A 57671-nucleotide genomic window follows, 5' to 3' on the forward strand; every position below is an offset into this window, starting at 1 on the left:
GGAACAACAGTTGGACGTGGGAATGTTCCCAATTCCGCTGGACGATAAAGGAGACACGCAGCTTGTCACAGGTGTACCGAGCTACTGGGTAGTGAACAAACAATCCAAAGCTACCCAGAAACGGGAAGCAAAGCGTTTTCTGAGCTGGTTGGCGGAATCGGCAGAAGCGCAAAAGTTCCAAACCGAGCAGTTGCACTTCATCCCCGCATTCCGTTCCATCCAACCGCCAGCTGCTGGAATCAGCGGGGATGCTTGGAGACAATATGAACAACAAGATCGCCGGAACTTCAATTGGTCCTCTTATTCACCACCGATGAAAGAAGCATTTGGCCGAATCCTAAAGCAATACGTCAACGAGGAAATGTCCAAGCGGGATACGTTGCAGGACTTGGATCATGCTTGGAAGCAGTTTGCATCATCTCCCTAGTGTTGAAGTCCCTCTTGTACGAGGGACTTTTTGTGTGGATATCAATATTAGACAAAAAGGAGATCAAGATAAGCCATCCCCGATTTAGCTTCACTGTCCTATACTGTGCTCGTAAGGCGGGTTTGCCAAGGTCTGTCTTACAGGAATAGCAATCATACATAGGAGGAATGCGGGATGAAATTTCGGAAACGGGTATTGAAAACAAGTGTCGTTTCATTGAGTGCAGCATTGATACTTGGAAGCAGCCTGACGGTGGCTTCGGCTAAAACAGGAGCAGATGGAAATGTGAAGCCATATAAAGAAACGTATGGTACATCACAAATCACGCGTCACGACATGAAGGAAATGATCGGGCAGCACGGTAACGAACGGTTTACCGTTCCTGAGTTTGATGCTTCTTCTATCAAGAATATCGAGTCGGCTACGAAGATCGATGAAAATGGTAATGAGATTAAAATGGACGTCTGGGACACATGGCCACTGCAAAATGCAGATGGTACAGTAGCAGAGTATAATGGATACCATCTTGTATTCGGTTTGGCGGGTGATCCGAAAGACGCTAGTGATACCTTCATCTACCTTTTCTATAAAAAGGCTGATGACAACTCTGTCGGTGCATGGAAAAATGCTGGACGAGTTTTCGATGACGAAGATAAATTCAAAGGGGACAAGACATTAGCAGGTCAGGAAGAAGAATGGTCTGGTTCTGCTACTTTCACAGAAGATGGCAAAGTGCGTCTATTCTATACGAATCGCGGAGGCTGGAATGACGCGGAAGGCATCTTCGGAAAGCAATCCCTCACTACAGCCCAAGTGAATGTGTCCGAGAAGGGTGAAGGCACATTGCAGGTAGACGGAGTGGAAGATCATAAAACAATTTATGACGGTGGCGACAGCAAGACATACGAAAACATGGATAAGGCTTTCGAAGATCGCAACTTCGCCAATAACCACACACTCCGGGATCCGCACTATATTGAAGATAAAGGCAAGAAGTACTTAGTATTCGAAGCGAATACAGGTACGGAATATGGTTACTCTGGAGAAGAATCTTTGTATAACCGTGCGTACTATGGCAAAGGTGGCATGAAATTCTTCCGTGAGGAATTCAAACAGCTGCAAAACGGCGGCAAAAAAGAGACAGCCGAGCTTGCTAACGGTGCCATCGGCATTGTGGAAATCAATGACGATTACACACTGAAAAAAGAGATGAAGCCGCTAATCGTTTCCAATACGGTAACAGATGAGATCGAACGCCCGAACATCTTTAAGAAAGACGGCAAATTCTACTTGTTCACAAGCACACGCGGATCCAAAATGACAATCGATGGTATCGATGATGAAGACATTTATATGCTTGGGTACGTATCGAACAGCTTGACTGGTCCATACAAACCAATGAACAAAACAGGTATCGTCCTGCATCAGGACTTGGATCCGAATGATTTGACTTGGACATATGCCCATTATGTGATTCCGCAAAAAGAAACAGATGATTTCGTTGTAACAAGCTATATGACGAATCGCGGTTTCTTCCAGGATCATAAGGCCACATTCGCTCCTTCATTCCTGCTTGATATCAAAGGCAAAAAATCTTCTGTTGTAGAAGATGGCATCTTGGAACAAGGGCAAATAACGTACGAAGAAGAATAAAGCATTTGCAAAAAAGGAAATGTCATCATATGGCATTTCCTTTTCATTCATTTTAAGTAAAAGCGTGGTGGACAGTATGACAAGAAAGAGGTGGACGGTGTTTGGATTGCTCGTGTTGCTTGTTGTGTTGGTGGTTGCGGCTTTGGTGTTTTTGAACCAGGGTAAGGTGGAAAATAAGAATTCGGGGAAAGCGCAGACTAACTCGTACCGTCCGGTCTTTCACTTCGGTTCGCCAGAGAAGTGGAAGAATGATCCGCAGCAGCCGATTTATTACCAAGGGAAATACCACTATTATTATCTCTACAACAAAGACTACCCCGATGGCAATGGCACCGAATGGCGGCATGCGACCTCAGAGGATTTGATTCATTGGCAGGATCACGGAGTTGCTATACCGAAGTACACAACGGAAAATGGCGATCCATGGACTGGATCTGTTATCCATGATAAGCACAATACAGCTGGTTTTGGTGAGGATGCACTTATTGCAATTGTTACCCAGCCGACAGGAGAGACAGGAGAGCAGGAACAGTATCTCTGGTACAGTACAGATGGCGGGGATACCTTCAAGCAGGAAAGTGAGGAGCCGGTGCTTGCAAACCCGGACGCAGAGGATTTCCGGGATCCAAAAGTGATATGGAATGAACAAAAACATAATTGGATCATGCTGCTGGCAGAAGGGGGAAAGATCGGATTTTATGAATCAGCTGACTTGAAAACCTGGACATTCACTGGAGATTTTCAAACGGATGGAATCGGTGTACTCGAATGTCCGGATCTATTCCAACTGCGTGCACCAGACGGTACGCTCAAATATGTACTTGGTATGAGTGCGAACGGAGAAGGTAAAGGAGATCCGAAAACATACGCATACTGGATCGGGGATTTTGATGGCACGAACTTTAAGCCGGATCATGAAGACCCTAATTGGCTTGATCATGGATTTGACTGGTACGGTGGAGTCACCTTTGAGGACGGGTCAGCAGAGGATAAACAAACGAAGCGGTATGCACTGGCTTGGATGAATAACTGGTCGTATGCCGAACACACACCTACGATGGAATCGGATGGGTTCAATGGGGTGGATTCTGTTGTCAGGGAAATCACTTTGAAGCAGGATCAAGATGGCTATTATCTGGCTTCCCAGCCGGCTGCAGTGCTGGATGAGCTCGTACAATCCACGGATACAGTCGAGGATATCACCCTTCATAATGAAAATCGAAGCCTGGATATATCGGCCGAGACATATCGATTGGATGCTGATATTTCATGGACCGAAAGTCCGAATGTTGGGTTGCGTCTGCGGGAGTCCGATGATCGAACGCGTCATTTGGACGTTGGGATCGCTGTTTCTGGCGGATATTCCTATGTGAATAGAAGTAATACTTCCAATCCCGATCAGGAAGGCGCTTACCTGGAAAGCAAAGCGCCGTTCGATGCGGGGAAGAAGCAAGCGCATGTGACTGTTCTAGTGGACAAAACAAGCATGGAAGTGTTTATAGACGACGGGAAAGTTGTGCATAGTAATTTGGTATTTCCCCAATCGCAGGACCAAGGAATCAGCCTGTATGCAGAAGGAGGCAGTGCGGAATTTAATAACATCTTTATAAAGAAATTTGGGAATAAACAATAGATTTTTTGAAGAGGCCTTTTGTAAGGCCTTTTTTTAATCGTTTAGAATGCTATTATCAATCGATTGCCTGTGTTAGGTTATTTTACATCTTGTGTAAGTAATAATTTTCGAGTTATAATGATTCTTGTTTATTAAATATTTGTGATAATGTAAGAAAAGCAGTACATAATACAGATGATTTGTAAAAATCGTTACATAAGGGGGATTTACATGGCATCAAAAGAGAAAAATCTGCAACAGAAGCAGTCTTCTCCCAAAGGGAAGTGGGGAGTCCTGTTAGGAGCAGCCTTCTTGATGGGTTCATCAGCCATCGGTCCAGGGTTCCTGACACAGACAGCTGTCTTCACAGATCAATTATTAGCTAGCTTCGGCTTTGTTATTCTCATGTCCATCATCTTGGATGTTGGTGTGCAGATGAATATATGGCGTATCATTGCTGTTTCCAGAATGCGCGGGCAGGATATTGCCAATAAAGTATTGCCTGGTCTGGGCTATTTCCTTGCTTTTGCCGTTGCGTTGGGCGGACTAGCCTTCAATATCGGAAACGTCGGCGGTGCTGGTCTTGGTTTGAATGTTATCTTTGGTGTTGACGCACGGATCGGTACTATTATTACAGGTATTATAGCGGTTGGTATTTTTCTTTCCAAGGAAGCCGGCGCAGCGATGGATCAGATTGCCCGTATACTCGGTGTAGTCATGATTGTTTTGACATTGTATGTAGCGTTTCAGAGTGATCCGCCTGTCGGAGAAGCAATAACACGCACATTTGCACCGACAGATATTGATGTATTTGCCATCATCACACTTGTCGGTGGTACAGTCGGCGGTTATATCACGTTTGCTGGGGGTCACCGCTTATTGGATGCGGGTATTGCCGGGCAGGAGAACCTGCCGTATGTAACGAGGAGCTCTGTTACTGGTGTCTTGATTGCTTCCATCATGCGGATATTCCTATTCCTTGCTGTGTTGGGCGTGGTTGTCACTGGTGTTTCACTGGATGCAACTAACCCTGCTGCGACAGTCTTCTTGGAAGCAGCTGGTACTATCGGATATAAGATGTTCGGTCTTATCCTATGGGCTGCAGGTATTACGTCAGTGATTGGTGCTGCTTATACGTCTGTTTCTTTCTTGAAAACACTTTCCAAGGGCGTCGAACGTCATCAGAAACTGGTAACCATCGGTTTTATCGTCGTTTCGACAATAATCATGGTCTTGGTAGGCCAGCCTGCTACACTGCTCGTGATTGCGGGGGCGGTGAATGGTTTGATTCTGCCGATCGGTTTGGGCGTGCTGCTGATCGCTGCTTATAAAAAGTCGATTGTCGGTGATTATAAACATCCGTTATGGCTGACGATCTTTGGTGTAATTGTATTTATCGCAACTGCATACTTGGCAATTGTTACACTGATTGATAAAGTGCCGCAGTTGTTCTAATTCGAGAAGGAGGTCCTAAAAATGAAGCTTTCCTATCATCCGTTAGGGGATACGGGCATCCAGCTCGTTTTCGGACAGACGATCTCAGAGGAAACAAATCAGGAAATCCGGGTGTTTGCGGAGCTGCTTAAGCAAGAGAGGATCGAGGGGATCATTGAATGGGTGCCGGCTTATACAACATTATCCATCTATTATCGTCCTGATAAGATTCGTTATCATGCGCTGCTGGAACAACTGGAGCGTCTATATGAAGATATGCAAGGAGGAGTGGCCGAAGCCGCTTCTCTTGTTTATGAGATTCCGACCTATTATGGCGGGGAGACAGGCCCTGATTTGGATTTCGTTGCGGATCATAACGGTCTGTCAGTAGATGAGGTCATCCGCATTCATTCGAGTCAGGATTATTTGATTTATATGATGGGATTTGTCCCTGGGTTTCCGTATCTAGGCGGCATGTCAGAAGAAATTGCGACACCACGCCGTTCGGATCCTCGTCCAAAAATCGCTGCAGGTTCTGTCGGAATTGCAGGATCACAAACAGGTGTGTATCCGCTGGAAACACCGGGAGGCTGGCAGCTCATCGGTCAGACACCGGTAAAATTATATGATCCAGAAAGTGAGCAGCCGATTTTATTGACTTCCGGGTCTTATCTGCGGTTTGTTCCAATTTCGAAAAATGAGTACGACTCGATTGCAGAAGCAGTGCGTCTTGGAGAATATAAGATTGTCAGTAAGGAAAAGTAAGGAGGTATTGGTATGAAGATGATAGATTTGAACAGCGATCTGGGCGAGAGCTTTGGCGCCTATACAATCGGTAATGATGAGGAAGTATTAAAGTACATATCATCTGCCAATATTGCGTGTGGGTTCCATGCAGGTGACCATAATGTCATGATGGAAACGGTTAAAACAGCAGCAGAACTTGGCGTAGGAATCGGTGCTCATCCAGGCTTCCCTGACTTAGCAGGATTCGGCCGCCGGGAAATGAAGTTGGATCCGAAAGAAATTTATAACCTGGTGGTTTATCAGGTAGGAGCAATCCAAGGAGCAGCCAAAGCTTGTGGTACATATGTTCAACATGTGAAGCCGCACGGAGCGCTATATAATATGGCATCAAAAGATTCTGCTATTGCAAAAGCCATTGCGGCGGCGGTTTATGCCGTTGATCCGAAACTGGTACTGTTTGGACTGGCAGGCAGTGAGCTTGTGCGTGCAGGAGAGAAAGCGGGTCTGAGTGTTGCACAAGAGGTCTTTGCTGACAGGACATATCAAGCAGATGGCACGCTGACACCTCGTTCTCAAACGAATGCGATGATTCACGATGTGACAGTAGCAGTTGATCGTGTTATTCGCATGATACAAGAAGGTAAAGTGACGGCTGTTGATGGGAAGGATATCAGCATTCAAGCGGATACGATTTGTGTACATGGAGATGAGCCAGAAGCGCTACGATTCGTTCGACAGCTTCGTGAAAGACTTCAAGCAGAGCAAATCACGATTCGGAATTTCGGAGTTGAGTATCATGAGTGAAAAGCTATTTCAAGTGATCAAGCCCGGCCTGCTGACAACTTTTCAGGATCTCGGCCGTACCGGTTACCAGGAATATGGTGTTGTCGTAGCGGGAGCCATGGATGACTTTTCCCTGCAAATCGCGAATTTGCTCGTCGGAAACAGCCGGGACGAGGCTGGGCTGGAAGTCACAATGATGGGACCGGCACTCAAGGTGCTGAAGGATGCTGTTATTGCGATAACCGGCGGAAATCTGTCGCCGAGAGTGAATGGTCAGCCGGCTCCGATGTGGAAGAGTTTCGCTGTGAAAGAAGGTCAGCTGATTGAATTCGGGCAGCCGCTGGAAGGAATTCGTTCTTATATTAGTGTGGCTGGCGGTTTCGATTTGCCAAAGGTCATGGGCAGCAAATCGACATTTCTGAAGGCGAAGATCGGCGGATTGAACGGACGTGCACTGGAGAAGGAAGACATTCTGTATGCTGCGGGGGATACACACGCGGTTACTGGACGCTCCCTTCATTACGATGAGGTCCCGAAATATCAGAAGGAAATCAATGTACGCGTCATCCTTGGACCGCATCAGGATGCCTTTACAGACGAGGCGATTCAGACTTTCCTGAATTCGGCATATGAAGTCACACCGCAATCAGATCGAATGGGCTACCGTTTGAATGGGCCGGAACTGACACATGAAACCACTGCCGATATCATTTCCGAAGCCATCCCGCTTGGCGGGATTCAAGTGCCTGCCAATGGCCAGCCGATTATTCTGATGGCGGACAGGCAGACGACTGGGGGATATACACGTATTGCAACGGTAATTGCAGCAGACATAGCGTTGCTGGCGCAAGCTGCTCCGGGAGCTGTCATCAAGTTTGAAGAGATTTCGGTGGAGGAAGCACAGGATCTCTACTTCAGAAAAGAAAGACTTGTGAGGATGTTGGAGAAGATAGTTAATTGAGCGAGGTTAATCTTAACTTAATTAAATTAGCAGCTCATATGTTATAAGAGCTGCTAATTTAAAGTCTACCTTCCTTTGATTTTCTATCTGAGTAAAACTAATAAATTATCAAAAAAGTAAGCAAATTATTTTAGAACTTTAATCCTGATTTTGTGACTATTACTATTTAATAAGTTAACTATCATATTTAACAAGGCTCTATCAGAAATTGAAAGATGTATATCCTTAATTGCTAAGTTATTAATAAAGTCTTTAATATTCTTTGATTGGTTTGATTTTAGGTCGTTTGTTAGATCATCTAAATTTTTTTTATAAGAAAGCGCACTATGGATAGTTTTTAACGCTAGATGATTTGCTTCACTATTATTGTAATTTTGAACAGTGGCCATTTTTGTATGAATGGAGGCAAGTGTATACCAAACATGCATATACGAATACTTTGTTTCAAAATTTGAACGATGAATAACTTCTATATTTCTAAGTGCCACTTGAGCATAATCAGCAGCTTTCTTTAACTGGTCTAAATCATTTAGCCATAGCAGGCTTTTTGCTCGTTGATGTGGGAAGTGATAATTATCAGTTAAAACATCCTCTAGGTTGTTATATATCTTCTGAATTAATTTTAATGAACCTTGGTCATATTTTCTAGCGAAAATATCATTAATATCATCAAACTTAATAAATTTACCTACTTCCTCTCGAGCCTTCTGAGGAAACTGTTGGTAATGATGAAGAATTAATTCTACAATAGTCTTATATGCTCCAGCTATTGTGTCAAGATTTATTCTATGCATAGAAAAATCTTTTAAATTTTGTAGTACCCATGCTCTCGAATTACATATAAGTTTTATTCCAGAATTGTCAATGGTGTTCTTTTCAATATCTAAGGTGCGATAGAAATGAGCGATAGGCGAGATGTCCTTGATAAATTCATTTATCATGTTATCAAGTCTATATTTTTGGATCTCGGACGAGCCTAATCTAAATTTAGTTGCTAATAGAATAAGTACTATTAAACGCTGTTCCGTAACATCTATTTCCTCGAGTTTTTTAAAATTGTTTCTACTTTTATGCTCGAGTTGTAGGATTTCATATACATTATCTAATATAGTTTTTTTATAATTTTTTTTAGTTGAATGTGTTTTGAATTCTGGTATAACACACTCTTTAAGCTTTTTATTAATTCTTAGAGCTTCTCTCTTAGTGAAAGTGTTTTTTAAGAATTTAGAATGTATTTTATTTGAAAATCTTTCGTCGTTTAGTAATAATTCCAACTGATATATATAATCATCAGATGAATCTAGTGCAACAATTATCTTCAAATTTTGTTTCTCTAATAAAGCAATATTGTCTCTTATTAGGTTCCAACAGGTTCCATCTATAACTCCTGTATCAAAAAGTAAGGTGAAGTTTTCGCGAGTTAATAATTCGGCCATGAATTTATTGTTAATTTTGTTACCGGAAGGCATAAATAAGAAATTCTCATTTTTAATCAATTGTGCAATACCTAATAGAGTACTAGTCTTACCTGAAAACCTATGCCCCTGAATAATAATTAGATTGTTTTGTTTTAATAAGAAAGAGTCGGTATTTTTATAGGAAAATGAATCTCTATCTATGAGATAGTAAGGTACATGGATTATTCCTTTATCTTCGAAGTCTCTATAGTAAAAATTAGAGTCGAATAAGTACTCCAAATTAATCTCTCTGTGGTTATGTCCTTTCCCTTCTTGTACTATATGAGGATTTTCAAAAATTGTAGTATCCTCATCAGTTAATTTTGAAGATTCTTCGCCTAGTTGGTAGAAAATATTGTAGAATTCATCATAATCCTCAACTTTTATAACAGTATCCACGCCGAATTTTGCGAGGGTTTGTTGCTTCAGTTTCGAATCTTCAATATTTTCACTAGTAACGTAATATGTATTTTTTAAATTAGAGCCATAATTGCTTTCGGAAACATTTAAATGATACAAGATATCCAGTTCATCATCCAAGCTACAGCCCACATAAATTACACAATTTGAATTTATATCATTAACTAAACGACTTAATAGCTCCCGGTTCTCTTGAAAGCTTTGGAGGTATGAAGTGGTTGATAATACGCATTTATGCTTATGTTTAATATACTCAGTAGCATCACCATGTAATTTAAAAAGGTGTGTTTTATTATGTAGTAATTTGTCGTAGAACTTAGTAATTTCTTTGAAAGGGTGAATAACTTCAATATCCTTGTGGTTATTTTCTATAGCATCATCAATATTTAATGTATAGATGTGAGGCCAATTTATATTGATAAACTTTTTCTGGCCATTTGGAAGTTTAACATTAGTGAAGTTATTGTTTAAGTACTTATTAATTGAATTATCATTACAGTTTTCAAAAAAAGTTTCAGATAGGTTGCTGAAGGAATAGTGTTTAATGAGTTCATAATCATCAGCATTTAGATTATCTTTAAGCTCGTCCTTCATATGCTGTATCATTTCCTTCCCATTTGGTACAATTCCTCTTTGAGAACGGGATCCTCTAGAAAAACCGGCTCCTATAATGGGTATTAATGATTTCTTCTTAAGATATGTAATTATTTCATCTTGTAAATCCTTATCCTCTATATTCTTAAATCTAATCTTTGATTGCACTACCACTATTCCTCCTCATAACTTACTTACAATTATTACTATATTTAAATTAAAGCAAAAAGCGTGCAACTACACAAGTAGAGGCACGCTTTCTTCTTAATTACGAATCAAATAATCAAAAGCACCAAGTGATGCAGTCGCTCCAGACCCCATAGAAACAATGATTTGTTTATACGCAGTATCTGCGCAATCTCCCGCAGCAAACAGGCCGGGGACATTCGTTTGACCGTGCTTGTCGACGATGATTTCACCCATTGGGGTGCGCTCAACGACATCAGCTAGGAATTCAGTATTCGGTACAAGACCGATTTGGACGAAGACACCTTGCAAGGCAATGTGTTTTTCTTCGTTTGTGTCGCGTTCTACATAAGTAATGCCGTTGACGTTGTCGTCACCGGTGATCTCTGTAGTTTGAGCATTTGTGATGATGGTTACGTTCGGCAGGCTGTAGGCACGCTGCTGCAATACTTCATCTGCTTTCAGTGTATCGTTGAACTCAAGGACAGTGACATGTTTTACGATACCAGCTAGGTCAATGGCTGCTTCGATACCGGAGTTACCTCCGCCGATGACAGCGACGTCTTTTCCTTCGAATAGCGGGCCATCACAGTGTGCACAGTAGGCAACACCTTTGTTCTTGAATTCCTGCTCGCCAGGAACGTTGACATTACGCCAGCGTGCACCTGTGGAGATGATGACGCTCTTACTTTTCAGTGTCGCGCCGTTTTCCAGCTCAAGCTCGAATAAATCGTTTTTCGCGATTTTCGTTGCTTTCTGCAGGTTCATCACATCGATGTTGTATTCTTTCACATGCTCTTCCAGGCTTGCAACAAGCTTCGGACCTTCTGTCTCCTTGACAGTGATGAAGTTCTCGATGCTCATCGTATCCAATACTTGACCGCCGAAGCGCTCCGCTACGATACCCGTGCGGATTCCTTTGCGGGCAGCATAGATTGCTGCACTGGAGCCGGCTGGACCGCCGCCGACAACTAGGACGTCATATGGATCTTTGTTATCGAACTCGGATGCGTCCGCACCAGAGCCCATTTTCGCTAACATTTCTTCAAGTGTCATCCGGCCGCTGCCGAAGTTTTCGCCATTCAGGTAAACTGTCGGTACTGCCATGATGTTCTTGCTTTCTACTTCCTGCTTGAAGGCTGCACCATCGATCATCGTATGCGTGATGTTCGGGTTCAGCACACTCATCACGTTCAGTGCTTGGACAACATCCGGACAGTTATGGCAAGTCAAACTGATATAAGACTCAAAATGGAATTCACCTTTGATGTTCTTGATCTGCGCGATCAGTTTCTCATCAACTTTCGGCGCACGTCCGCTTACTTGCAATAATGCAAGGACAAGCGATGTGAATTCGTGTCCGAGCGGGATACCAGCAAATGCAATGCCGGTATCTTCACCGACGCGATTCACGGTAAAGCTTGGTGTACGAGTCAGTTCTGCTTTTTCTACTGTGATTTTGGACGACATAGCCGATAGTTCTTCCACTAAGGCAAGCATTTCTTTAGAAACGTCGTCTTCACCAGCGCTTACTTTCAGAACGATAGGGTTCTCCATAAGCGCCATGTACTGGTTCAATTGAGCTTTTATGTTTGCATCAAGTACCATATTCAACGCACTCCTTAGATTTTGCCTACAAGATCCAAGCTAGGTGTTAGTGTTTCAGATCCTTCTTCCCATTTCGCCGGGCAAACTTCACCTGGGTTTTGGCGCACGTATTGTGCTGCTTTGATTTTGTTCACAAGTGTACTTGCGTCACGGCCGATTCCGTCAGCGTTGATTTCAACAGTTTGGATCACGCCGTCTGGATCGATGATGAATGTACCGCGGTCAGCAAGACCAGACTCTTCGTTCAAAACATCGAATTGACGGGAGATTGCTTGAGATGGATCACCAATCATTGCATAAGTGATTTTACCGATTTTTTCAGAGCTGTCATGCCAGCCTTTATGTACGAAGTGTGTATCAGTGGATACAGAAAATACTTCTACGCCTAGTTCCTGAAGTGTGCTGTATTGATCCTGAAGGTCTTCCAGCTCAGTTGGACACACAAAACTGAAATCTGCAGGGTAGAAGCAGACGACACTCCATTGTCCTTTAAAATTCGCTTCTGTTACTTCGATGAAATCTCCGTTTTTGTAAGCTTGTGCTGTGAATGGTTGTACTTCTTTGCCGATAAGTGACATAGATAAATAGCCTCCTAAAATATATTAATAACTAGAAACTTAGAATTACTTAGACAAAATAATTCTAAATTTATATTTATTAGTAAGCGTAGAATACTAGGACTTTCATGTCAAGGGAATATGTGAAAACTGTCACAATGGAAATACTGAAGTGACGCCTTTTAGACGATGTTTTAAGAGATGGTTGAAATTATGTACATACTTACGTTGAACCTTGGCTGGTGTGCTTCTATTTTTTCAGTTGTAAAATCTCTTTGAGAAGAGTGATATCTGAATACTTCGTTAAGTATTCCCTATATTTCTCCTTGTCTGCCGATAAAAATAAAAGGAAGCAATTTGCAGCTTAGAAATTCAGGGGGCTTTTTGAAGCGTAACGGAAGACTTTCGGTTTACGAGTGAAAGTAAGCTTATTTTGTCTTTTGGCAGCATGCTTGTAGGAGCATTCAGAGTGCAAAGCGGGAAGTGTGGACAAGGTTCATATTATAAATCGAAAAGCTTCCTGAAAAAGGGAGGTTTTTTTGCAGGATTCATAGAACTTTACTAAATAGGCGAATGAACTTAGAAAGATTCAAGGGATAACTATAAGGATTTTGCTTAGGGTACATAGTACTAAGTATAAGCTGCTGAGTATAAAGTGGGTATTTTATACTATCTTTGTTCGATGGACGCAAGATGACTGTGCAGTCAATTATTTAGGAATGATCCATATGGAAACCTTATATGCAAGCAGTTAAAAACGCCTAGTATTATAGTATTTGTTACTCCACCAAAGCCCTTTTTCTTCCAAGTTAACCAAAATATTAATTAACGATAGATTAATAGAGTATTAACATCCTATTAACAATCACCCTATAAAATTACCTTCGTACACGACCTGATTCTATTAACTTTTTTATGAATTGGCAGCTGTTTTTTAAAATGGATGAAATGGAGGAATGTGAAATGAGGCTGAGTAAAAAATTAATTGGTGTGACATTGGCTAGTACGCTTGCAGTTGGTTCACTTGGTTTGACGAGCCTTGATCGGGATGAGGCTGAGGCGAAGAAGGATCCGAAAGTGAAGAATGTCATCGTCCTTGTTAAGGATGGAGTAAGCTCGACAACTACAACGCTTTCCAGATGGTACAAGGGTGAGGATTTGGCGATGGACCAAATGGCATCAGGCGGTGTGCGGACATACTCTGCTGAGTCTGCAGTTACAGATTCCGCGCCTGCCGGTACAGCGATGGCAACCGGAAATAAAACGAATGATAAATTTGTCGGTGTCCTTCCAGAAAAGATTGCTTCACCGGGAGTGGATGAAGATCTTGCCGATGACCCATATCGTCCAGTGACGAACGTGCTGGAAGGAGCTAAGTTGAACGGCAAAGCGACTGGTCTTATTTCCACATCCGAGATTCAGCACGCGACACCTGCTGCCTTCTCTTCCCATGCGGAGCATCGCCAGCAGTATGATAACATCGCTGAACAGCAAGTCTATCAGAATATCGATGTTGTCCTGGGCGGCGGGAAGGATTCGCTTGAGAATGGCAATAGGGAAGATGGAGAGAACTTGCTTGACGTGATTGATGATAAGGGTTATGATTTTGTCGAAAATCGGGATGATTTGCTTGATTCCAAATCGAAAAAAATCTGGGGCTCTTTTGCACCAGCTGCACTCGCTTATGATATGGACCGGGAAGTGACGCAGCCGGAAGAACCAACACTGGCAGAAATGACGAAGAAAAGTATTCAAACATTGTCTAAAGATAAAGATGGTTTCTTCCTAATGGTAGAAGGAAGTAAGCCGGACTGGGCAGCACATGCGAATGATCCTGTCGGCATGATCAGCGACACGCTGTCATTCGATGATGCGGTGAAAGAAGCGCTGGATTTTGCCAAGAAGGATAAGCATACGATGGTCATCGCTGTTTCTGACCATGGCAACAGCGGAATTTCCATCGGTAATGAAAATACAGACAGCAGCTATCCATCTACACCTGTCTCCGCTTATGTGGATCCGCTGAAAGAAGCAAAAATGACGCTTGAAGGCGCTATGTCCCAATTAAATGAGGATGGCTCCAATAGATTGGAAGTGGCAGAACTATATGGTATTACAAATCCTACTGAGGAAGAGAAGAAAGCAATCAATGAATCGGAGGATCTGGAAGGCGCATTGGTTGATCTGTTGGCACAGCGGGCTAATCTAGGATTCACGACTGGCGGACATACGGGAGAGGATCTGTTCCTTTACTCCTATGGACCAGGTAAACCATCCGGCATGATCGAGAACACGGATATCGCCCATAGTGTGGCGGATGCGATGGGCTTCAAGCTGGATAAGCTCAGCAAGAACATGTTTATAGAAGCAGAAGAAGCCTTCGGCAAATGGGGAGAAGTGAGCATTGATTCTTCCGATGCAGCCAATCCTGTGCTGGTAGTGGACAAAGGACGCAAAAAAGCGGAATTCCCTGTGAACAAGAACATCGTTATTGTAAATGATCGGGAATATGAGCTTGATAGTGTAACGGTCCAAAGTGGCGGCAAGTTCTATATATCCAAGGATGCCGTGAAATTGGTAAAGAAAGCAAAATAAATCGGAAAGCACCCCTACTAGTTAAGGGGTGCTTTTTGTATAAGCCAATTGATTAAATAAAAACCGTAAGTTTGCCTTCCTTGTGTAATAAGCAATGATAGAAGAGTCCGCACCTAGGATGCGATATTTCCTGACTTTTGAAGGGAGCACATCGTTCTGGCGTACCCTTTATTACTTTCGAATTTCTTCTCAGCAGCTTGTGTCAGTATAATAGGGTGGGAGGTGGCAAATTGTTTTCTAAGACGCTTTTCTATCGGTTATTGCTTATTTTTATTGGTCTATATATTCTATATACCTTTGCTGATAATTACATATTGGATTACCGTGCTTCATTCTTCCTCGAACAGAAGGTGGATCTACGTGAATCCTTCCGTTTACCGGTATGGCTGGATGTCATGTATGTGCATGTATTCGTAGCTTGTTTGGCTACGCTGAGCGGAGCAGTGAATTTTTCGAGGGGATTGGCTTGGCATAAGCGGAATTTCCATCGCATTAATGGTTATGTGTATGTGATATCGGTCTTGCTTGTGTCTTTGACGTCAGGGTACCTAGCGCCTTACGCAACGGGAGGAAAGTTGGTCAGTGTTCCATTCAATATGGTGAATCTGTTTTGGCCGATCATGACTGTGGTTGCCATTGTACATGCCAGGAAAGGGAGGCTGGACAAGCATCAACATTGGATGATTCGAAGTTATATGTTCTGTTTTACAAATATGTTCATTCATTTGCTATCTTCTGTTTTATTTAAGTTTGGTTTTACTTATACAATGAGTTATACCATCGGAGTTTATGGTTCTATCGTGGTGAATTTATTAATCGCCGAGGTCATTATCCTTTTTCTGCGCTCGAGTAAAAGATAGTTGGCTGTATCATCCCTTGGATGCAAATTTCATGTCGGATAATCTCCCAATATGAAAATTTCAGGCATGTTAGAAAAAGGATGCAAAAGGGAGAGGTAAGACGATCGTTAAAACGGCACAGGCATTCGCTCCATCAGATGCTGATCCAATCGCGATTGGATCAGCAAGCTGCCGTATTGGGCGTAATTTTAGTCGGCGAGGAGCTAACCCCCTTGTCTTGGCTTGGATTAGTTTGTTGTTGGCTGGTAGTCCTGACTGCACTGTTTTCCGGAAGGAGCGAGCCTGTGTGATACAGTTTTTTTATATCCCGACTGGTTCCATTTTTGGTCCCTTGTCGTAAAAATTAAGCTGAAATCTATTATATTGTGTCAAAAAATACAATATCTTATCAAAAATATAAAACTACTGTCACAAATCTTCATTAGAATTTGTAGTATTAATGATGAGGAGTGACTGCGTGTTGAATAGCTGTAATGAAAATAAGCTGAAAAGAAGAAAGTCCCCAATACCCGTCTTATTACTGGCCGGATTCTTTTGTTTCCAAGGCACTGGTTCGGTTCTTGCGGCGAACAATCTTGATGAGTCTGCGATTGCTCCGCAAGAAGCAGCTTATGGCTATTATGTCGATAACTATGCAAAAAATGACAAGGCCAACATGACCCCTGAAACAAATCCCTCAATCGGTGTGCTTTCCAAGTTTCATGACATTTGGGAACCTGGAACTTCATGGGATAATGGCACCGTGTTAAATGCCGATATACATAATCAGAACATAGCGAAGTCGATCTCCATCACAGAAAATCGCACAGATGAAGAAGCAAAAATGGCTTATTTAGTTGATCGCCGTCATCAAAATTACAGCGCTATTGCCGGACTCGGTCCTCATGCTGATAATTTCATTGCTGGTGCTAACGCTGGGACGACCATTGCGGATGAGATTCCAGAAGATGCGACGAGTGTTGGTTACGATGATGGAAGCAATAATAATGGTGTCTGGGCTGATCAGGATTCAAGTCTCGGAAGCATGGTGGGACTAATTGATACAATTCGCAATAGCGGAGCTTCAACTTCCAATGCGAAAGCTTATTATGGCTATAAACGTCCGTTTCGCTGGAGTGAAGAGGTTAGTGTCATACCTACACTTGTCCCGAGAATCAAAGAAGATCCAAGCAGTGATGGCGGGTTCCCGAGCGGGCATACAAATGCAGCTTATCTTGCGTCCTATGGATTTGCTTATGCGGTTCCCGAGCGTTATGAAGAACTGATGACAAGAGCTTCCGAAATGGGACACAGCAGAATCGTGGCCGGCATGCATTCCCCGCTGGATGTAATCGGTGGAAGAGTCATGGCAACAGCTGTGGCAGCGTCTGCTTTGAATGATCCGGCAAACAAAAGTGTGAAAGAAGCAGCATATACGCAAGCGCATGAAGTGCTGCTTACCCAGGAAGGTACGTCCGGAGATGATTACAGTGACTATGAAACGAATAAAAAGAATTATACAGAGCGTTTGACTTATGGTTTTGCGCAAATTGGCGACACTACCAAGCCGATGGTCGTACCAAAAGGTGCCGAAGTTCTGCTTGAGACACGTTTCCCGTACTTGGATGACACAGAGCGTCGCTGGATATTATATACAACAGGCTTGCCGTCTGGATATCCTGTATTGGATGATACAGAAGGCTGGGGAAGGTTGAACTTATTTGCAGCTGCAGGCGGTTATGAAGCATTTGAGAAAGATGTAACGGTGACAATGGACGCTTCCAGAGGTGGATTCCATGAAGCGGACACTTGGAAAAATGCTATCGGCGGCTCCGGAAAATTGACTAAATCAGGTACAGGTTCCTTAACGCTATCTGGAAATAATACGTATTCCGGCGGCACGCTGTTGGAAGGAGGCACTTTAGCCGCGAGTTCGGAAACTGCTTTTGGTGAAGGGGAAGTTGTAAACACCGAAGGTACTCTGACGGAGAATGTATCAAGCGTCGTAACGATCGGTAGTGACTTTACGCAGTCGGAAGCAGGTACCCTTGAGCTGACGATCGGAAATAAGGAAGACGTATTTGATATTAATGGTGAAGCATCATTTGGCGGGACATTAAAGCTGAACTTTACGGATGGTTTTATTCCTGAGCCAGAATCGCCGATCATCTCCTATGATGCACTAGCTGATAAGAGCGCTTTTTCTGCAGTGGAGATTACAGGTCTTCCGGAAAATTACGTAGTTTCCTATGGTGCAAATGCATTATATGTTGTAGACAGCGATGCCCAAGAGAATGAAGAAAGCAATTCTCCAGCGGCACCACCAACGGAAACAGGAGATAATAACAAGGAACCAAAAGACGATGACGCTTCGGCAGCAGAACCAACAGAAACAGATGAGGAAAATCCAAGTGATTCAACTACCGAAACGGAAGACAAAAAAACTCCGGTTAAATTGGAAGATACGAATAAAGAAAGGAATAACTCCGTAAAGCCGGTGACATCAGGCAAGGGTGATGGAGAGATAGTGGAAAACCCTAAAACGGGAGATGACACAAATATAATCTTGTATGTTGGATTATTGGCGGCATCTGCCATTGCCGCTGCCATCGTAATCTGGAAAAGGAAATTCAAAAGCAGATAACCTGAATCTGTCCATGTGCCCCATGCAGTGAAAAGGCAAGCGGTTGTCACCAGCTTCTGGGGCGCATCTCATTTTTATGAAGGACAATACTTTCGCATAAAGGTACGGATAAAGCATGATGAAAAAGGAAAACAAGAAAATGAGTTGGATTCAAAAGATGGTTCTCCTAACATGTTTAGCTGTGTTTTTATTTTCCCTCATAAAATTAGGGGAGATCGGTTTTGAATATGTCCAAAGTGAACGAGTCATGAAGGAAATCCAAGAGCAGTATAAAGATAATATTCAGATAAGCAATACGGTAACTTCGGAAAACCCAGTTCGCCCGCAATTCCAAAGTCTCTTACATATAAATTCCAATATAGTAGGCTGGTTAACAATTGAGAATACAAAAATAGACTATCCCATATTACAGAGTTCTGATAACCGCCATTATTTGAATCGGAATTATAAAGAGGACAAATCCAAGTCGGGCAGTATCTTTATGGATTTTCGAAATCAAGCAGACTCACTGGATAGACAAACGATTATTTACGGCCATCAGATGAAAGATGGTTCGATGTTTGGGCAGCTGGATAGATTTTTAGATGAAGATTTCTTTTCCAAAAATAAAGAATTTCAATTTGACACAATTGCTGAAAGCTATAAAGTAGAAATTTTTTCAGTATATGTCACGACTACGGATTTTAATTATATTGAAACTGATTTTTCTACTGATGAAGAATACCTGGACTTTGTAGATGTAATAAAAGAAAAATCAAAAATACCGATAGATATTCAAGTGACAGAGAAGGATAACATCATTACCTTATCGACATGCAATGCATTACAAGATCCCGAAGATGGAAGGTTAGTCTTGCACGGGAAATTAACGAAGGCTTAATGGGAGAACCGGTAATTGTTTTCTTGAAGGAGCGATTTAGTCGCTCCTTTTTTGTTCAGTGATTATTTCTTTTCCTTCTGCTTTATCATTGGTTGCGTTATTTTGCTGGGATAGCTGTTGGTTTCCGTGTGTTTTGGACATGTCATTAGTGTTAGAAGGTATCGTATTTGTTGTAAACATTGGGAAGGAAAAATAGTTGTAGACCATTTTTATTTCACCAGACTCAGAAGATAGGATAAGGCACGTTTTACGTGCATGGTCAGATAAGCAAGCAAGGCAGACACGACAATCGCAAAAGGGATACTCCATGTAGCAGGTAGTTCCATGTTATGCCAGATGAACATTTGGAATTGCTCGAAACCAAATGTGTTCAAAATGCCAGCCAATAAGGCAAGGGCGATGACGGTGATAAATCCACCATAAAGAATGGACAACACAAGAATTGCTGGTGACAATAACAATAAACGAAGTGATTTAGGATACTTCATCTGTTTCATCTCCTTGTCATTTTGTGGACTGCCTTCCATGTGAAATGAATCATTGAGCCTTGCTGCAACTGTTTGTGATATGGCCCCAGGGCTTTCTTGGTCTTGATTATACTTTAATTATAATATGTTTTAATAATTAAAATATATTATAATTAAAGTATAATATGTGCTGTCCTGTCAATAGGCGCAAAAAAAAATCCCCTGTTAGGAGATTTTTTTTCATACAATGATCTTTTTTAATAAAGTGTTCACTTCTGTAAGGATGGAAGCGATATCCTGCAGTTTTTCAGACTGGAATTTCAGGAAAAGATGTTCCACTTTGGCTCTACCTGCTGCGGTCAGTATCATCGTTACAACTCTTCGGTCTTTTGCTTCCCGTTTTCGTTCCACAAGCCCCATTTGCTCCATTTTGTCACACATGGAAGTGGCTGCTCCCGGTGTAATGTGAAAAAGATCGGAGATGGCAGTGACCTTCATGCCGTCTGTAAGCTTCAGTTGGAGCAGGAGAAGTAAATGGTTCTCAGAGAGTGCCTCGCCTTCTGTCAGCAGGTTGATGAATGCCCTTGATTTCTGCTGGATACCAAGGATGGAACTCATGATGTTTTCTATCTCGGATGCCGTATTTTTTTCAGTCATGCCTATCACTGCCTAGCTGTGTATTTGTTATCTGCATTATAGCGCACCTGCAGACAAGTTAGCTAGGTTTTACTGCACCCGTATTCTGTACTCACTCGGTGAGATGCCGAATTTCGCTTTGAAGCTTTTCGAGAAGTAGCTTTGCCTTGTAAAACCGACTTCTTCGGCAATGTGCTGCAGTGACCAGTCGGTGGTTATAAGCAGCAGGCGGGCTTGATGCAACCGATAAGCTGCCAAGTAGGCGAGTGGCGTGCAATGATAGATTTGTTTCATGCATCTGGCCATATAATTCTCGTGTACATGGAAATGCTTGGCCAAGGTGCTGTTTGTGATCCGTTGATTGTAGTGCTGCTTGATGTATATTTCGATACGTTCAGCTAATTGTAACGAGGCTTGCTGCGGTACCGGGTTATATGATAGATGCTGCAGCACTTGCATGAATAATTGCTGTGTTTCCCAAAAAGCAAAGGAGCGTGGCTGGATAGTTGATTGCAGCAGGTTATCCACTGCATCAAACAAAACTGGCGGATAGGCTATCTGCTGATATTTCGGCAGGTGGATCGTGCCATTTGCTGTGTGATAATGCAGTGAAGGTATGGTTTCATCAGATGAAATAGGGGAGCAAACAGTCTGTTCCCTCCAAGTTGATGGACTTTGCATATGCAGCCAATAAAATGTGGTATCAGCTGTACAGCGAGCTGTCGGGTAATGGAATTTTGCCGGCTCAAGGATCAATGCCTCGCCGGCGGAAACGTTCCATTGCAATGCTTCTTCCCCGATATATAAAGCACCCTCCTGGACGAGGATGATATCGAAGAAACCGAGGTTTCTTCGTGCTGGGTGCTGTTGTCCTTTGCGGAATGTCGTGCTGTTTCCTTCCGCAAAATAGGGCAGGGGCGGAACCGCGAATGATAAGTAGGATGTCTCCATTTCTGTGTCGCCACCTTTTGGGTGAAATAGTGTAAATCGAAGTTGAATCTGATACTATATCACTTCTATTTTAGATGTTAAGCTACCATTTGAAAACGCTTAACATAGGGGTGGGAAGATGGGATTTCCAAATGTGCAAATGCATCCAAAAGTAACGATAGAAGATGCTTTCTGGTTGAATTATAAGAAGCTCGTCGCTGAACAAGTCATTCCTTATCAGTGGAAGGCGTTGAATGATCAGCTGCCGGACACTGCCCCAAGCCATGCCATTGAAAATTTCCGCATAGCAGCTGGTGAAGCAGCTGGTGATTATTATGGCACGGTTTTTCAGGATAGTGATGTAGCGAAATGGCTGGAAACGGTAGCTTACAGCTTACGCAGCTTCAAAGATCCAGACTTGGAAGCTGCGGCGGATGATGTCATTTCGATAATGGGCAGAGCGCAAGCTGAAGACGGATATTTGAACACCTATTACATGCTCGTGGAGCCTGATAATCGTTGGACGAACTTGCGGGATAATCATGAACTGTATTGTGCCGGCCATATGATTGAAGCGGCAGTTGCTTATTATGAAACGACAGGCAAGCGTGCGTTCCTGGATATCGTGGAGAGCTATGTGGAACTGATCCGGAAAACATTTGGAGTGGAGAATGAAAAGCTACAAGGATATCCGGGGCATCCGGAAATCGAGCTGGCACTGCTGCGGCTATTTGATGCAACGGGAAAACGCGAGCATCTGGAGCTTGCGGTATATTTCATTGAGCAGCGCGGTCAGGATCCTCATTATTTTGACATGGAGAAAGAACAGCGAAAATCTTTTCATGCTCCGCCAACATGGAATGATGAGCATACGAATTTTGGGCTTGGCTATGCGTATATGCAGGCGCATCTGCCAGTTCGCCAACAGCAGGAAGCGGTCGGTCATGCTGTACGGGCGATGTATTTGTATGCAGCGATGGCGTATCTTGCCCGGCGGACCAATGATACCGAGCTGCATGCGGTGTGCGATACTTTATGGGAGGATGTAACCAATCGGAAGATGTATGTAACCGGAGGCTTGGGATCGGCTGTCAACGGAGAGGCGTTTACAGATGCGTATGATCTTCCCAATGACAGTATGTATTGTGAAACATGTGCATCTGTCGGACTGGTTTTCTGGGCGAAGCAGATGCTGTTGCTTTCACCTGATAGGAAATATGCCGATGTGCTCGAACGGGCACTTTACAATGGGACGATCAGTGGTATGGATTTGGATGGGAAGCGTTTTTTCTATGTGAATCCGCTAGAGGTGAATGCGTACCAAGCCGGGCGTAAGGATCAGGAGCATGTAAAACAGGAACGACAAAAATGGTTTGCGTGTGCCTGCTGCCCGCCGAATCTTGCACGTTTGATTGCATCCATTGAAGATTATGCCTATACACAAACAGAGGCTGCATTGTATACACATCTATATGTGGCAGGCAGTGTGCAAGCGATGATTGGTGATAAGGCAGTTAAACTGATACAACGTCACCAGTACCCGTGGAATGGCAATATTTCGATTACAGTGGAAGGAAAAGGACGATTCAAGCTGGCGTTCCGTATTCCTGGCTGGTGTCAGGGCGCGATAGCTTCCGTGAATGGAGAAGCTGCTGTAATTGGTGATTTGGTCAATGGTTATCTTGTGTTGGATCGAATATGGGAAACTGGCGATCGAATTGAATTGCAACTGCCGCTTTCGGTGATGCGTGTGCATAGTAATTCCAAAATTGGAATGAATCAGGGGCAAGTTGCTTTACAGCGCGGACCGGTCGTCTACTGCCTGGAAGAAGTGGATAATGGTAAAAGCCTTGGTGGTTTGAGGCTTCCGCGAAAGAGCGATATCACCGCAGCATTTGAAGAGGATCTGCTGAATGGTGTTGTAGCGCTTGAGGCAAAAGGATGGAGAGTGGCAGAAACAGAAGAGCTTTACCAGACAGAAGTGCCGCTACTAGAGCCTTGCAAATTACGGGCAATTCCTTATTACGCATGGTGTAATCGAAAAGCTGGGGAGATGCGTGTGTGGATATATGAGATATAAAAAGGGCTGCCGAATAACGGCAGCCTATTATTATTCCATTGGTTCACTTAATGTATAGTTTACCCGGACAAGCAGATTATTCGTTTCCTGATTCACTTGTTTATACAATGCGGCAAATTCTTCTTTGTTGGTTTGGGGATCTTCGAATTGACCGAGCTCTCCCCAAAGCGTCTGCACCATCATAGCATTATCATAAAGCTGCAGGTCGAGCGCGGTTTGGGGAGCTGGTATCAATACATTCGGAGATCCGATCCGCTCGAATTGTTCCTGTAAGGCTGCTAAAGCTTCCTCATCGTACAAGTCGTTTTCTACTATATATTTAGTGTCTCCGACAGCTGGAGCGATAAGAAATACCATCTGCATAATTCCCTTTTCCACATTCGTTGCTTCTTCCCATGATCTGTAATCAGCTGAAGTAAGGTCCTTCAACTGTTCGGGAGGGTTGGAGATAAAAAGATCGTAAGCAGCATGGATGTCTGCCTCATTCTCCAATGCAAAAGCTTGTGCCTCCAGTATATTGATATAAGCATCGCCGTAGTTCACGATGTTTTTCATATTATCACCGGTGCTAACAGAACGGATAGGTCCTTCCTCTAGGTTGAAGTGGATCATGTCATTTTCGTCTCCGTACTCATTTCTGAACGCTTCCATGGAGTCATGCGTATAACGGATATTTCCGTCTTCTCCAAATGGTGACGGAATGGTGATGGTGGGAATGATAATTTCACTCAGATCCTTGCTGGTGTTTGACCTTGAGTTTTTCGAAGTGTTTTGGTTTGGGGAACGTTGCTGTCCATCTTTCTGCACATCTTGGCTGGACTGATTTGCTGTCGTTTCGTTATTTGTTTCTTCTTTTTGTGCAGCCCCTTCCTCATTTGCGTTTTCATGTGAATTGCAAGCCGTCAATAAGATGCATGATAATAAGAAGAATAATAGTTTTTTCATCATAAGGCCCCTTTTTATAGCATTCCAGCGGATTATAACATAGCATACCGAATACCATTTTATTGAATATGTAGTATGTAGTTGGATTTTACTGGGGTGGTTGGTGATAGAAGAGCTATTTTTGAGAGGAAAAGGGGAATTCCATAGTCCTTTAGATTGGTTATATCGTGTATTTATGAAGGGAGTTGTGTCAAATGGATTATAGGGGAATTTTATACCATGCAGGAAAGAGGTACCTCCCCTGCATGGTGGCAGTTCCTTATAAATTTTCCATTAGTCTTTTCGCAATCCGTTCATAATCATCCCGGTCGATACCAGGGGCAAATTCCTCAGGCAGTTCTTCCAAATCCGGGATTGGTCCGCCCAATGGTGCGCCTTGTTTTACGACGAGTTGACTGCCGTTTTCAGGGTTCTTCCCTTTCCAGATTTTTCGGATGTCTGCATATTCGCCCGTGTCGTTCCATGTGAAGAGGATATTGCCAAGCCCTTGATTCTCGAATTTTCGGGCATGGTCGAATTTCGTATTGGATAAATCAGGGACAGGCACCATTTTTGAGACGTCTACTCCTGTCGCAATTTCCAACGCTTTAGCGTAGGCCAGTACATGTGTACCGCCGCGGACAAGCAGATAGCCGATCATCTCCCGGGCTGTTTCATGTTCGGTCATTTCATATACGCGCATCTTATGTGTCCGGGCGCCGCATTCAAGAAAGAAGTTATGCAGGAGATCCAGTACGAGATTCCCGCTGGAAAAGACATTGTCTCCAGTCCAGGCACGCCCCATGGAGTCTCCGGCTAATGCAGTTTGTGCGGTAGCGATGAAGTGATATGTATTGCGGCTGTCCAGGCCGGTGCGAAGGGGTGTGGCGTCAGGATCTCCGGTGTAAAATGTATTGCCGCGGGATAAAAGGTTTATGGTATTGGCCACAAGCTCCACATGTCCGAATTCTTCTGCGGTGATACTTGCGACTAAATCATAAAAAGGCTTTAGTTTTTTCTTGTTGCGAAAATTGAATGATTGATACATATAGTTATTCAAAGTCGACATTTCACCGAACTTGCCGCCTAGCAATTCTTGGACCGCCGCCGCAGCGTTTGGATCCCCGTGCTCTGGGACGGGTAATTCAATTGCGAGTCTGTTTTCCCGTTTGAACATCAGTTTTACCTCCTTATCCTTTTGGAATGACCCAAACGATTTGCGCGGTACGAATGTGGAAAGGTGATCCACCTGATTCGACGACAATATGATCCGGACGTACAGTTGTCAATTTGCCTGTGACGGATCCGCGAACGGTTTCCACAATGATCTGTTTGTTCCGGATTCCTTGTAATGTTTGATAAATATGCGGTTCGACAGTGCTGACGTAGGTCGTTTGCTGAGGCTGATTCATGCTGATCGCTCCTTTAATAAGTAAAAACGCTATATTTTATGCGGATAATGGATGTCCTCATGCACATGTCATTGATGGATGCAGGCATCGTTTTTTGTGGAATGACGGGTCTGTGCTAAAATCATCTTAATGTGAAAAGGGGTGTCACGATGAAAATTGAAGTATGGTCAGATTTTGTCTGTCCTTTCTGTTATATAGGCAAACGGAAGCTGGAGCTTGCATTGGAACAATTTGAGCATAAGGACAGTGTGGAGATGGTGTTCAAAAGCTTTGAGCTTGATCCGAATGCTGGGGTGTACAATGGAAAAGGCATCCATGAAGCACTGGCTGAAAAGTATGGCATGACAATCGGGCAAGCAAAGGTGAACAACATGCAAATCGGTCAGCACGCAGCCGAAGTTGGTCTTACATTCAATTTTGATGAGATGAAGCCGACGAATACATTGCATGCGCATCGGTTGGCTAAATTTGCCGAAACAAAAGGCAAGGAAAAAGCGATCACCGAGCATCTTCTTTATGCGTACTTCACGGAATCCAAGAATCTCAGTGAGAGAGAAACGCTGCTTGATATAGCGGAAGCTTCTGGCTTGGATCGCAACGAAGCAGGAGAGATCCTGGAAAATGAGACGTTACATCTGGATGAGGTAAGAGCAGATGAACAGCTGGCGCAGCAGTATGGTATCACAGGTGTTCCTTTCTTCATTTTCAATAATAAGTACACCATCTCTGGTGCACAGCCGATGGAAACATTCGTCGGTGCCTTGAATCAAGTATGGAAGGAAGAAAACGAGCAGCCGAAGTTCCAGAATTTTGGTTCTGGTGATGCTGGTGTGTGCACAGACGATAATTGTTCCATCTAATAAATAATTGACCTGCAAATTTGCAGGTCTTTTTTATGCTTCCAAAAGAGTGTTCGAAGTGATGAGGACAGTTAAATGGAAGATAAGGCACCATATTGGAGGATATCTAAGAACCGACCGCTTAACTTCGAGTTGAACAAATTAAGCCAGGTATATCCTCTTTAACTACGGTCAGCGCCATTTTCTTATAAGGGGAATATGCTGTAGCATTATAGAAGTGAGTTTCATGCAGCGTCTGAACGGGTAAGAAAAATAAAGTTGTGCTTCGTTCAGCAAATAAATAACAACCTCGGGTTGAAGGAGTGGTTGGTTGGAAACCGATATTAAGAAACCGTCTTTTATTTATGCATTGATGATGCTTTTGTCAATCGTGGCAGTAGTATCCGTAGGAATTTTGGCATTTGATGCACCGATTCAAATACTGATGTTCATTAGCATGCTGGTCATCATCCCTTATATGATAGGACTGGGATTCAACTATCAGCAGATAGAGAAGTCCATGGTCAAATCCATGAGTAAGGCGCTGATGCCGGGAATCATCTTGCTGACCGTCGGCATTTTAATCGGTGCATGGATCGCATCTGGAACTGTGCCTACTTTGATTTATTATGGTGTGCAGGCAATTACACCGCAGTTCTTTTTGGTGACGACACTATTGTTTTGTTCCCTTGTATCTGTTGCGACAGGCACCAGCTGGGGGACGGTAGGTACTGCAGGTGTGGCAATGATGGGTGTGGGTACGGCACTTGGCATTCCGGTAGGTCTGACAGGAGGAGCAATTGTGAGCGGAGCATTTTTTGGCGATAAGATGTCTCCATTATCTGATACGACGAACCTGGCACCAGCTGTTACAGGCGGTGAATTATTCCGTCATATCAAGCATATGCTTTGGTCGACAGTGCCGGCCTATCTCATTACTGCTGGTATTTTCACCTTCATCGGCTTGCGCTATCATGGCAGCGGAGCGGGATCGGATGATGTAAATCAGCTGACATCATACTTGGCGGATAACTTCAATTTGGGAATCATTCCGTTGATTCCGATTGTTGTATTGATTGCTTTGCTCGCGATGAAGAAACCGGCAATCCCGGCTATTTTTGCAGGGGCAGCCATAGGCGGAGTCATAGCAGTATTTTATCAAGGTTTCAGCTTTATGGACACATTATCTACATTCTATAGTGGTTATGCGGTGGAATCCGGTATTCCTGTTGTTGATGAACTTCTGCAACGTGGGGGATTGACGAGCATGCTTGAGCTGATAGCATTATTCCTATTCGCTCTCGGAGTAGGTGGCATGCTGGCTGATGCTGGTGTCCTTGAAGCATTGATTGCTTCCTTTGCGATGAAAATCAATCATACAGGTGTACTTACTGTAGTGACTATCATCGTGAGTTATGTCATGCTTGCTGTTGGTGGTTCGGTCTACTTCTCGACGGTCATGGGTGGTACACTGATGAGGCCGATCTTTGATCGATTGAATTTGGAGCCAGAAAACCTATCGCGTATCCTTGAGGATACAGGAACCCAGGGAGCACCTTTGGTTCCTTGGACCGGCGGCGGTATCTATACTGCAGGTGCGCTTGGCATTGCGACAGTCACTTATTTGCCGTTCTGTTTCTTAGCCTTTATCACGCCGCTGTTCACCTTGCTTTATGGTCTAACCGGCTGGACTTTCAAAGAGAAAAAAGAAGCGAAGCAGAAGAAACCAAAAATGAAAGTGGCAGAGGCTTAAAACTAAGCGAGCACTACCTTGACAGGGTAGTGCTCTTTTTAATGTTTGATCGGGGGAATGTTCAGTTTCCTATCCTTTAAATTGATGTGGAGATTCTGTTGATATGAAATGGATGCGAAGAATACATTGTTGATTCCGATGATGTTTTGCTCGGCTAGCTGTTTTCTTAACCATTCTTCATCCAGTTCGAAATAGGATAGTGTATCGTAATGAATGAATCCATCTGAAATGACAGGCAGAGCAATGGAGGAGCTTGGCAGCTGAAGTTCGAGATCTTCCCTGGTAACTGGCAGTTTGGCAGGTTTTTTTAAGACACTCAGTGTACCGTTCGGTTCAATGACAGCAGTTTCTACATCACATATATCAAATATGCCCTTCTGCCGCAGCATGAATAAAATATTGTCGATGGAATACTCGATTTTTCGCATATTATCATACAGAAAAGTTCCATCCTGGATCACGATGGTCGGATCGAGTGTAAGCAGCTTACCAATTTTACGGTTAGCTATCTTCCATTTTACGATTGCTTTTTGAAAAAGTCCGATGGCGATGATAGCAAAAGCTGTAGGCAGATGTTCAATGTTGGGGTCGGCAATATCAGCGCCGACCAGCGCCCCTAAAATGACGATAATCAGAAAATCGAATACTGGCATTTCTCCGATTGCGCGTTTTCCCATGAATAATGTCATGATGAGCATCAGCGGTATGATGGTAATGATCCGAACGAGGACAATCAGATTGTCATGTATGAATTCAGGCATGAAGATGCTCCTTTTTACTTTCCAGTCTTGCCAGTGAGCAATACTGGCAAACCGATGTCCTAAATTATTGAAACGAAAATGCAGTTTATGCGTAAGGAAATGAAGCAAGCCAAGTCGCGATGGACCCGAACAAGGTAGGATATTTCATTTGTACAATGGCAGCTGAAAGGAGGAGGATAACATGACCGATATTTTTCGTAACTGGCTTTTCAATGATGATTTCGCACATAATGTCATGTTGACATTGATTTATATTTGGATTTTGACCATTATCGGCAAATGGGCAGTGGATAAGATCAAGCAAAACAAGCAAAGGACGTTTGGTTCACTCGCAGGTTTCTTGCTTGTCCATGCAGTGCTTGGAACGTTGCTTCTTTGGCTCCTGGAAGGCGATTTCTTTAATGATTGGACGTTTACAGGCTGGTTTTGGCATGATTTGACGCTATGGATTCTTGGTGGTTTGTTCGTCGTATTATGTATGCTTTTCCTTGTGCGTGGGATTAAAAGGTCGAGTTCGTTAAAGAAGGTAATCGGTATGATTATTTTTCTGCTTGTTGGTGAATTCATCATTGGATCATTCGTTATGACTGTCTTTCATGCAGCAGGCCGTTCGGTGACGATGAGTCTTGATTCCCCCACAATCATAGCGGAAGATAGCAATTTGGCCATTAATAAAATCCGGATGAAGATACCGAATGGACACGAAAACGGTATTTCCTTAAGCGACTCGCGATTCCAGATCATAGCCGTAGATTTGGATACGGGGGAAATGGAGTGGAGCCGGAAAGCCAGCTGGCAGGTGTATGTTCTTGGGCGCACGGAGGATGGTATCATGATCATGAATAGAAAAGCTGAGGAACTGTATTTTCTTGACGCTGCCACTGGGGAAGTTCGTATAAAGGAGCAGGAGTGGACAGAAAAATATCCAGAGCTTACCGATAATCTGAGCTATGAGCAGGCTGATTATTATATCGATGAAGAAGGCAGCATCTATTTATATGCATTGAACGGTAAGTATTATCGTATTGCCGATGGCCGCTTGACAGAGGATCCGGCTTATGAGAAAGAAGTACAGAAAGGTTTCTTTGGTGACGAAGAAAACGGGGAAGCAGAACGGGCGCAGCAGACCGTTCAGGAGTTGTACCCGGATTTGCTCGAGGCTCAGTCGATTATTGGTTCAAATAAAGATGGCAGTATGCTGCTGATGTACAAAGAAAAACGCAATCAAGATCAGGTTATAATTGCTCGTGTTTCGACTGAGGAATCCGTCATAAGATGGAAGGTTGCAGTCGATTATGATTATCAAGAGATCCCAGGCGAAACCCCGGTTGATGTCTTTCTAATGGAAGATGCTACATTTGTGCAAGCTGCCGGTAAGCTTTATAAAGTATCCGAGCCGGATGGTGCGTTGGATTTCGTTTACCAGTATCGTTGGAATAAGAAGGAGAACATCACAGAAGCTCTATAGTCATGGAAGAAATTATCGCTTTCCTGAGGCATACAATCTTTTGAATCGGGGTATGGAAGAGTACAGCGGAAAAAAGTTGTGCTGAGGAGGCATTTCATATGACGATACAACCAAATGATACAGCTAATATTGCAAAAGGCATCGGGCCGAATGTTTCGCCGGAAGCCTTTACTAATGATAAACGTAAGGTATTCCTATTCGGTTCTCCGAGCTATACAAATATCGGAGACCAGGCAATCGCCTATAGCATCGAGAAATTCATCCAAAGCCGGTTCCCTTATTACGAGTACATTGAAATAATGGACTATGCGACAGATGAGGGAATTGAGTTTGTTAAAGATATCATCCATGAAGATGATATCGTCATGTTCACAGGCGGCGGAAATTTAGGAAACCTCTACTTGGATATTGAAGAAGATCGTCGGAAGGTCTTCGCTGCATTCAAGGATTATAAATCCATCTCCATGCCACAGTCTGTTTTCTTCGAAGATAATGAGCATGGCGAAGAGGAGAAAAAGAAAACCCAGGAAGCATACCATCAAAACAATAATCTGGTCATTGCTGCCAGAGAATCACAAACATTGGATGTAGTCAGGAATACATTTGATTCTGAGGTAATGTACACACCTGATATGGTAATGTCCCTCGATGTTGTTCCTCGTGAGCAGGAGCGGGAAGGGGTTATGTTCTTCCTGAGAGCTGATAAAGAAAAGGTGATGGAGGAGGACTTCGTTTCCGAGCTGATGGAATGGACGAAGAAATTTGGATCAGTCGATCGTACCGATACGGTTTTGGACGAGGATGTCGTGCCTACCATTGATTATGCAGACCGTGAGAAGCATTTCATTGAGATGCTCGATCTAATCAGTTCCAAAAAGCTGATCATCACGGACCGTCTGCATGCGATGATTTTCTCCATCATAACGAAAACGCCATGTCTTGTTTTCGGCAACAGCTACGGTAAAGCAAAGCACTCCTACCGCGACTGGCTGGATTCCATCAACTTTGTTGAGTATACAGATTCCAAAGACGTGGAGTTGTTGGAACAAATGGTAGAGAAGTTGATGAAGGCAGAACCGAATGAAGTGGATTTGCGTAAAGATTTCAAACCGTTGGTAGATTTCTTCCGAAGCTGAAAGGAAAGCTAGAATCTTAGGATTCTAGCTTTTTTAATTGTTGAAAGGCAAAAGTAATTCGAAAATGTCTACTCGTTTAAACAACCCCTTGGTTACAAGTTTTTCTATAAAAAAGCCTAAGGTGTCACTTAGCCATTTAACGGAATAATGCGGGAGATTTCAGAAGGGCGTCGAAATAGAAAGTTTATAATAAGAAGGAGTGTGATTGGTATGTCTCACGCTAAAGATGTTTTGGAAGATCAATTGTTAGCAAATGCGAACGACCTTAGCTGGTACGTTCCGTTTTCAGAATCAGTTGCAAACTTATCAGAGGAAGAAGCATTTTGGAAACCGAATGATGAAAGCAACAGTATTGCAGAAATTGCACAACATCTCCTTTACTGGAATGAAACTTGGCAAAAGAGATACAAAAAATCTCATATGAATGCTGTTGCGCCCATAAGTGACAATAATGAAAGCTTTATTATTCCAGAACATAAAACGTTTGCTGATTTAAAAAAGTGCCTCTTAGTGGTCCTGCTTCAATGGCAAGACGTACTGACTGAAGAAAAGGTAGAAAATGATGTGAATGGTTTCCCTGAGACCGCAAAGTGGTGGGCAGTTCTAGGAAACTTGTCCACGCACAACGCCTACCACATTGGACAAATCGTTTACATTCGGAAGCTACAAAAAAGCTGGAAAACTAAATATTAACGGGGATTAAATGAGGCAACTTACATTTCATTGTACCGCTATAGGGCGCTATTCCGAAGTAATGATAAAAATCCAATTTCTAAATTTTATGTTGAGAAATTGGATTTTTATATTTATAGTGCAAAATAACTCATAAAGTGACTCCTGAGGCAATGATAATGATCATTATGCCAATTAAAGATTCCAGTCGTGAATCAAGGGTGAATTGATTTACAAAAAGAGAAGTTGCTTATGTTAGTGAAGCTATGCCCCGATAAGTGGCTCTACTATTTTTCTCGTGTTTTTCCATTAGCTTTATCCTCTCCTTCCTTATGTCTACCGATTGATTATTATGTGTTTTGTATAATTAATCTATAAAATTTATTGATATGCAGTTGTATTTTTATATCCTTCGTTGTATATTTATTAAATAATATACAACGAAGGATAATTCTCGAAGGAGTACAACCAGATGAACAGCTTACAAGATTTGCAGCAGCAGCCAAACAAGAAAAAGAAACCAAAGCAATTTAACGTCTACGTGATGATTTTTGCATTCATCGTCGTGGCGGCACTTTTAACATATATCATCCCAGGCGGTGCGTATGACCGCGTGGAGCAGGATGGCCGGAGTGTCATCCTGCCGGAAACGTTCCATTACATTGATGGAGAAAATGTCGGACTGCTTGGCATATTCAATAGCATTCACACCGGTATGGTGAATGGGGCCAATATCATTTTCTTCGTCTTGATTGTCGGCGGGGCGTTTGGAATTTTCACAGCGACTGGAGCATTGGATGCTTTCATTTATATGCTGTCCAGAAAAATGGCAAACAAAGAGAAATTACTTATCCCAGTCTTGATGCTGTTCTTTGCGGCAGCAGGGGCTTTGATGGGGATGTCCGATGAAACGATCGTTTATGTCGCAATCCTGGCTCCGATGGCAATAGCACTTGGATTTGATGCCTTGACCGGTTTTGCGATTGTCGTACTCGGTGCTGGTGTCGGTTTTACGGCAGCGGTCATGAATCCATTTACAGTAGGAGTCGCGCAGGGTATTTCCGAGCTGCCTACCTTCTCCGGAATCGGCTTCCGTATTATCATATTCGTTATCTTGTATGTAGCAGCTGTCTTCTATGTGATGCGGCATGCGAGCAAAGTGAAAAAGAACCCAGAGCTTGGGGTATACGGGAAGTTTGGCGGAAAAGCTGATACAGCAGCAATTCTGTCCCATAAGATGACTACTCGTCATAAGCTTGTCCTATCGGCTTTCTTGGTCAACTACATTGTATTGATCATTGGTGTATTGAAATATGGCTGGTATATTACAGAGATTGCTGGATTGTTCCTGTTGTTCGGTGTCCTCATGGGTATCCTCGGCGGCATTTCTTTCTCTGGTATTGCCGATAACTTCATCCTTGGAGCGAAAGATTTACTCGGAGGTGCGCTGATTATCGGTTTTGCACAAGCAATCCTAGTAATCTTCAATACATCAGGGATGATGGATACACTGCTGCATTATGCTTCGGGAGCGCTTGGTGCAATTCCGGCTGCGCTTTCCGCTGTCGGCATGTTATTTATGCAGATGGGCATCAATTTCTTCGTACCATCCGGAAGCGGACAAGCCGCTTTGACAATGCCGCTGATGGCGCCATTGTCTGATATGATTGGTGTAACGAGACAGACAGCTGTACTGGCTTATCAGTTCGGCGACGGTATTTCCAACACAATCTTGCCGACGGGTAATATCATCGCGCTGCTTGCGATTGCAGGCATCGGCTACGGTAAATGGGTGAAGTGGTTCCTGCCATTCTTCCTTATCCAGATTGGCATTGCCATTATCGCGCTGATTATAGCGCAATTGATTCAATACGGACCGTTTTAATAGAAGGAGTAATGCAACATGGAATTAGAGAGATTAGTAGAGCAGGCGATCCAGGATCGCCGGCATTTTCACCAGTATCCTGAGCTTTCAGGGGAAGAATACGAGACAGGGAAATATGTGCGTAACAGATTAGAGAAGCTTGGCATCGAGATTCTTGATTTTCAGCCGCCGAGCGTTGTAGGGTATGTGAAAGGCACAAAAGGGGAGAAGACAATCGCTCTCCGGGCGGACATGGACGCACTCCCAATTGCAGAGGAAGGGGATAAACCTTATATCTCCAAGCGTGAAGGCATTTCCCATATGTGTGGTCATGATGGCCATACAGCAATACTGCTTGCAGTGGCAGAATGGATTACACTTCATCAGCAAGAAGTGGAGCCGAATATCGTGCTAATTTTCCAATCATCTGAAGAAGCGTCTCCAAGCGGCGCAGATAAACTGATCAAAGAAGGCGTTTTGAAAGGCGTCGACAGCATCTACGGCATCCATGTCGATGCCGGATTGGAAAAGGGGCAGTTCGGTACTCGTCCTGGTGCAATGATGGCCTCTGTCGATGACTTTGAGATCAAAATACAAGGCTCTGGCGGTCATGCATCGACACCGCATTTGACAGTCGATCCGATCTATGTGGCAACACATGTCATCCAAGCGCTGCAAAGCATTGTCAGCCGTAAGCTCAACCCAATGGATGCCAGTGTCATCTCTGTTGGGAAAATTGAAGCCGGCAATACCTATAACGTCATTCCGGATTCAGCCCAAATCATCGGGACAATGCGCTCCTTCTCTACAGAAGCAGTACAAACGATTCAAGAGCAAATTGCCAAGCTGACAAAAGGGATTTGTGAATCATTCGGTGCCACAGCCGAAGTAAACTTCATCATCGGCACACCGCCCCTTATCAATGATGAAAAAGAAGCAGCTTTTGCTGAAGGGCTGCTGCAAAAGACATTCGGTGCAGAGTGCTACGAACAACTGGAGCCGGTTATGGGTTCTGAAGACTTCTCTTATTACTTGCAGGAAATTCCGGGGGTATTCGTCAAGGTCGGTATGCAAGGGGAGAAGAGCCAGTATCCGCATCACCATCCAAAGTTCGATATCGATGAGGATGTGTTTGGGGATGCGATAAAGGTATTCCAGCAGTTTATATTGAATCAATAAGGAAAAGGAGCATGTGGGACAGGCCATATGCTCCTCTTTTTTATGCAAGTATTTCTGCTTGTTTCCAGGATGTTGCCGTTTCTTTTAACACTGCATTCAGGTCTTCCACATTTTTTCTGCCTTGCTGCTGCAGCCATTGTTTACCGGCAGCTTCTCCATCACGGCCGAAAATGGTTACACTATCTTTCCAAGTTGCACGGCCGCATAACACACCATTAAAATTGGAACCTGCATCTTTTGCAAAGCGAAGGGTGTCTTGGAACAGGGCTGCACTGACGCCGGCACTCAAGAAGATGAATGGCAAATCAGAGGCCTCGCTTTGTTCTTTGAAATATTGCTTTGCTTCTTCCTGCGAGTAAACAGGTGTTTCTTCAGAAAATCCTTCTACATAGGTCATGTTTACTGGTACTTCCACTTTCAGCACATCAACTTTGTATTGGGCTTTGGAGAATTCCTTCATCATCTCGTTCACTTTATGCGGTTTGACTTTAGCGTAATCCCGCCCCTTAACGTCATCATTGTCAGCGTCATAGGATACCAGCTCCAAGAAGAAGAGAATGTCTTCTGCCTGGCATTCAGATCCAAGCCGTTCTACGAAAATATGTTTCTTCTCGTTGATGATTGGATCCTCATCCACATCGTAGTACAGAAGGAATTTCACTGCGTCGGCGCCTTGTGCCTTGATTCGCTGAACAGACCAATCGTCCAGGATATCCGGCATGCGGCCGGGTTGTGTCGCATCGTAGCCAGTTTTCTCATAGGCAAGAAGCAGTCCGGCATTCTTATCCCTTTTCTTTGCTGCAGGCAGACCATATTCCGGATCCAGCAGAATGGAAGTGGCATATGGTGTGAGCTCTTCGGAGACAAGTTCTTTGAATGCTACGATGGTATCGTCTCCTTGATTTGTTGTACTTTCCTGCTGCAGCATTTTTTTCAAGGAGCCTCGCTGGTCGATGGCGAGTGCTCCGATAATTCCGTCTTCGTCTGATAGTCTATCCAGTGCTTCTCGTTTAGCAGGTGTTAGGTTAAGCATTGTAGCAGCTCCTTTAAGCAGTTAGTTTGGTAGAAAATAGGGTAAGGATATCTTCTGGCTTCATCGCATGATGCAGCTGGTCAATCGTTTCTTGATGCACGAGCATCTTGGATACTTCCGATAAGTAGTACAGATGGTTGGATGCTGTTCCTTTAGGAATAAGCATGGCAATGACGATTTTGATCGGCTGTCCGTCCAATGCTTTCCATTCGACACCGTCAGCCAGTTTGAAGATGATGATCGCTGGTTTCAGTACTTCATTCCGTTCTGTATGAGGAATGGCGATGCCTTGTTCCATTCCGGTTGTACTCTCCTTTTCCCGTTGGATAAAGCCGTCTACAATAGCAGCTGGGTCTGTGATGATCCCATGTTGTTTAGCTGTTGCAGCGATTTGCTGGAATACCTCTGTTTGAGTGGCTGCTTTTACATCTATCTTGATGGTGTCGACAGACATAATCTGACTGACATCCTGTACAGGCGCTAACGCTTTTTCTGCTACAGCTGCCGTCTCTGTCAGCGGTGCTTCTTCCGTTTTGCTTTTAGCAGCAGTACGCTTTTGATCCATACCGATCAAAAATCCGCTTACGACTGCACCAGCCAGGATGGCCAGCACCCAAAGGAATGGATGTGTAACGATTGGCAGGACGATGAATCCACCATGTGGAGCTGGTACTTGCACTTTGAATAGATAAGTAAGGATTGCCGCAATGGATGAACCAATCATGAGGAACGGGATGACCTTTAGCGGCTTTTTCGCTGCGAATGGAATGGCTCCTTCCGTAATATGAGTCGAACCTAGCAGGAAGTTCACCAGACCAGCACTGCGCTCGCTCGTGCTGTAAGCTTTGCCTGCAAACAATGTTGCAAAGCCTGTAGCTATAGGAGGAACGATACAAGCTGCCGATACACCTGCCATAAAGAAGTAGTTACCATCCGACAGCAAAGCTGTTCCTGTTACGTAAGCTGCTTTATTGACTGGACCGCCCATATCGAATGCGCACATGATTCCTACGATAAGGCCTAATACGATTGGGTTTGAATCTTGGAAGCTTGCCAGGAAATCCATCATGGCTTGGTTGACCCATCCCATTGGAGCTGAGATGAACCACATAGCGAAGCCGGCGATGAAAATACCGAAGACAGGGAATAAGAAGATGGATTTCAAGCCGTCAAGCTGTTTTGGCAGTCCCTTGAACAAATAGCCAAGGCCAAGGATGATATAACCGGTCATAAAACCACCGATAATACCGCCGAGGAAACCAGTTCCGTTTGTGAAAGCAATCATACCGACGATAAAGCCGATGATGAGGCCTGGACGTTTGGCTATGGATTCGGCAATGTATGCACAGAGCACCGGAACCATCAAGTTCATCGCAATGCCGCCGATAGTATTCATATAATAAGCGAATTCATTGTATTGCGAGCTTTCTGGATCAGCAGAGTGGATACCGAACATAAGGGAGATGGCAATCATGACACCGCCTGCTACAACGATTGGAAGCATATGGGAAACGCCGTTCATGAGTGATACATAAATACTGCGTAAAATCGAATCCTTCTGCTGCGGTTCGGAACTTCCTGCAGAAGCAGCGCGCTGCTGCCCATCTTTATAGATAGGTGCTGTTTGATTTAATATGGCATCAATAAGTTTATCGGGCTCTTTGATACCTTTGCTGACGGCCACATTGACAACTCGTTTGCCGATGAAGCGATCACGGTTTACATCTTTATCAGCAGCGATGATGACGCCATCGGCTGCATCAATTTCAGCTTGTGTGAGTGCACCTTGGACACCATCTTGTCCGTGTGTTTCCACTTTTATGGATATGCCGCGTTTTCGAGCAGCTTCCTCCAAGGCTTCCTTTGCCATGAAAGTATGGGCAATACCTGTAGGGCAGCCAGTTGCGGCTATGATTCTATACGTCATGTTTCACACCCCAATTTCTTTTTAATTGGATTTGACCTGCCAAGTAAGGAACGTCTTTAAGTTCAGATAATCCTGAAGTAAAAGCTGTCGAAGAGCCAGCAGCGGTCGCAAAAACCAATGCCTCATCCTCTGGAGCTCCGAGCATCAGTTTGCCTGTAAAGGCTGCCAGCATCGTGTCACCAGCACAGGCTGTATTCACAATCTTGCCACTGGGAGCATTTACGGAGAGCTCTTGCTTGGCGTCGCAATACAAGGCACCTTGAGCCCCTCGGGATAATAGGACTCGCTGAGCCCCGCGCTGGAGCAGCTGTTCCGCAGCAGTTTGGAGTTCCGCCAAGTTTGTATGGTCCAATAGACCGAACCATTTGGCCACTTCCTCATCATTTGGCTTGATGAGATAAGGCTTATACGCGAGACAGTCCAGTAACACCGGAGAGCTGATATCAAGTACCAGTTTGACGCCTAGCTGATGAGCAATCCTGGCGATGTCGATATAAATGTGATCATCGACGCCACGTGGCAGACTGCCTGAAACAAATAACCAATCATCTTTTTCCAGATGGCGTAATTGCTTCAGGAGCTGCTCCTGAGCCTGCACTGAAATGACCGGGCCTCTATTTACTGCTTTGTATTCCATTGTTTCCGCACGGATGAAGGAATTGATCCGAGTAATGCCATCCACCTTGATGAATGCGGTTTCAATTCCGGCAGCTTCAAGCTCTTGTTCAATGAAATCACCGGTGAAACCTCCGAGGAATCCGGTCGCCTTATTGGAAATGCCTAGTTTATTCAATATGAAAGAGATATTGATGGCTTTCCCATTCGGCTGATACTCTTCAAATATGCTTCTGTTAACGACGAAAGGATCAAAAGAGTTAAACTCGGAAAAAAGATCGATCGCTGGATTCATCGTGCATGTATAAATCATCCGCATCACTGCCTATCTGTGTTTTTCTTACAACCTCATTATGGCACGGTCCGTGCTGTAAATGTTTTCAACATTCGCTTATTTCGGTACAATATTGGTAAACGTTTACACGGGGGATCACCATGAACGGAACATTTCTGGCTCGGATCAGCCAATATACAGAAAAGATGAGTGAAGCAGAGCTGTATTTGATTCGCTATATACGGGATAATCTCAATACAATCCCTAAACTGTCGATTGTACGGTTAAGTGAAGATGCGAATGTTTCCACTGCTACCATTGTTCGTACAATGAAGAAGCTTGGTTATAATGGGTTCACTGATTTTAAAATTCGGCTTAAGGATGAGAATGATCAGAATCCAAACTTTACAATCATCGAGCAAGTGGATGAAGAAATAAAAGATGCAATTTTGAAAAATGAGCAAGAAGTGATGAGAACAATCGAAATGCTCAATAGTGGATTGATTGAAGATACTGTACAAAAAATATTGCATAGCAAGCGCGTGATTTTATTTGCAAGGGGATTCTCTGAATTGATAGCAAAGGAGATGCAAGTGAAGCTGCAGCTGCTGAACAAGTATGCAGAGCTGCACGATGATCCAAACATCATCCGTACGAAAAGCAAGAGACTTGTAGAAGGGGATTTGGTCATTTTTGTTTCGCTGAATGGGTATACAGAAGAATTGGTAGATGCGGCACGGAGCTGTCAGCAAAATGAGACAGGCACAATTGCCCTGACGTGTAACAAAAACAGTCCTCTTGCCTCGCTGGCTGAGTTGACGTTGACCGGCTATAAATCCGAGACGTCTTATTTTCCTGATTACGAGGTGAGATCAAGACTTCCGCTTCAGGTGATATCGAGAATACTGCTGGATGCTTACGCCATCCGGGCAGGAAAGTCCTAATCTTTAGGAAAGGAAGAGAATATGCCGACATACAACAAGCTTGTGCGAGATCATATTCCTACCATCATTCAGCAAGCAGGAAAAGTACCTAAAACAACAGTCCTTGATCAAATACGCTATGTAGAAGCATTGAAGGTCAAGCTATTGGAGGAAGCAGACGAAATCCACAAAGCTGAAGAACAGAATGAAATAGTAGAAGAAGCAGCTGATATGTTGGAGGTGCTATATGCACTGCTTGATGCAAAAGGTATATCTTTAGAGGATATAGAGCGTGTGCGCGAGCAAAAGCGGGAAGAACGGGGAGGATTTGAAGAGAAAGTTTTTCTGATAGAAGTGAATGACTAGGACTGGATGAACTATACTCCAGCTAGAACACCAGATTCCTTAAATGGAATCTGGTGTTGTTTCTTGTTCTTTCATCGCTTCATCCAATTCCTCCAGCTTCCGTTCTGCTTGGTTGAAATCCTCTACGAAACTGCTTATCTTTTCATCCATACTTTCGGGGGTGTTGGTTGTTGCATAGTTGATTAGCGTGCTTACTTGCATATCGAGGGATGTGCGCAGCTTCTTTGTAATATACAGGACACTGTTTGTATCGGATTTTGTCAAGTGATCGGGATACTTATCGAGCAGCTTTTCGACTTGGTGAAGCTGCGCATATTCATCCTCTTTGATGGAGCGGATTGTAACATCGGATTGAGTGAGGATTTGCTTGCTGGATTGGTCTTCATTTGCTGACATGAAATCCCGAAGTTTATTCTCTTCACCGGGAAAGCGAATCTTTTCCACAAGTTCATGGAGATTACGACTGATGGCAGCCTGATATAAGGGCTGCGCTGTGTCCAACAGTTTAGATGCTTCATTCGTTTCTGCTTCAGTCATCGCTTCCAAGTCTTGCTGCAGTGTTTCTGTCATTGAGCGGATTTCATTAGGTGATTGTATAGAAGCATCACTGCCGGCAGCATAAGCTACGATGTTGAAGCTATCTCGGATATTGTAATAATCAGCATAGCTGAACGAAGCATCTTGTTCTTTCGCAGTCTCGTTATAAGTTTCCTGTGCACTTAAATAAGCGGACATGAGCGAATTTACCGTTTCATTTTCGGGGGCAGTGACAGGAGCGTGTTCTTGCTTATGGCTGCATCCGACGAGGAGGAAGAATATAAGGATGATGATAGCAGTATGTCTAAACATTAGTTGGCCTCCAAATTCCTTAGTAAGTAATATTGCCTATCATTATGACAAAATAACCTATCTTTTGACATGGTTTTCTTACAACTTTTACATATTATTTAGTTATGTGATGACTGTGATGAGTCGATTAGATACAAAGAAATGATATTTAACAGAAACTGACCGGTAAAAATAGGCTAGCTTCTTTTATTTCAAGCATATCTGCACTACTCCTTGGAGATAACTTGTATAATATGCAAAAGACAATCGTAAGAAGGGAAGTTACATATGGATTTACAACTTCAGGATAAATTGGTCGTGGTCACAGGGTCGACTGGTGGCATCGGGAAGGGAATTGCAACGTCTTTCTTAAGAGAAGGTGCGACAGTAATCATCAACGGGCGTAGTGAAGAACGCGTCCAATCCGTAATGGAAGAGCTGTCTGCATATGGGAAGGTACATGGTATTGCAGCGGATCTCTCAAATGGGGAGCAAGCAGATATCTTTATCGGTAAAGTGAAGGAATACGGCGCTGTGGATGTCTTGGTGAATAACATGGGTATCTTTGAGGTGATGGATTTTACCAAGGTAACAGATGAAGAATGGATGCATTATTTCAACATGAATGTACTGAGTGTCATTCGCCTGTCTCGTGCGTTTCTGCCAGTCATGCTGGAACAAAACAGCGGCCGTATCCTTACGGTTTCCAGTGAAGCGGGTGTGAAGCCGCTGCCGCATATGATTCCGTATTCTGTTACCAAATCAGCGCTTATCAGCCTTTCACGCGGGATGGCAGAGCTGACGAAGGGGACAAATGTGACGGTGAATAGTGTACTGCCTGGTCCGACGTGGACAGAAGGGGTGGAGAGCTATATGAAAGGAGCGGCAGAAGCTGCGAATCAAGAGCTGGATAAGTTCACTGCTGATTATTTCAAGGATAGCGAACCGACTTCGTTGATTCAGCGCTATGCGACTGTGGAGGAAGTTGCTGATACTATCGTATTCCTAGCTTCTAAACAGGCATCTGCGATTAATGGTACCGCTCAGCGTGTAGAGGGCGGCATTATCCGGGCACTTTAAAAATAGAAGGACTCAGCTCATCTAAAGAGCTGGGTCCTTTTTATGGATATTGGGCCATCCATGTCCTGACATGCCTGAGCAAATCGACTCGATAGGAAGGCTTGCCATTCTTCGGTGGGCCGTGATTGGATTCTGGGTATCTGATCAGTTGAATTCAGGGGTTTTGTTTATGAAATCTGCAGGAGTGGTGCCATAACTAAACCAATTCTTAAAACCATCGTGGATGGGGGCTTCTTCTTTGGTTAATGCTTGAATCCTGGAATATTGATCCAGAAAAACATGTCCCAGATTCCACCTGACATTATTACGGAAGCCTGGCGGAATAATATCAGCCTCTTCTTTGGTGAAACCCTTCGCTTACTGTAGCAGTTCCTTGCGATACGTTCTCATTTGTCCGAGCAGTATTTCCTGGCGTTTTTCCATTGTCTTCACTCCCTTTATTCCATAGTTCTGCGTTGATCTCCCAAAAACCTCGAAATTATGTTTCGCTGCTTCGAAGAGCGACAGTTTTTCGCAATTTTTCTTCTAGAACCTTAAAGTAATCAGACAAGAAACCCTGGAACTTTTCAGCTATTGGACTAAGGTACCTTCTGGTGGACCAAGCCAAGCCGATTGTACGTTCACAGATGGGATCCTGCAGGCGAATGACCGGTAAGTGGGCAGTTTTATTGCCGATTAATGATACAGAGGGTATGAAGGCAATTCCGAGCCCCTTGTCAACCAATTCCCCGATGACACCAGGCTCATCCCCTTCAAATGCGATATGAGGGGTAAAACCTGCTAGCTGACAATATTTATCGGTTAAATTGCGTATGCCATAGCCCTCATTCATGCTGACAAAAGCTTCATCACGGAGCTCGTGAAGGGAGATGTGACTTTTTGTCCCAAGCCAATGACCAGGGGGGGCTATCAGCAGGATCTCTTCGGTCATGAGCGGCTGCCATTTGATATCCTCAGCCTGAATCGGGACAGAAGAGATACAGAAATCGAGCTCACCACTGCGCAGTTTTTCTGTCATTGTCGGTACGGACTGTACATATTGCTTGAAGTGAACCTGAGGCTGTTCCTTCAGGAATCCGCTGATCAGATCCGGTAATACACGGGGAATCGTGACAGAAAGCCGAATCGTGAAGTCTGTTTTTTGATTCGATTCGTTCAGTTCACGCCGTGCTTCCTGCAGTTCATGAAGGGCAGCATTGACGCGTCCGAGAAATATCCTGCCATTATCATTCAATTTGATTTGCCGATTGTATCGTTCAAAGAGCTTTACACCTAAATCCTCCTCCAAACGGCTGATTGCTTTACTGAGCGAAGGCTGGGCGATGTTTAGGGCATCGGCAGCATGTGTCATGTGCTCAAGTTCAGCAACTTTTTTAAAATATTGCAGCTGTAATAATTCCACGTTCATCCTTCTTTCGGATAGTTTAAAGGCTATTATTTATAATGATATATATATTATACATTATCCGCCGAAGCCGTTATGCTATTTAGATGTTCAATATTTCACAAAGGTAAAGGTGAGGAAATTATGAAAGGATTAAAATTAGGCTTTTTTGACATAAAGCGGATGTGGCAGCATAAACACGGACGAATTGCACTTATTTTCTTGCTGATCATTCCAGTTGTGTATGCTGCATTATTCCTTGGCGGCTACTGGGATCCATACGGTCATATCGAAGACTTGCCGGTGGCAGTCGTCAACCAGGATGATGGTGCCAGCATGGATGGAGAGGAAATGCATGCCGGGGATGATTTCATCAAGGAATTGAAGAAGAGCAAGGCGCTGGACTTCGATTTTGTATCAGACGAGAAGGCAGAAGCTGGACTGGATGATGGGAAGTATTATATGAAAGTGACCATACCAAAGGACTTCTCTGAGAAAGTAACGACGCTGATGGACGACAAACCAAAACAAGCGGAACTTACGTATGAAGTCAATCCGGGTAAAAACTTCGTAGCAGCTCAAATCAGTTCATCAGCGATGGAGGAAATGAAATCCAAGCTCGCTAGCAGTATTACGAAATCATATGCAGACAGTGTGTTCACCAGCTTCCATGAAGTAGCTGCAGGGTTGCAGGATGCCGGTGATGGTGCAGGCGATCTGCATAAAGGTATCACGGATGAACAGAGCGGGTTGAAGGATCTGCAAACTGGAATTGGTGATGTGAATAGTGGAGCCTCCGATTTGGCAGATGGCACAGAGCAGCTAGCTGCAGCTCAAGGCAAACTAGCTGATGGCATCGGCAGTCTGAACACTGGTGCCTCTGATTTGGCTAGCGGATTGGGTCAGTTGGATGATGGTGCAGCGACACTGAAATCCAATACGGATAAAATAGCGGATGGTTTGTCGGATTGGAATAAGCAAAGTGAGAAACTATCTGAAAGCCAGGATAGCTTCACATCTGGATCTGAGGATCTGAGCAATCTGATTGCCTCCTATATGAAAGAGCATCCGGAACTCAAGGATGATAAGACATTCCAGCAAATCGCAGCAGCCTCCGAACAGCTGGCGGACTCATCGGCTAAATTGGCTGATGGTCAGCAGCAGCTTGGAAAAGGTGCCGATAAGTTGGCATCAAGTGAAGAAAAAATAGCGGATGGAATGGATAACTTCAGCGAAAAATTCGGCTCAGCTGTTAGTGGGGCAAATAAACTGGCTAGCGGCGCATCCGATTTGGACAGCGGTTTTGCTGACTACACCGAAGGCTTTGGATCCGTGCAAAGTGGTGCGGCCCAACTTGCTGATGGAACCGGTAAGCTCTCAGATGGAGCGACTCAGCTAGATGATGGTATGACCAAGCTTTCCGATGGTTCGGATGAGCTTGCAACTAGCTTGCAGGATGCAGCTGACAAAACAGCCGACATCCAGTCCAGTGATGCTTTGACAACGATGTTCGCTGATCCGGTCAAGCTGACAGAGAAACAGTTGTCGGATGTGCCGAATTATGGTGTTGGTATTGCGCCGTACTTCTTGTCACTTGCCTTGTTCGTTGGGGGCTTGATGGCAGCCAACATCCTGCCGCTTGGCAGAAGACAGGATATGCAAGTATCCGGTACGGTGCAATTCTTCAGTAAATTGACATTGGTTTATGTCGTGGCCATTGTTCAAGCAGTGATACTCGATTTGATCTTCTTATTTGGATTCCAAGTCGATGTGAAGAGTATACCGTTATTCTTCTTATCCAGTATCATCGTGTCCATGACCGTCATGACGATCATTCTTACGCTCGTGACGCTATTCGGAAACCTAGGGAAACTGCTGGCAATTGTATTGCTGGTTCTGCAGCTTGCAACATGCGGCGGGACATTCCCGAGCGAACTGACTGTTTCCGCATTGGCATCTGTCGGCAAATACTTGCCGATGGCGCATTCTTTGCATAGCTTGCAGGAAGCAATCACGCTAGGTGACTGGTCGGTACTGGGTAATCAGCTTGTTGATCTGTTGATTTATCTAGTTGTCGTCGGTGTCATTGGATGGATTGTATCTCATTTGCAGCATAGACCGAAAAAAGAGAATGAGCTGGAAGCAGCATGAAATAAAGACCTGTTCTAAGGAGCAGGTCTTTATTTTAAGAACAATATTGAAAGCGGTTGCATTAAGGCGGGGAACATCATATAATGTATGGAGAGAATACAACTGCATATTCCTAATTGAGGGTTGTTACTGATTAGATCAGGCAAGACTTCAACATCCGATGAGAGGGCTATCCTTAGCTCTTGATTCGTTTGTTGGAGTTTTTCTTTTTTCGCGAAAAGGAGGCAGATATGGAGATACATCGCGTGATCAATAACAATATTGTCGTAAGTGAAGATCCCCAAGGAGATGAAGTCATCCTGATTGGAAAGGGGCTTGCATTCGGACTAAAGCGAGGCGACTCAATTCAAGATAAGCAAGTCGAAAAAAGATTCTATCTCGAGGATAAAGGGCTTTATGCGAAATTCAAGAAAATGCTGCAGGAAGTATCGTTGGAGGAAATCCACATAGCGGACGATATTATCAGCATGGCACGAAGGGAACTGAAACGGGATTTCAATGAAAGTATTTATATATCCTTGCCGGATCACATCCATGCGGCTATCAAGCGTTACAATGATGGAATACAACTGCAAAATGGTCTCCTATGGGAAATCAAGCGAATGTATAAAGAAGAATTCAAAATAGCAGAAAAAGCTGTGGCTTATATTAACGATCGATTCGGAGTTGATTTAGGAGAAGATGAAATGGGGTTCATCGCCTTTCATTTTGTCAGTGCCGAGCTGAATAGTGAAATGAATGCAATCACGAAGATAACCAGATTCATGAAGGAGATCATGAACTTAGTCACCTACCATCTTCAAGTTTGTATTGATGAGCATTCCATGAATGGGTTCCGGTTTATGACGCATCTCAAATTCTTTGCCCATCGTGTCGTGAATAAAGAACCTCCCGAGATGCGGGAAGATACGGTCCTGTATGACATCATCCGGGAGAAATATCAAAAAGCATTCGAGGTGGCGCTAAAGGTAAAGGATTATATCAGTAATCAGTACAACTATGAAATCAGTGATATTGAAGTCACCTATTTGACGGTGCATCTGCAAAGGTTTTTGGAAAGGAAAACTGAATGATGATTTCTAAGCTCGTTACTCTTTTAGGAGGCCAGACTTAGATTGTAGCAATGCTTTATTCTGCTATGATCTGAGTCTTTTTTATTTCAATGGAGGTGTAAAAATGGATAAGAAGAAATTGGCCGCCAGCATATTGGAGCAAGTAGGCGGCGAGAAAAATATAAAAGACGTGTACCATTGTGCAACAAGACTGCGTTTTACACTGCTGGATCGTTCTGCAGCTGACAAGTCGGCGATAGAATCCTTGTCAGGTGTTGTAACTGTTGTAGAAAGCGGAGGGATGTTTCAGGTCGTCATAGGAAATGACGTCAGTGATGTCTACGATGAACTGCTCCAAATCACATCTCTGTCCACTTCTTCAACGGAGAGTGCAGCCGAAAGACAGAAAGAGAATCTATTCAATCGTTTTGTCGATCTTATTTCGGGGATTTTCAGCCCGCTGTTAGGTGTACTGGCAGCTTCAGGTTTACTTAAAGGTTTGAATGCTGTACTCGTCAGTTTCGGCTGGATTGACCAAACCAGCGGAACGTATAAAGTGCTGAATGCAGCCGGAGACAGTTTCTTCTATTTCCTGCCGATTTTTCTGGCCTTCACGGCAGCTAGAAAGTTCAAGGTGAATCAATTCCTGGCTGTTGCTTTAGCAGGAGCATTGATATATCCCGATCTTGCCACAGCATTCAAGGAAGGAATCTCCGTCGATTTCATGTCCATTCCGGTTGTCCTTGCCCAATATAGCAGTACGGTCATCCCGATCATCTTAGCTGTGTGGGTATTATCCTATGTAGAGGGCTTTTTCAAAAAACTATTCCACGAGAGTGTCAGGAATTTACTAGCGCCTTTCTTCTGTTTGGTCATCATGGTTCCCCTGACACTGCTTGTTGTAGGTCCGATTGCAACATTTGCAAGCAGTTCCATAGCAGCAGGATATCTGGCTATTTATACGATCAGCCCTATTGTATCCGGATTGATCATGGGTGCGATGTGGCAAGTATTGGTCATCTTTGGACTGCACTGGGGGTTGGTGCCGGTCATGCTGAATAATATCTCTGTATACGGAAGGGATACATTAAGCGCCATGACAGGCCCTGCTGTGGCTGCACAAGCCGGAGCAGCGCTGGGAGTTTTCCTGAAAACACGAAACAAAGGTATGAAGGCATTGTCTTTACCAGCATTCGTTACAGGTCTATTCGGTATAACGGAGCCAGCCGTTTACGGGGTTACTTTAAAATTGAAGCGTCCATTCCTTTTGGCTTGTATTGCCGGAGCAATTGGCGGCGGTATCTCAAGTGCATTCGGAGCAAGCGCAATCGCAACTGCAACGAAAAGTATCCTGACATTTCCTATCTTTGTCGGCCCAGGTTTTATCGGATATGTACTTGGTTACTTTGTTGCGCTGGTTCTGGCATGTGTCCTTACTTACCTATTCGGATTCAAGGAAGAGGCAGACCCTGCTCGGGAGAAGCAAAGAAATGAAGAAACTTCCTACAACAAAAACAAGGGAGAGGTTGTTGTAAGCCCGATGACTGGAGAAGTATTGAGACTGGCTGAGGTGGATGATCCTGCGTTCGCATCAGGAGGGATGGGACAAGGGATTGCGTTAATTCCATCAGAAGGAAAACTATATGCACCGATCGACGGAAAGGTGGAAATGGCCTTTCCGACAAAGCATGCCTATGGCTTTAGGACAGTTGACGGCGGAGAAGTGCTGATACACATTGGGCTGGATACGGTGAAGCTGGGAGGAGAAGGATTTACCTCTTACGTCAAAACAGGTGACAGCGTGACAAAAGGAGACTTGATTGCGGAATTTGATCTGGATTCCCTTCGAAAAAAAGGCTTTGACTGCACGACACCGATTGTTATAACGAACGCATTAAACTACCAAGAAGTCATACCTGAATCCAAAAAGTTTATAAAATGTGGTGAAACAGCAATAACTTTGGTTGGAAATAGAGATACAGATGAAAAGAAGGAGATTTCGTGATTTTACCTTAAAAACATTCTCACAGGCTTGCTTTTTCTATTGACACCGTATGATAGACTGTAAGCAGCAAATTGAAAATAAAGGATAGAGATCATGCAGATTGATAAACCAAAATTAGCGATGGAATTGCCTGAAAAGAGAATGCACGACATCTTCTTTGAAGAAGAACCGGAATTGGAAGGATGTCAGGTGCAGCAAGCTGATTTCGCCAATGAATCAGTTTACCGGCTGCGCTTATCGAAGTTAGTGATTCGCAATAGCCGTTTCAACAATACAGACTTTACCGGAATGGATCTGCTGGATGTTCGATTCGAGAATTGTGATTTTTCGAATGTGAAAATGAGCAAGTCGTCGATTCATCGAGTAGAATTCCAAGGCTGTAAAATGCTTGGAGCCGATATGACCGAGTCTAGCTTTGGCAATGTCCATTTCCATGATTCATTAGTGAATCTAGTATCTTTCGGCAGGTCCAAGATGGAGAAAGTGATTTTTTCCTCCTGCGGACTGCAAGGAGCGGACTTTTATGCGAACCGTATGAAGAAAGCAGAGTTTATGGATTGTGATCTGAATGAAGCAAATTTTGAGCAGACATCTCTCAAAGGAATCGATCTGAGTACAAGTAGTTTCCAGCAGTTGACCGTATCTATTGAAAATCTGAAAGGCTGTATCGTTTCTCCTCATCAAGCAATCCAATTAGCATCATTGATCGGACTTGTGATTAAGTAAAAAGCTTCCCGAGTGGGAAGCTTTTTTAATTAGCGGGCTGTAACGTGCTTTTAGCAGTGACAAGCCGCAGAATATAAAGCATTACGATGACTGCGTACAGGAAGAGCCAGATGTTGAGGATGCCGTGAATGATGGCCATGCCAAGGAATCCCGCTGCCAGTACGTAATAGGACATTGGCAATATTGCTTTTCTGATGAGCGAACCTTCCTTGCCTACCAATCCTACAGTGGCAGAAGCGGCAACAATGTTATGGACGCAAATCATATTACCGGCAGCCCCGCCAACTGCCTGTAGGGCGACAACTGTTCCTGCCTGATGGACATCCAGACCGATATTGCCTGCAGCTCCGAATTGGAACAGGGAAAACATCATATTGCTGAATGTGTTACTGCCGGCTATGAAGGCTCCCAATGCTCCAACTGTTGGTGCAACGATCGGCCATAGGCTTCCGGTAAGCATAGCAACGGATTCAGCAAGAATGAGCGGCATATTTTGCCCGGTGAGTGTTTCTGTAGCAGCATTCACTTTGTCAGCGGCTAATGAGGTATGAAGGAAAATCTTGATCATCGGTACGGCGAACAGCAGTGCAATTCCAGCACTGACAGCTGTTTTAAACGAATCTTTCCATGCATTCTTGTATTCATTTAATCTCATTCGATGCAGGAAAAAAGTAATTGCAGAGACAACAATGAATAAGAATCCAGGTAAATATAGCGGAGTGGAGGTAGTAGTTATTCCCGAGCCGAAAGTGTCCGTGAAAACAATCTTCCATGATTCAAGTAACTGCTTGAACGGATCATAGGAGCGGGATAATACAAGTATACCCGCGACCAAAACATAAGGAAGCCAGGACAACCACATCGGAATGGTGCGTACAACTTTTTCCTCTGTCGATACTTGATTGAGTTTGCCAATCCATTCGTCTTCCCACTGATTTTGCTCCGGGAAATCGAAGGTTTTATCTTTTGGCATAAACCAGCCTTGGCGAGCTGCAGGTATAACGATCAACAGGGCAATGAGCGCACCAAGCAAGGAAGGAAATTCAGGTCCGAGCAGTATGCCGATCAAGTAATACGGGATTGTAAAAGCAAATCCGGCAAACAAAGCGAACTTCCACGCTCGCAGTCCTTCCAAGAAGGACTTGTTGGGACCGAAGAAACGCGTAAGGCAGGCAGAGACGAAAAGCGGAATGATGGAACCGACTATAGCATGGACGAGTACCACATCCGATGTTATATACAGTAAGTATTCAAAGTAGCTCATATCAGTTTGCTGCAATCCAGACAGAACTGTTTGCTGATCAGTAAGCCCTGTATTGACTCCGATAAGAATCGGTGTTCCGACGGCACCAAAGGATACCGGTGTGCTTTGGATGATCAAGGAAACAAGAACGGCTGCCATGGCAGGAAATCCGACAGCAACAAGCAGCGGTGCGGCAATGGCAGCAGCTGTCCCATAGCCAGCTGCACCTTCGATGAAGCATCCGAACAGCCAAGCAATAAGAATGGCTTGGATACGCCGGTCGGGTGAAATAGTCATAAAGCCGCGGCGGATTGTGTGGATAGCACCAGACTCCTTCACCGTATTCAGCAACAGAACAGCACCGAATACAATGAAGATGACTTCAAGAGCAGTGATCAGCCCATTAAAAGCGGCACCTGCCACTATGTTGGTTTTCGTCCCCCAAACGAAAACGGCAATCAATGCTGTAACAACAAGTGCAACTGGCATCGCCCGGCTGGCTGGCCAGTTTAAGATAACTAAAAATAATAAAATCGTCATGATTGGTACCAAAGCGATCAATGATAATACAAGTAAACTCATCGTGCTTTCCATCCCCTTTAGTAAGCGTTTTCAATTAGAAAGTAAAAATATGGTCATCTGATGACCTGTTTACATTATAAAGGGGGATTTTTTGAAAATGCAATGAAATTTTGGGAAATTTCCGTTTATAATGAGGGAGAGGTGAGAACCCAATGAAATACAAACAAATCAAACCGAAAAAAATATATGAACAAGTAGCGGATGAGCTGCTTTCGATGATACGGGATGGCAACCTGAAGCCAGGGGAGAAATTGGCCAGTGTTACGCAGCTGGCTGAGAATTTCCAAGTCGGGCGTTCCGCAATAAGGGAAGCACTGGCGACGCTTCGTGCCATGGGCTTGGTGGAGATGAAGCAGGGCGAAGGTACTTACGTGAAGGCATTCGAACCAGAGGGAATCGTTTATCCGCTTCAGCATGCACTGCTCATGAGCGGAGAGGACCGGGCAGAATTGATGGAGGTTCGTCATATACTGGAAACGGGTATTGCAGCATCAGCCGCACTGAACCGGTCTGAAGAGGATCTGGAACAAATGGAAAATGCGCTCCAGGAGATGAAGGCATATACAGGGGATCCGGAAAAGGGGGAGGAAGCTGATCTCGCTTTCCACATGATCATCGCCCGCGCAGCGAATAATAAGCTGCTTCTGCGTCTCATGCATCATGTATCGGATTTGACAGCGGAATCCATGCGCGAAACAAGACAGATTTGCTTATTTGGTGAAGAAGCAGCTCCTGAGGAATTGAACAAGCAGCATGAAGCGATACTGCATGCTATCCGTTTGCAGCAGCCAGAACAAGCAAGGCTGGCAATGGTGACACATTTGGAATATGTAGAAGGAGTAATCCGTGACTATTTGCATTAGGATAAGCCGCCGACTGAGGTGGCTTTTTCTTCATATGCAGGAGTTGGAAAATGTAAGCGGTTGTAGTATGATGGAGTAAGATATTATTCAGGTCATCTGATGACCTTATCTGTGAGGTGGCAGCATGAAGGTTACACTATTTGCAACATGTATTGTGGATATGTTCCAGTCCGATGTGGGGATAGCCACGGTCGAAGTGCTGGAAAGACTCGGATGTGAGATTGTATTTCCGGCACAGCAGGTGTGCTGCGGGCAGCCGGCATACAATTCCGGATATGTTGAAGATGCCAAAAAAGCGATGAAGAAGATGATTGCGACATTCGAGGATGCCGAGGTGATTGTCACTCCGTCAGGATCCTGTGCCACAATGTTCAAGGATTATCAGCATGTTTTCCAGGATGATCCCGAATGGCGTCCGCGTGCAGAGCGACTGGCCGAAAAGACATATGAACTGACAGAGTTTATTGTGGATGTTTTGAAAATAGAGGATGTCGGGGCGAAGCTTGAGGGGATAGCCACTTATCACCCATCCTGCCATATGACACGGCTGCTTGGAGTGAAGGATGCACCGATGAAGCTGCTTTCGCATGTAGAGGGATTGGAAATGCAACCGCTTCCGAATGCGCAGAATTGCTGCGGATTCGGCGGGACGTTTTCTGTGAAGATGGGTAATATCTCTGAGCAGATGGTTGATGAGAAAGTGGATTCAGTAACCGAAACGAAAGCCAGCTATCTGATTGGGGCGGATGGCGGCTGTCTGATGAACATCGGAGGCAGAATGCAGCGGCGCGGCAAACCAGTCAAAGTGATGCATATCGCTGAAGTGCTAAACAGTCGGTAAGGGGGAACAACCATGGCGATGAAGATAGGGAATGAGAAGTTCAAGGATAATGTGAATAAGCAAATGGAAGACACATTCATGCGCGGGGCAGTTGCCGGGGCTCAGGAGCGTCTTCGGACGAGAAGACTGGATGCAGCGGAAGAACTCGGGAACTGGGAAGAATGGCGATCTCACGGGGAAGAGATACGTCAGCACACACTTGATCATTTGGACTACTATTTGCAGGAGCTTTCCGAGAATCTGCAAAAACGAGGCGGTCATGTATTTTTTGCCGCCACTGCAGAAGAAGCGAATGACTATGTGAAAGATATCGTGAAAGAGAAACGGGCCAAGAAGATTTTGAAGGCCAAGTCGATGGTTACAGAAGAAATCGGCTTGAATGCTGTATTGGAGCAGGAAGGCTGTGATGTCATCGAGACAGACCTTGGCGAATATATCCTGCAGCTGGATGATCATGATCCGCCTTCGCATATCGTTACACCGGCACTCCATAAAAATAAAGAGCAAATCAAAGATGTCTTTACCGAGAAGCTGGAATACAAACTGACTTCCAAGCCAGAGGAACTGGCTCTGCATGCAAGGGAAAAGCTCCGTCAGGAATTCCTGCAGGCCGACATCGGCATTACAGGATGCAATTTTGCCATTGCCGAATCAGGTTCCGTCGGTTTGGTGACGAATGAAGGAAACGCTGGTATGGTATCCGATTTACCGGATACACAAATCTGTGTCATGGGGATGGAGCGGATCGTACCGACATTTGAAGAATTTGAGGTGCTTGTAGGACTGTTGACAAGGAGTGCTGTCGGGCAAAAGCTGACGAGCTACATTACCGCTTTGACAGGTCCGCGGACTGCAGGGGAAGTGGATGGACCATCCGAGTTCCATTTAGTCATCGTTGATAATGGGCGTTCCGGGATTCTTGGAACCGAATTCCAATCTGTCCTCCAATGTATCCGTTGTGCAGCTTGTATCAACGTTTGCCCGGTTTACCGCCACATCGGCGGACATTCCTATAATTCGATTTATCCTGGCCCGATCGGAGCCGTGCTGACTCCGCTGTTGGGTGGATATGATGATTTTAAAGAGCTGCCGTATGCTTCGACACTGTGTGCGGCTTGTACGGATGCTTGTCCGGTAAAAATCCCATTGCATCAGCTGCTTCATCGTCATCGACAAGTGATTGTGGAAAAGGAAGGACGGGCACCTATTTCGGAGAAGATGGCGATGAAAGCATTCGGGATAGGAGCTTCATCCAACCCGCTTTATGCAGCTGGATCAAAGATGGCAAGCTCGGTCATGAAGCCTTTTACAAAGGATGAGACCATTTCAAAAGGACCAGGTCCGTTGAAGGCTTGGACCGAAATCCGAGATTTTCCGGCTCCGAACAAAGAGCGTTTCCGCGATTGGTTCAAGCAGCATCAAAAGGAGAGTGGCAAAGCTTGATACAGAATAGGGAAGCATTCCTTGCAAATGTCGCCAGTCGTCTAAGCCGCACAAAGGTGCTGACAGAGCGGCCGGAACGGAATTGGAATTATCGTCCGCAAGATAAAACACTGACTGATAAAACCCAGGATGAACTAGTGGATATACTCCGCGATCAATGCCGGCTTATCCACACCGAGCTGATTGAGACTGATGCGGCTGCTTTGCCGAATGTATTGGCAGAAACCGTGGCTGTCTATGGCGGCGGCCCACTGGCCATTTGGCAGGATCCTCGCTACGAGGCATTCGGTTTGCGAGAAAAGCTTCAATCGTGGCCGAAACAAGGGATCGATGTACATGAATGGAACCCTTCCATCGGCTATGACAATATCAGTATTGTGGAAAAAGCCAATATCGGGATTACATTCAGCGACATCACGCTTGCGGAGTCAGGGACGGTTGTACTCTTTTCAGGGGAAGGCAAAGGCCGCACGGTGAGTTTGCTGCCAAATAAATATATCGCACTTATACCGAAAAGCACCATTGTCCCTCGCATGACCCAGGCAGCGCAGCAAATATCCAAACAAGTACAAAAAGGGGAATCCATCGCTTCCTGTATCAACTTCATCACCGGTCCAAGCAACTCGGCTGATATTGAAATGAACTTGGTTGTAGGGGTCCATGGTCCTGTGAAAGCAGCTTATATCGTGATAGATGATAAATAGGTGACGTTGTGAAAACGGCTGATTATGCCGTTTTTAACTAATGGGGTGGTACTTGATTCGAGCTGCAGCGTTCCAGCAAGAAAGAGCTTGGCGGAGTATTTCAGTGTATAGGAAAAACGCCATGATTACGCGTATATCCTGGTTGTTGTTTTAAACCACCAGGAGAGAAGGCTGCAGTTGAAAAGTACAAATAAGTGCAACATTCGTGCGTATTTGACCTTTTTGTTTCGTTTAGAAGCCATTTCGGAAGAGAATGATTATTTTAAAAAATAGATTGACATTCAATTGGAAAACCCATAACATGGTAATCAAATCTAACAACTACATACTTGATTTATTCTTATCCAGAGAGATCGAGGGATCAGGCCCTATGACGTCTCGGCAACGGGTTTATTACAAATACCGTGCCAATTCCTGCAAACACAGCTGTGTTTGGAAGATGAGAATGAGGAAGTTTCATATGGAAGCCCTCTTTTTCTGGATAAGGAAAAAGAGGGCTTTTTGTGTAGCAAGGGAGGAATAGTAATGATTACGTTCAGGAATGTATCAAAGACCTTCACAATTGGCAAACGGGAAGTACATGCTGTTCGAAATGTGAACCTGACGATAGAGCAGGGGGAGATCTTCGGTATCATCGGCTTTAGCGGAGCCGGTAAGAGTACATTGCTGAGATTGGTCAATGTGCTGGAAAATCCTACTGCTGGAGGTGTTGAGGTACAGGGAGTCGACTTAGCCAAACTTTCTCCGAGAGAAGTGCGGAAGGTGCGCAGGGGAATCGGGATGATTTTTCAAAATTTCAATCTGCTAACCTCGCGCACTGTCGCTGGAAATATAGCTTATCCTTTGAAACTGGCAAAAATGCCGCGACAAAAAATAAAAGAAAGGGTGGATGAACTGTTGCGGTTCGTCGGTCTTTCGGATAAAGCGAAGAATTATCCGGAGCAGTTGTCGGGAGGTCAGAAGCAGCGAGTGGGTATCGCCAGGGCATTGGCTACTTCACCAGATATTCTGATCTGTGATGAAGCAACCTCGGCACTCGATCCCGATACGACTGGGGATATTCTTCGGCTGCTAAAAAAAGTGAACAAGGAATTGGGTATTACGATTCTGCTGATAACCCACGAAATGCATGTGATCCAGGCAATCTGTGACAAGGTTGCTGTCATGGAGGATGGAGAAGTCATTGAAACAGGCGGTGTATTTGATACCTTCACAAGTCCCGTTCATCCGACGACAAGGCGTTTCATCCGTTCCATCCAGCAGGATCTGCCGTCCCCATCCTTATTGGAGGAGTGGCGTCATAAAGGAGGGGAAAAGCTGTACCGCATCATTTTCAAAGGAGAGGTGGCGAGCGATCCTGTCTTATCCCGGATAACGCGGAAACATGATATAGACGTGAATATCGTATATGGTTCCGTTCAGGAGATTCAAGCAAAATTCTACGGTAATTTGCTTGTGAGCTTTGAAGGTGTGGAAGAAAAAACAGCCAGGGCGGTGAAGGAATTGAATGACATTGTTCAAATCGAGGAGGTGGAAGTGGCATGGGCGTAGATTGGCAGACATTCTGGCCGCGTATTGTCGAAGCGACTGGCCAGACGATCCTGATGGTGGCTGTCACCTTGGTGATAGGATCTATATTCGGCATCATTATCGGACTTTTACTTTTTGTTACACGTAAAGGGAATATTATGGAAAATGCCTTTTTGTTTCAAATCATTAATTTCTTGATCAATATCATTCGGCCGATTCCATTCATCATCTTTTTAGTGGCGATCAGTCCGCTGACTAGAGAGGTGGTAGGTACGACGATCGGTACATGGGCTGCAATTTTCCCAATGAGCATTGCGGCAGCTTTCAGCATTGCACGTGTTGTCGAAAATAATTTCATCAGTATCGATCCCGGTGTCATCGAGGCTGCGAAAGCGATGGGTGCCAGTCCGATTCAAATTATTTATACCATCTTGATTCCAGAAGCATTAGGGCCGCTTGTACTTGGTTTGACGTTCATTACCATCAGCTTGATTGATTTCTCCGCGATGGCTGGGACTGTTGGCGGAGGAGGCCTTGGACATGTGGCGATGACTTATGGATATCAAAGATTCGATACAAGCGT

Annotated in this window: 48 protein-coding genes and 1 riboswitch (2 of these 49 cut by a window edge); of the genes, 32 read left to right on the forward strand and 16 right to left on the reverse strand. The window is 44.2% G+C overall.

The window, feature by feature from the left end; all coding sequences use genetic code 11:
* The 7 genes from AB1K91_RS02035 to AB1K91_RS02065 form a co-directional block, all read left to right on the forward strand.
* Positions 1-427, forward strand: the 3' portion of a protein-coding gene (locus AB1K91_RS02035; RefSeq protein WP_413087669.1) for an ABC transporter substrate-binding protein. It extends 836 nt beyond the left edge of the window; 427 of the gene's 1263 nt are visible here — the last part of the coding sequence; the start codon falls outside the window, past its left edge; the stop codon is at positions 425-427.
* Between the two features lie 174 nt (positions 428-601).
* A complete protein-coding gene (locus AB1K91_RS02040) occupies positions 602-2080 on the forward strand; it encodes a glycoside hydrolase family 68 protein (RefSeq protein ID WP_413087671.1) in 1479 nt (492 codons plus the stop codon).
* Positions 2081-2156: 76 nt separating this feature from the next.
* Positions 2157-3713, forward strand: coding sequence for a glycoside hydrolase family 32 protein (locus AB1K91_RS02045; protein ID WP_413087672.1), 1557 nt, complete (start codon positions 2157-2159; stop codon positions 3711-3713).
* A gap of 210 nt (positions 3714-3923) precedes the next feature.
* Positions 3924-5147, forward strand: a complete 1224-nt coding sequence (locus AB1K91_RS02050; RefSeq protein WP_413087674.1) for an NRAMP family divalent metal transporter — start codon at positions 3924-3926, stop codon at positions 5145-5147.
* 21 nt (positions 5148-5168) lie between these two features.
* A complete protein-coding gene (gene pxpB, locus AB1K91_RS02055; RefSeq protein ID WP_413087676.1) occupies positions 5169-5891 on the forward strand; it encodes a 5-oxoprolinase subunit PxpB in 723 nt (240 codons plus the stop codon).
* Between the two features lie 12 nt (positions 5892-5903).
* Positions 5904-6677: a LamB/YcsF family protein gene (locus AB1K91_RS02060; protein WP_413087677.1), complete on the forward strand. Its 774-nt coding sequence runs from the start codon at positions 5904-5906 to the stop codon at positions 6675-6677.
* Complete coding sequence (locus AB1K91_RS02065) at positions 6670-7617, forward strand: 5-oxoprolinase subunit C family protein (RefSeq protein WP_413087678.1); 948 nt, start codon at positions 6670-6672, stop codon at positions 7615-7617. The genes AB1K91_RS02060 and AB1K91_RS02065 overlap by 8 nt, the downstream gene beginning before the upstream one ends.
* A gap of 125 nt (positions 7618-7742) precedes the next feature.
* Here AB1K91_RS02065 and AB1K91_RS02070 read toward each other — a convergent pair whose 3' ends face one another.
* The 3 genes from AB1K91_RS02070 to ahpC form a co-directional block, all read right to left on the reverse strand.
* The gene (locus AB1K91_RS02070; RefSeq protein WP_413087680.1) at positions 7743-10256 is read right to left on the reverse strand and encodes an SIR2 family protein; all 2514 of its coding nucleotides are present in this window, start codon (positions 10254-10256) and stop codon (positions 7743-7745) included.
* A 96-nt stretch (positions 10257-10352) separates the two neighbouring features.
* On the reverse strand, positions 10353-11882 hold the full coding sequence (ahpF, locus tag AB1K91_RS02075) for an alkyl hydroperoxide reductase subunit F (RefSeq protein ID WP_413087682.1): 1530 nt from the start codon (positions 11880-11882) through the stop codon (positions 10353-10355).
* 14 nt (positions 11883-11896) lie between these two features.
* Positions 11897-12460, reverse strand: coding sequence for an alkyl hydroperoxide reductase subunit C (gene ahpC, locus AB1K91_RS02080; RefSeq protein WP_413087684.1), 564 nt, complete (start codon positions 12458-12460; stop codon positions 11897-11899).
* Between the two features lie 942 nt (positions 12461-13402).
* On the opposite strand from ahpC, the gene AB1K91_RS02085 reads away from it, so the two are divergent.
* The 4 genes from AB1K91_RS02085 (at position 13403) to srtB (ending at position 19397) form a co-directional block, all read left to right on the forward strand.
* On the forward strand, positions 13403-15034 hold the full coding sequence (locus tag AB1K91_RS02085) for an alkaline phosphatase (protein ID WP_413087686.1): 1632 nt from the start codon (positions 13403-13405) through the stop codon (positions 15032-15034).
* A 230-nt stretch (positions 15035-15264) separates the two neighbouring features.
* Positions 15265-15894, forward strand: coding sequence for a DUF2306 domain-containing protein (locus tag AB1K91_RS02090; RefSeq protein ID WP_413087687.1), 630 nt, complete (start codon positions 15265-15267; stop codon positions 15892-15894).
* 460 nt (positions 15895-16354) lie between these two features.
* Complete coding sequence (locus AB1K91_RS02095; RefSeq protein WP_413087689.1) at positions 16355-18517, forward strand: acid phosphatase; 2163 nt, start codon at positions 16355-16357, stop codon at positions 18515-18517.
* 139 nt (positions 18518-18656) lie between these two features.
* On the forward strand, positions 18657-19397 hold the full coding sequence (srtB, locus tag AB1K91_RS02100) for a class B sortase (protein WP_413087690.1): 741 nt from the start codon (positions 18657-18659) through the stop codon (positions 19395-19397).
* Positions 19398-19606: 209 nt separating this feature from the next.
* On the opposite strand, the gene AB1K91_RS02105 is transcribed toward srtB, so the two are convergent.
* The 3 genes from AB1K91_RS02105 to AB1K91_RS02115 all read right to left on the reverse strand — a co-directional run bounded on the left by AB1K91_RS02105 (position 19607) and on the right by AB1K91_RS02115 (position 21451).
* Positions 19607-19885 carry a hypothetical protein gene (locus AB1K91_RS02105; RefSeq protein ID WP_413087692.1) on the reverse strand — a complete coding sequence of 93 codons (279 nt, stop codon included), beginning with the start codon at positions 19883-19885 and terminating at the stop codon, positions 19607-19609.
* A gap of 219 nt (positions 19886-20104) precedes the next feature.
* The gene (locus AB1K91_RS02110; protein WP_413087694.1) at positions 20105-20521 is read right to left on the reverse strand and encodes a MarR family winged helix-turn-helix transcriptional regulator; all 417 of its coding nucleotides are present in this window, start codon (positions 20519-20521) and stop codon (positions 20105-20107) included.
* A 69-nt stretch (positions 20522-20590) separates the two neighbouring features.
* A complete protein-coding gene (locus AB1K91_RS02115) occupies positions 20591-21451 on the reverse strand; it encodes a helix-turn-helix transcriptional regulator (RefSeq protein WP_413087696.1) in 861 nt (286 codons plus the stop codon).
* Between the two features lie 118 nt (positions 21452-21569).
* Between AB1K91_RS02115 and AB1K91_RS02120 the strand changes: the two genes are divergently transcribed.
* Positions 21570-23510 (forward strand): glycoside hydrolase family 127 protein, encoded by a 1941-nt coding sequence (locus AB1K91_RS02120; protein WP_413087697.1) that lies wholly within the window; start codon positions 21570-21572, stop codon positions 23508-23510.
* A gap of 30 nt (positions 23511-23540) precedes the next feature.
* Here AB1K91_RS02120 and AB1K91_RS02125 read toward each other — a convergent pair whose 3' ends face one another.
* The 3 genes from AB1K91_RS02125 to AB1K91_RS02135 form a co-directional block, all read right to left on the reverse strand.
* The gene (locus AB1K91_RS02125) at positions 23541-24458 is read right to left on the reverse strand and encodes a putative periplasmic lipoprotein (protein ID WP_413087699.1); all 918 of its coding nucleotides are present in this window, start codon (positions 24456-24458) and stop codon (positions 23541-23543) included.
* A gap of 256 nt (positions 24459-24714) precedes the next feature.
* Positions 24715-25611, reverse strand: a complete 897-nt coding sequence (locus AB1K91_RS02130; protein WP_413087701.1) for a manganese catalase family protein — start codon at positions 25609-25611, stop codon at positions 24715-24717.
* A gap of 13 nt (positions 25612-25624) precedes the next feature.
* Complete coding sequence (locus AB1K91_RS02135) at positions 25625-25846, reverse strand: YuzF family protein (RefSeq protein WP_413087703.1); 222 nt, start codon at positions 25844-25846, stop codon at positions 25625-25627.
* 149 nt (positions 25847-25995) lie between these two features.
* Between AB1K91_RS02135 and AB1K91_RS02140 the strand changes: the two genes are divergently transcribed.
* Together AB1K91_RS02140 and nhaC are read left to right on the forward strand one after the other, a co-directional pair.
* Positions 25996-26706 (forward strand): DsbA family oxidoreductase, encoded by a 711-nt coding sequence (locus tag AB1K91_RS02140; RefSeq protein ID WP_413087705.1) that lies wholly within the window; start codon positions 25996-25998, stop codon positions 26704-26706.
* Positions 26707-27016: 310 nt separating this feature from the next.
* Positions 27017-28438, forward strand: coding sequence for a Na+/H+ antiporter NhaC (gene nhaC, locus AB1K91_RS02145; RefSeq protein WP_413087707.1), 1422 nt, complete (start codon positions 27017-27019; stop codon positions 28436-28438).
* 38 nt (positions 28439-28476) lie between these two features.
* On the opposite strand, the gene AB1K91_RS02150 is transcribed toward nhaC, so the two are convergent.
* Positions 28477-29199 (reverse strand): DUF421 domain-containing protein, encoded by a 723-nt coding sequence (locus AB1K91_RS02150; protein WP_413087709.1) that lies wholly within the window; start codon positions 29197-29199, stop codon positions 28477-28479.
* A 181-nt stretch (positions 29200-29380) separates the two neighbouring features.
* Here AB1K91_RS02150 and AB1K91_RS02155 point away from each other — a divergent pair, with 181 nt between their 5' ends.
* The 5 genes from AB1K91_RS02155 (at position 29381) to AB1K91_RS02175 (ending at position 35518) form a co-directional block, all read left to right on the forward strand.
* Entirely contained in the window at positions 29381-30667 is a 1287-nt protein-coding gene (locus tag AB1K91_RS02155) for a PA2928 family protein (RefSeq protein WP_413087711.1), read from the forward strand.
* A 98-nt stretch (positions 30668-30765) separates the two neighbouring features.
* Positions 30766-31803 (forward strand): polysaccharide pyruvyl transferase family protein, encoded by a 1038-nt coding sequence (locus AB1K91_RS02160; RefSeq protein ID WP_413087713.1) that lies wholly within the window; start codon positions 30766-30768, stop codon positions 31801-31803.
* Between the two features lie 210 nt (positions 31804-32013).
* Positions 32014-32496 carry a DinB family protein gene (locus AB1K91_RS02165; protein WP_413087715.1) on the forward strand — a complete coding sequence of 161 codons (483 nt, stop codon included), beginning with the start codon at positions 32014-32016 and terminating at the stop codon, positions 32494-32496.
* A 451-nt stretch (positions 32497-32947) separates the two neighbouring features.
* The gene (locus tag AB1K91_RS02170) at positions 32948-34360 is read left to right on the forward strand and encodes a YfcC family protein (protein WP_413087717.1); all 1413 of its coding nucleotides are present in this window, start codon (positions 32948-32950) and stop codon (positions 34358-34360) included.
* Between the two features lie 18 nt (positions 34361-34378).
* Positions 34379-35518: a M20 metallopeptidase family protein gene (locus AB1K91_RS02175; RefSeq protein ID WP_413087719.1), complete on the forward strand. Its 1140-nt coding sequence runs from the start codon at positions 34379-34381 to the stop codon at positions 35516-35518.
* Positions 35519-35558: 40 nt separating this feature from the next.
* Here the strand turns inward: AB1K91_RS02175 and lacD are convergent, their stop codons facing one another.
* Genes lacD through pfkB form a run of 3 tightly spaced genes read right to left on the reverse strand, consistent with a single transcriptional unit; the run spans position 35559 to position 39406 of the window.
* Positions 35559-36551: a tagatose-bisphosphate aldolase gene (lacD, locus tag AB1K91_RS02180; protein ID WP_413087720.1), complete on the reverse strand. Its 993-nt coding sequence runs from the start codon at positions 36549-36551 to the stop codon at positions 35559-35561.
* Between the two features lie 13 nt (positions 36552-36564).
* Positions 36565-38478, reverse strand: a complete 1914-nt coding sequence (locus AB1K91_RS02185; protein WP_413087722.1) for a fructose-specific PTS transporter subunit EIIC — start codon at positions 38476-38478, stop codon at positions 36565-36567.
* Positions 38468-39406, reverse strand: a complete 939-nt coding sequence (pfkB, locus tag AB1K91_RS02190; RefSeq protein WP_413087724.1) for a 1-phosphofructokinase — start codon at positions 39404-39406, stop codon at positions 38468-38470. The genes AB1K91_RS02185 and pfkB overlap by 11 nt, the downstream gene beginning before the upstream one ends.
* A 122-nt stretch (positions 39407-39528) precedes the next feature.
* On the opposite strand from pfkB, the gene AB1K91_RS02195 reads away from it, so the two are divergent.
* Both AB1K91_RS02195 and AB1K91_RS02200 read left to right on the forward strand, forming a co-directional pair.
* Complete coding sequence (locus AB1K91_RS02195) at positions 39529-40311, forward strand: MurR/RpiR family transcriptional regulator (RefSeq protein ID WP_413087726.1); 783 nt, start codon at positions 39529-39531, stop codon at positions 40309-40311.
* 21 nt (positions 40312-40332) lie between these two features.
* On the forward strand, positions 40333-40656 hold the full coding sequence (locus AB1K91_RS02200) for a pyrophosphohydrolase domain-containing protein (RefSeq protein ID WP_413087727.1): 324 nt from the start codon (positions 40333-40335) through the stop codon (positions 40654-40656).
* Positions 40657-40695: 39 nt separating this feature from the next.
* Here the strand turns inward: AB1K91_RS02200 and AB1K91_RS02205 are convergent, their stop codons facing one another.
* Positions 40696-41505: a hypothetical protein gene (locus tag AB1K91_RS02205; protein ID WP_413087728.1), complete on the reverse strand. Its 810-nt coding sequence runs from the start codon at positions 41503-41505 to the stop codon at positions 40696-40698.
* A 267-nt stretch (positions 41506-41772) separates the two neighbouring features.
* On the opposite strand from AB1K91_RS02205, the gene AB1K91_RS02210 reads away from it, so the two are divergent.
* Positions 41773-42564: an SDR family NAD(P)-dependent oxidoreductase gene (locus AB1K91_RS02210; protein WP_413087730.1), complete on the forward strand. Its 792-nt coding sequence runs from the start codon at positions 41773-41775 to the stop codon at positions 42562-42564.
* Between the two features lie 478 nt (positions 42565-43042).
* On the opposite strand, the gene AB1K91_RS02215 is transcribed toward AB1K91_RS02210, so the two are convergent.
* On the reverse strand, positions 43043-43966 hold the full coding sequence (locus AB1K91_RS02215) for a LysR substrate-binding domain-containing protein (protein ID WP_413087732.1): 924 nt from the start codon (positions 43964-43966) through the stop codon (positions 43043-43045).
* Positions 43967-44092: 126 nt separating this feature from the next.
* On the opposite strand from AB1K91_RS02215, the gene AB1K91_RS02220 reads away from it, so the two are divergent.
* The 4 genes from AB1K91_RS02220 to AB1K91_RS02235 all read left to right on the forward strand — a co-directional run bounded on the left by AB1K91_RS02220 (position 44093) and on the right by AB1K91_RS02235 (position 49882).
* Positions 44093-46099 (forward strand): YhgE/Pip family protein, encoded by a 2007-nt coding sequence (locus AB1K91_RS02220; protein WP_413087734.1) that lies wholly within the window; start codon positions 44093-44095, stop codon positions 46097-46099.
* A gap of 230 nt (positions 46100-46329) precedes the next feature.
* A complete protein-coding gene (licT, locus tag AB1K91_RS02225; protein WP_413087736.1) occupies positions 46330-47172 on the forward strand; it encodes a BglG family transcription antiterminator LicT in 843 nt (280 codons plus the stop codon).
* Between the two features lie 103 nt (positions 47173-47275).
* Entirely contained in the window at positions 47276-49156 is a 1881-nt protein-coding gene (locus AB1K91_RS02230; RefSeq protein ID WP_413087738.1) for a beta-glucoside-specific PTS transporter subunit IIABC, read from the forward strand.
* 93 nt (positions 49157-49249) lie between these two features.
* Positions 49250-49882 carry a pentapeptide repeat-containing protein gene (locus AB1K91_RS02235; RefSeq protein WP_413087740.1) on the forward strand — a complete coding sequence of 211 codons (633 nt, stop codon included), beginning with the start codon at positions 49250-49252 and terminating at the stop codon, positions 49880-49882.
* A gap of 25 nt (positions 49883-49907) precedes the next feature.
* On the opposite strand, the gene AB1K91_RS02240 is transcribed toward AB1K91_RS02235, so the two are convergent.
* Positions 49908-51707 (reverse strand): L-lactate permease, encoded by a 1800-nt coding sequence (locus AB1K91_RS02240; protein WP_413087742.1) that lies wholly within the window; start codon positions 51705-51707, stop codon positions 49908-49910.
* 152 nt (positions 51708-51859) lie between these two features.
* Between AB1K91_RS02240 and AB1K91_RS02245 the strand changes: the two genes are divergently transcribed.
* From AB1K91_RS02245 to AB1K91_RS02270, 6 genes are all read left to right on the forward strand, one after another.
* The gene (locus AB1K91_RS02245; RefSeq protein ID WP_413087744.1) at positions 51860-52570 is read left to right on the forward strand and encodes a FadR/GntR family transcriptional regulator; all 711 of its coding nucleotides are present in this window, start codon (positions 51860-51862) and stop codon (positions 52568-52570) included.
* A gap of 124 nt (positions 52571-52694) precedes the next feature.
* Complete coding sequence (locus AB1K91_RS02250) at positions 52695-53411, forward strand: (Fe-S)-binding protein (RefSeq protein WP_413087746.1); 717 nt, start codon at positions 52695-52697, stop codon at positions 53409-53411.
* Positions 53412-53423: 12 nt separating this feature from the next.
* Positions 53424-54854: a LutB/LldF family L-lactate oxidation iron-sulfur protein gene (locus tag AB1K91_RS02255; RefSeq protein WP_413087748.1), complete on the forward strand. Its 1431-nt coding sequence runs from the start codon at positions 53424-53426 to the stop codon at positions 54852-54854.
* A complete protein-coding gene (locus AB1K91_RS02260) occupies positions 54851-55558 on the forward strand; it encodes a LutC/YkgG family protein (protein ID WP_413087750.1) in 708 nt (235 codons plus the stop codon). Before AB1K91_RS02255 ends, AB1K91_RS02260 begins: the two co-directional genes overlap by 4 nt.
* A 337-nt stretch (positions 55559-55895) precedes the next feature.
* A riboswitch (SAM riboswitch) is annotated at positions 55896-56004 on the forward strand.
* Positions 56005-56083: 79 nt separating this feature from the next.
* The gene (locus AB1K91_RS02265) at positions 56084-57109 is read left to right on the forward strand and encodes a methionine ABC transporter ATP-binding protein (RefSeq protein ID WP_413087752.1); all 1026 of its coding nucleotides are present in this window, start codon (positions 56084-56086) and stop codon (positions 57107-57109) included.
* A protein-coding gene (locus AB1K91_RS02270) for a methionine ABC transporter permease (protein ID WP_413087754.1) crosses the window boundary here: on the forward strand, positions 57100-57671 show its 5' portion. Its footprint extends 91 nt past the window's final position; the window shows 572 of its 663 coding nt (coding positions 1-572); it begins with the start codon at positions 57100-57102; its stop codon lies beyond the right edge, outside the window. The genes AB1K91_RS02265 and AB1K91_RS02270 overlap by 10 nt, the downstream gene beginning before the upstream one ends.

Source organism: Terribacillus jepli (assembly GCF_047228925.1).
Lineage (GTDB): Bacteria > Bacillota > Bacilli > Bacillales > Amphibacillaceae > Terribacillus.

Bases quoted from the DNA above. Each gene is read 5' to 3' on its own strand.
- AB1K91_RS02040 (WP_413087671.1), top strand. From the start codon at position 602: ATGAAATTTCGGAAACGGGTATTGAAAACAAGTGTCGTTTCATTGAGT.
- AB1K91_RS02045 (WP_413087672.1), top strand. From the start codon at position 2,157: ATGACAAGAAAGAGGTGGACGGTGTTTGGATTGCTCGTGTTGCTTGTT.
- AB1K91_RS02050 (WP_413087674.1), top strand. From the start codon at position 3,924: ATGGCATCAAAAGAGAAAAATCTGCAACAGAAGCAGTCTTCTCCCAAA.
- pxpB (WP_413087676.1), top strand. From the start codon at position 5,169: ATGAAGCTTTCCTATCATCCGTTAGGGGATACGGGCATCCAGCTCGTT.
- AB1K91_RS02060 (WP_413087677.1), top strand. From the start codon at position 5,904: ATGAAGATGATAGATTTGAACAGCGATCTGGGCGAGAGCTTTGGCGCC.
- AB1K91_RS02065 (WP_413087678.1), top strand. From the start codon at position 6,670: ATGAGTGAAAAGCTATTTCAAGTGATCAAGCCCGGCCTGCTGACAACT.
- ahpF (WP_413087682.1), bottom strand. From the start codon at position 11,882: ATGGTACTTGATGCAAACATAAAAGCTCAATTGAACCAGTACATGGCG.
- ahpC (WP_413087684.1), bottom strand. From the start codon at position 12,460: ATGTCACTTATCGGCAAAGAAGTACAACCATTCACAGCACAAGCTTAC.
- AB1K91_RS02085 (WP_413087686.1), top strand. From the start codon at position 13,403: ATGAGGCTGAGTAAAAAATTAATTGGTGTGACATTGGCTAGTACGCTT.
- srtB (WP_413087690.1), top strand. From the start codon at position 18,657: ATGAGTTGGATTCAAAAGATGGTTCTCCTAACATGTTTAGCTGTGTTT.
- AB1K91_RS02105 (WP_413087692.1), bottom strand. From the start codon at position 19,885: ATGAAGTATCCTAAATCACTTCGTTTATTGTTATTGTCACCAGCAATT.
- AB1K91_RS02110 (WP_413087694.1), bottom strand. From the start codon at position 20,521: ATGACTGAAAAAAATACGGCATCCGAGATAGAAAACATCATGAGTTCC.
- AB1K91_RS02115 (WP_413087696.1), bottom strand. From the start codon at position 21,451: ATGGAGACATCCTACTTATCATTCGCGGTTCCGCCCCTGCCCTATTTT.
- AB1K91_RS02120 (WP_413087697.1), top strand. From the start codon at position 21,570: ATGGGATTTCCAAATGTGCAAATGCATCCAAAAGTAACGATAGAAGAT.
- AB1K91_RS02125 (WP_413087699.1), bottom strand. From the start codon at position 24,458: ATGATGAAAAAACTATTATTCTTCTTATTATCATGCATCTTATTGACG.
- AB1K91_RS02130 (WP_413087701.1), bottom strand. From the start codon at position 25,611: ATGTTCAAACGGGAAAACAGACTCGCAATTGAATTACCCGTCCCAGAG.
- AB1K91_RS02135 (WP_413087703.1), bottom strand. From the start codon at position 25,846: ATGAATCAGCCTCAGCAAACGACCTACGTCAGCACTGTCGAACCGCAT.
- AB1K91_RS02140 (WP_413087705.1), top strand. From the start codon at position 25,996: ATGAAAATTGAAGTATGGTCAGATTTTGTCTGTCCTTTCTGTTATATA.
- AB1K91_RS02150 (WP_413087709.1), bottom strand. From the start codon at position 29,199: ATGCCTGAATTCATACATGACAATCTGATTGTCCTCGTTCGGATCATT.
- AB1K91_RS02155 (WP_413087711.1), top strand. From the start codon at position 29,381: ATGACCGATATTTTTCGTAACTGGCTTTTCAATGATGATTTCGCACAT.
- AB1K91_RS02160 (WP_413087713.1), top strand. From the start codon at position 30,766: ATGACGATACAACCAAATGATACAGCTAATATTGCAAAAGGCATCGGG.
- AB1K91_RS02165 (WP_413087715.1), top strand. From the start codon at position 32,014: ATGTCTCACGCTAAAGATGTTTTGGAAGATCAATTGTTAGCAAATGCG.
- AB1K91_RS02170 (WP_413087717.1), top strand. From the start codon at position 32,948: ATGAACAGCTTACAAGATTTGCAGCAGCAGCCAAACAAGAAAAAGAAA.
- AB1K91_RS02175 (WP_413087719.1), top strand. From the start codon at position 34,379: ATGGAATTAGAGAGATTAGTAGAGCAGGCGATCCAGGATCGCCGGCAT.
- lacD (WP_413087720.1), bottom strand. From the start codon at position 36,551: ATGCTTAACCTAACACCTGCTAAACGAGAAGCACTGGATAGACTATCA.
- AB1K91_RS02185 (WP_413087722.1), bottom strand. From the start codon at position 38,478: ATGACGTATAGAATCATAGCCGCAACTGGCTGCCCTACAGGTATTGCC.
- pfkB (WP_413087724.1), bottom strand. From the start codon at position 39,406: ATGATTTATACATGCACGATGAATCCAGCGATCGATCTTTTTTCCGAG.
- AB1K91_RS02195 (WP_413087726.1), top strand. From the start codon at position 39,529: ATGAACGGAACATTTCTGGCTCGGATCAGCCAATATACAGAAAAGATG.
- AB1K91_RS02200 (WP_413087727.1), top strand. From the start codon at position 40,333: ATGCCGACATACAACAAGCTTGTGCGAGATCATATTCCTACCATCATT.
- AB1K91_RS02205 (WP_413087728.1), bottom strand. From the start codon at position 41,505: ATGTTTAGACATACTGCTATCATCATCCTTATATTCTTCCTCCTCGTC.
- AB1K91_RS02210 (WP_413087730.1), top strand. From the start codon at position 41,773: ATGGATTTACAACTTCAGGATAAATTGGTCGTGGTCACAGGGTCGACT.
- AB1K91_RS02220 (WP_413087734.1), top strand. From the start codon at position 44,093: ATGAAAGGATTAAAATTAGGCTTTTTTGACATAAAGCGGATGTGGCAG.
- licT (WP_413087736.1), top strand. From the start codon at position 46,330: ATGGAGATACATCGCGTGATCAATAACAATATTGTCGTAAGTGAAGAT.
- AB1K91_RS02230 (WP_413087738.1), top strand. From the start codon at position 47,276: ATGGATAAGAAGAAATTGGCCGCCAGCATATTGGAGCAAGTAGGCGGC.
- AB1K91_RS02235 (WP_413087740.1), top strand. From the start codon at position 49,250: ATGCAGATTGATAAACCAAAATTAGCGATGGAATTGCCTGAAAAGAGA.
- AB1K91_RS02240 (WP_413087742.1), bottom strand. From the start codon at position 51,707: ATGAGTTTACTTGTATTATCATTGATCGCTTTGGTACCAATCATGACG.
- AB1K91_RS02245 (WP_413087744.1), top strand. From the start codon at position 51,860: ATGAAATACAAACAAATCAAACCGAAAAAAATATATGAACAAGTAGCG.
- AB1K91_RS02250 (WP_413087746.1), top strand. From the start codon at position 52,695: ATGAAGGTTACACTATTTGCAACATGTATTGTGGATATGTTCCAGTCC.
- AB1K91_RS02255 (WP_413087748.1), top strand. From the start codon at position 53,424: ATGGCGATGAAGATAGGGAATGAGAAGTTCAAGGATAATGTGAATAAG.
- AB1K91_RS02265 (WP_413087752.1), top strand. From the start codon at position 56,084: ATGATTACGTTCAGGAATGTATCAAAGACCTTCACAATTGGCAAACGG.